This is a genomic window from Campylobacter sp. IFREMER_LSEM_CL1890 (genome assembly GCF_025772045.1).
Classification (GTDB): Bacteria; Campylobacterota; Campylobacteria; order Campylobacterales; family Campylobacteraceae; genus Campylobacter_D; species Campylobacter_D lari_D.
Map to the genome: position 1 here is coordinate 1 of NZ_JAKMRK010000002.1, position 57271 is coordinate 57271.

Annotated in this window: 64 protein-coding genes, 2 tRNA genes and 1 pseudogene (1 of these 67 cut by a window edge); 21 read left to right on the forward strand and 46 right to left on the reverse strand. The window is 31.0% G+C overall.

Annotated features, from left to right (window positions below):
• Positions 1-313: 313 nt before the first annotated feature.
• From L8W57_RS01055 to L8W57_RS01070, 4 genes are all read left to right on the forward strand, one after another.
• A complete protein-coding gene (locus L8W57_RS01055; RefSeq protein WP_220567042.1) occupies positions 314-1726 on the forward strand; it encodes an aspartate ammonia-lyase in 1413 nt (470 codons plus the stop codon).
• A gap of 18 nt (positions 1727-1744) precedes the next feature.
• Positions 1745-3079 carry an anaerobic C4-dicarboxylate transporter gene (locus L8W57_RS01060; protein ID WP_133319185.1) on the forward strand — a complete coding sequence of 445 codons (1335 nt, stop codon included), beginning with the start codon at positions 1745-1747 and terminating at the stop codon, positions 3077-3079.
• Between the two features lie 93 nt (positions 3080-3172).
• Positions 3173-4516, forward strand: coding sequence for a TrkH family potassium uptake protein (locus L8W57_RS01065; protein ID WP_133319184.1), 1344 nt, complete (start codon positions 3173-3175; stop codon positions 4514-4516).
• On the forward strand, positions 4513-5154 hold the full coding sequence (locus L8W57_RS01070; RefSeq protein ID WP_133319183.1) for a potassium channel family protein: 642 nt from the start codon (positions 4513-4515) through the stop codon (positions 5152-5154). The genes L8W57_RS01065 and L8W57_RS01070 overlap by 4 nt, the downstream gene beginning before the upstream one ends.
• A gap of 237 nt (positions 5155-5391) precedes the next feature.
• Here L8W57_RS01070 and L8W57_RS01075 read toward each other — a convergent pair.
• Positions 5392-5468 (reverse strand) — tRNA-Met (locus L8W57_RS01075).
• A gap of 126 nt (positions 5469-5594) precedes the next feature.
• On the opposite strand from L8W57_RS01075, the gene L8W57_RS01080 reads away from it, so the two are divergent.
• Positions 5595-6245: a putative metalloprotease CJM1_0395 family protein gene (locus L8W57_RS01080; RefSeq protein WP_220567041.1), complete on the forward strand. Its 651-nt coding sequence runs from the start codon at positions 5595-5597 to the stop codon at positions 6243-6245.
• On the opposite strand, the gene L8W57_RS01085 is transcribed toward L8W57_RS01080, so the two are convergent.
• Positions 6246-6333: transfer RNA gene (locus L8W57_RS01085), tRNA-Ser, on the reverse strand. It abuts the gene before it with no gap.
• A gap of 53 nt (positions 6334-6386) precedes the next feature.
• On the opposite strand from L8W57_RS01085, the gene L8W57_RS01090 reads away from it, so the two are divergent.
• From L8W57_RS01090 to L8W57_RS01105, 4 genes are read left to right on the forward strand one after another with little or no spacing between them, the layout of a single operon-like run.
• Entirely contained in the window at positions 6387-7733 is a 1347-nt protein-coding gene (locus L8W57_RS01090; RefSeq protein WP_263661842.1) for a hypothetical protein, read from the forward strand.
• A gap of 9 nt (positions 7734-7742) precedes the next feature.
• The gene (gene lpoB, locus L8W57_RS01095) at positions 7743-8363 is read left to right on the forward strand and encodes a penicillin-binding protein activator LpoB (RefSeq protein WP_133319180.1); all 621 of its coding nucleotides are present in this window, start codon (positions 7743-7745) and stop codon (positions 8361-8363) included.
• On the forward strand, positions 8357-9229 hold the full coding sequence (locus L8W57_RS01100; protein WP_263661843.1) for a CsgG/HfaB family protein: 873 nt from the start codon (positions 8357-8359) through the stop codon (positions 9227-9229). The genes lpoB and L8W57_RS01100 overlap by 7 nt, the downstream gene beginning before the upstream one ends.
• Before the next feature lies 1 nt (position 9230).
• On the forward strand, positions 9231-9908 hold the full coding sequence (locus tag L8W57_RS01105) for a class I SAM-dependent methyltransferase (RefSeq protein ID WP_263661844.1): 678 nt from the start codon (positions 9231-9233) through the stop codon (positions 9906-9908).
• On the opposite strand, the gene L8W57_RS01110 is transcribed toward L8W57_RS01105, so the two are convergent.
• Both L8W57_RS01110 and mutY read right to left on the reverse strand, forming a co-directional pair.
• Positions 9898-10749 carry a radical SAM/SPASM domain-containing protein gene (locus tag L8W57_RS01110; RefSeq protein ID WP_263661845.1) on the reverse strand — a complete coding sequence of 284 codons (852 nt, stop codon included), beginning with the start codon at positions 10747-10749 and terminating at the stop codon, positions 9898-9900. The two genes, L8W57_RS01105 and L8W57_RS01110, sit on opposite strands and share 11 nt — an antisense overlap.
• Positions 10739-11767: an A/G-specific adenine glycosylase gene (gene mutY, locus L8W57_RS01115; protein ID WP_263661846.1), complete on the reverse strand. Its 1029-nt coding sequence runs from the start codon at positions 11765-11767 to the stop codon at positions 10739-10741. The genes L8W57_RS01110 and mutY overlap by 11 nt, the downstream gene beginning before the upstream one ends.
• An 89-nt stretch (positions 11768-11856) precedes the next feature.
• Here mutY and L8W57_RS01120 point away from each other — a divergent pair, with 89 nt between their 5' ends.
• The 6 genes from L8W57_RS01120 (at position 11857) to L8W57_RS01145 (ending at position 16083) form a co-directional block, all read left to right on the forward strand.
• Positions 11857-12609 carry an SIMPL domain-containing protein gene (locus L8W57_RS01120; protein ID WP_263660360.1) on the forward strand — a complete coding sequence of 251 codons (753 nt, stop codon included), beginning with the start codon at positions 11857-11859 and terminating at the stop codon, positions 12607-12609.
• Between the two features lie 62 nt (positions 12610-12671).
• The gene (locus L8W57_RS01125) at positions 12672-13097 is read left to right on the forward strand and encodes a DUF1104 domain-containing protein (protein WP_263661847.1); all 426 of its coding nucleotides are present in this window, start codon (positions 12672-12674) and stop codon (positions 13095-13097) included.
• A gap of 1 nt (position 13098) precedes the next feature.
• On the forward strand, positions 13099-13785 hold the full coding sequence (locus tag L8W57_RS01130) for a response regulator transcription factor (RefSeq protein WP_263661454.1): 687 nt from the start codon (positions 13099-13101) through the stop codon (positions 13783-13785).
• Positions 13775-15082 (forward strand): sensor histidine kinase, encoded by a 1308-nt coding sequence (locus L8W57_RS01135; RefSeq protein WP_263661848.1) that lies wholly within the window; start codon positions 13775-13777, stop codon positions 15080-15082. Before L8W57_RS01130 ends, L8W57_RS01135 begins: the two co-directional genes overlap by 11 nt.
• Positions 15083-15090: 8 nt before the next feature.
• Complete coding sequence (ung, locus tag L8W57_RS01140) at positions 15091-15780, forward strand: uracil-DNA glycosylase (protein WP_263661849.1); 690 nt, start codon at positions 15091-15093, stop codon at positions 15778-15780.
• 48 nt (positions 15781-15828) lie between these two features.
• On the forward strand, positions 15829-16083 hold the full coding sequence (locus L8W57_RS01145) for a zf-TFIIB domain-containing protein (RefSeq protein WP_133319172.1): 255 nt from the start codon (positions 15829-15831) through the stop codon (positions 16081-16083).
• 20 nt (positions 16084-16103) lie between these two features.
• Here the strand turns inward: L8W57_RS01145 and L8W57_RS01150 are convergent, their stop codons facing one another.
• Both L8W57_RS01150 and L8W57_RS01155 read right to left on the reverse strand, forming a co-directional pair.
• A complete protein-coding gene (locus L8W57_RS01150) occupies positions 16104-16940 on the reverse strand; it encodes an ATP-binding protein (protein ID WP_263659153.1) in 837 nt (278 codons plus the stop codon).
• A 66-nt stretch (positions 16941-17006) separates the two neighbouring features.
• The gene (locus L8W57_RS01155) at positions 17007-17888 is read right to left on the reverse strand and encodes a helix-turn-helix domain-containing protein (RefSeq protein WP_133319170.1); all 882 of its coding nucleotides are present in this window, start codon (positions 17886-17888) and stop codon (positions 17007-17009) included.
• Between the two features lie 109 nt (positions 17889-17997).
• On the opposite strand from L8W57_RS01155, the gene L8W57_RS01160 reads away from it, so the two are divergent.
• On the forward strand, positions 17998-18537 hold the full coding sequence (locus L8W57_RS01160) for a superoxide dismutase family protein (RefSeq protein WP_133319169.1): 540 nt from the start codon (positions 17998-18000) through the stop codon (positions 18535-18537).
• A gap of 28 nt (positions 18538-18565) precedes the next feature.
• On the opposite strand, the gene L8W57_RS01165 is transcribed toward L8W57_RS01160, so the two are convergent.
• Genes L8W57_RS01165 through L8W57_RS01220 form a run of 12 tightly spaced genes read right to left on the reverse strand, consistent with a single transcriptional unit; the run spans position 18566 to position 28567 of the window.
• Positions 18566-19087: a flagellar FLiS export co-chaperone gene (locus L8W57_RS01165; RefSeq protein ID WP_133319168.1), complete on the reverse strand. Its 522-nt coding sequence runs from the start codon at positions 19085-19087 to the stop codon at positions 18566-18568.
• Between the two features lie 42 nt (positions 19088-19129).
• Positions 19130-19720: a hypothetical protein gene (locus L8W57_RS01170; protein ID WP_133319167.1), complete on the reverse strand. Its 591-nt coding sequence runs from the start codon at positions 19718-19720 to the stop codon at positions 19130-19132.
• 1 nt (position 19721) lies between these two features.
• Positions 19722-20549: an MlaD family protein gene (locus L8W57_RS01175; protein WP_133319166.1), complete on the reverse strand. Its 828-nt coding sequence runs from the start codon at positions 20547-20549 to the stop codon at positions 19722-19724.
• Positions 20549-21271: an ABC transporter ATP-binding protein gene (locus L8W57_RS01180; protein WP_263661850.1), complete on the reverse strand. Its 723-nt coding sequence runs from the start codon at positions 21269-21271 to the stop codon at positions 20549-20551. Before L8W57_RS01180 ends, L8W57_RS01175 begins: the two co-directional genes overlap by 1 nt.
• Positions 21268-22368 (reverse strand): MlaE family lipid ABC transporter permease subunit, encoded by a 1101-nt coding sequence (locus L8W57_RS01185; RefSeq protein WP_393921358.1) that lies wholly within the window; start codon positions 22366-22368, stop codon positions 21268-21270. The genes L8W57_RS01180 and L8W57_RS01185 overlap by 4 nt, the downstream gene beginning before the upstream one ends.
• 1 nt (position 22369) lies before the next feature.
• Positions 22370-24274 (reverse strand): transketolase, encoded by a 1905-nt coding sequence (gene tkt, locus L8W57_RS01190; RefSeq protein ID WP_263661851.1) that lies wholly within the window; start codon positions 24272-24274, stop codon positions 22370-22372.
• 3 nt (positions 24275-24277) lie between these two features.
• On the reverse strand, positions 24278-25123 hold the full coding sequence (locus L8W57_RS01195; protein WP_220567046.1) for a polyprenyl synthetase family protein: 846 nt from the start codon (positions 25121-25123) through the stop codon (positions 24278-24280).
• Positions 25123-26202, reverse strand: coding sequence for a PDZ domain-containing protein (locus tag L8W57_RS01200; protein ID WP_263661852.1), 1080 nt, complete (start codon positions 26200-26202; stop codon positions 25123-25125). The genes L8W57_RS01195 and L8W57_RS01200 overlap by 1 nt, the downstream gene beginning before the upstream one ends.
• Positions 26199-26504, reverse strand: coding sequence for a YbaB/EbfC family nucleoid-associated protein (locus L8W57_RS01205; RefSeq protein ID WP_039667857.1), 306 nt, complete (start codon positions 26502-26504; stop codon positions 26199-26201). Before L8W57_RS01205 ends, L8W57_RS01200 begins: the two co-directional genes overlap by 4 nt.
• On the reverse strand, positions 26505-27788 hold the full coding sequence (locus L8W57_RS01210) for a UDP-N-acetylmuramoyl-L-alanyl-D-glutamate--2,6-diaminopimelate ligase (protein ID WP_263661853.1): 1284 nt from the start codon (positions 27786-27788) through the stop codon (positions 26505-26507). It lies immediately after the preceding gene.
• A complete protein-coding gene (locus tag L8W57_RS01215; protein WP_133319159.1) occupies positions 27772-28311 on the reverse strand; it encodes a histidine kinase in 540 nt (179 codons plus the stop codon). The genes L8W57_RS01210 and L8W57_RS01215 overlap by 17 nt, the downstream gene beginning before the upstream one ends.
• A complete protein-coding gene (locus L8W57_RS01220; RefSeq protein WP_039619526.1) occupies positions 28298-28567 on the reverse strand; it encodes an iron-sulfur cluster biogenesis protein NfuA in 270 nt (89 codons plus the stop codon). Before L8W57_RS01220 ends, L8W57_RS01215 begins: the two co-directional genes overlap by 14 nt.
• Positions 28568-28689: 122 nt before the next feature.
• Here L8W57_RS01220 and L8W57_RS01225 point away from each other — a divergent pair, with 122 nt between their 5' ends.
• Positions 28690-29931 (forward strand): multidrug effflux MFS transporter, encoded by a 1242-nt coding sequence (locus L8W57_RS01225; protein ID WP_263661854.1) that lies wholly within the window; start codon positions 28690-28692, stop codon positions 29929-29931.
• 345 nt (positions 29932-30276) lie between these two features.
• Here the strand turns inward: L8W57_RS01225 and flgE are convergent, their stop codons facing one another.
• The 15 genes from flgE to infA form a co-directional block, all read right to left on the reverse strand.
• Positions 30277-32658, reverse strand: a complete 2382-nt coding sequence (flgE, locus tag L8W57_RS01230; RefSeq protein WP_263661855.1) for a flagellar hook protein FlgE — start codon at positions 32656-32658, stop codon at positions 30277-30279.
• A gap of 223 nt (positions 32659-32881) precedes the next feature.
• A complete protein-coding gene (gene hisIE, locus L8W57_RS01235) occupies positions 32882-33508 on the reverse strand; it encodes a bifunctional phosphoribosyl-AMP cyclohydrolase/phosphoribosyl-ATP diphosphatase HisIE (RefSeq protein ID WP_133319155.1) in 627 nt (208 codons plus the stop codon).
• A gap of 11 nt (positions 33509-33519) precedes the next feature.
• Positions 33520-34287 (reverse strand): imidazole glycerol phosphate synthase subunit HisF, encoded by a 768-nt coding sequence (gene hisF / locus L8W57_RS01240; RefSeq protein ID WP_263661856.1) that lies wholly within the window; start codon positions 34285-34287, stop codon positions 33520-33522.
• On the reverse strand, positions 34269-35003 hold the full coding sequence (locus L8W57_RS01245; RefSeq protein ID WP_263661857.1) for a 1-(5-phosphoribosyl)-5-[(5-phosphoribosylamino)methylideneamino] imidazole-4-carboxamide isomerase: 735 nt from the start codon (positions 35001-35003) through the stop codon (positions 34269-34271). Before L8W57_RS01245 ends, hisF begins: the two co-directional genes overlap by 19 nt.
• Positions 35004-35009: 6 nt before the next feature.
• Positions 35010-35591, reverse strand: coding sequence for an imidazole glycerol phosphate synthase subunit HisH (hisH, locus tag L8W57_RS01250; RefSeq protein ID WP_220567019.1), 582 nt, complete (start codon positions 35589-35591; stop codon positions 35010-35012).
• Positions 35588-36655 (reverse strand): bifunctional histidinol-phosphatase/imidazoleglycerol-phosphate dehydratase HisB, encoded by a 1068-nt coding sequence (gene hisB / locus L8W57_RS01255; RefSeq protein WP_220567016.1) that lies wholly within the window; start codon positions 36653-36655, stop codon positions 35588-35590. Before hisB ends, hisH begins: the two co-directional genes overlap by 4 nt.
• Positions 36652-37932 (reverse strand): histidinol dehydrogenase, encoded by a 1281-nt coding sequence (hisD, locus tag L8W57_RS01260; RefSeq protein WP_263661858.1) that lies wholly within the window; start codon positions 37930-37932, stop codon positions 36652-36654. Before hisD ends, hisB begins: the two co-directional genes overlap by 4 nt.
• Positions 37933-37941: 9 nt before the next feature.
• Positions 37942-38841 carry an ATP phosphoribosyltransferase gene (gene hisG / locus L8W57_RS01265; protein WP_133319147.1) on the reverse strand — a complete coding sequence of 300 codons (900 nt, stop codon included), beginning with the start codon at positions 38839-38841 and terminating at the stop codon, positions 37942-37944.
• Positions 38842-38957: 116 nt separating this feature from the next.
• Entirely contained in the window at positions 38958-39311 is a 354-nt protein-coding gene (rplQ, locus tag L8W57_RS01270) for a 50S ribosomal protein L17 (RefSeq protein WP_012660847.1), read from the reverse strand.
• 3 nt (positions 39312-39314) lie between these two features.
• Positions 39315-40328, reverse strand: a complete 1014-nt coding sequence (locus tag L8W57_RS01275) for a DNA-directed RNA polymerase subunit alpha (protein WP_039627711.1) — start codon at positions 40326-40328, stop codon at positions 39315-39317.
• Between the two features lie 14 nt (positions 40329-40342).
• Positions 40343-40969 (reverse strand): 30S ribosomal protein S4, encoded by a 627-nt coding sequence (gene rpsD, locus L8W57_RS01280; protein ID WP_133319146.1) that lies wholly within the window; start codon positions 40967-40969, stop codon positions 40343-40345.
• A gap of 30 nt (positions 40970-40999) precedes the next feature.
• On the reverse strand, positions 41000-41392 hold the full coding sequence (gene rpsK / locus L8W57_RS01285) for a 30S ribosomal protein S11 (RefSeq protein WP_133319145.1): 393 nt from the start codon (positions 41390-41392) through the stop codon (positions 41000-41002).
• 9 nt (positions 41393-41401) lie between these two features.
• A complete protein-coding gene (gene rpsM, locus L8W57_RS01290) occupies positions 41402-41767 on the reverse strand; it encodes a 30S ribosomal protein S13 (RefSeq protein ID WP_012660843.1) in 366 nt (121 codons plus the stop codon).
• 3 nt (positions 41768-41770) lie between these two features.
• Complete coding sequence (gene rpmJ, locus L8W57_RS01295) at positions 41771-41884, reverse strand: 50S ribosomal protein L36 (RefSeq protein ID WP_002781429.1); 114 nt, start codon at positions 41882-41884, stop codon at positions 41771-41773.
• Positions 41885-42057: 173 nt separating this feature from the next.
• Complete coding sequence (gene infA / locus L8W57_RS01300; protein ID WP_012660842.1) at positions 42058-42276, reverse strand: translation initiation factor IF-1; 219 nt, start codon at positions 42274-42276, stop codon at positions 42058-42060.
• Positions 42277-42411: 135 nt separating this feature from the next.
• On the opposite strand from infA, the gene L8W57_RS01305 reads away from it, so the two are divergent.
• The 4 genes and pseudogenes from L8W57_RS01305 (at position 42412) to L8W57_RS07920 (ending at position 46465) form a co-directional block, all read left to right on the forward strand.
• Complete coding sequence (locus tag L8W57_RS01305; RefSeq protein ID WP_133319144.1) at positions 42412-43701, forward strand: MFS transporter; 1290 nt, start codon at positions 42412-42414, stop codon at positions 43699-43701.
• Positions 43702-43755: 54 nt separating this feature from the next.
• Positions 43756-44679, forward strand: coding sequence for a cytochrome-c peroxidase (locus tag L8W57_RS01310; RefSeq protein ID WP_243705637.1), 924 nt, complete (start codon positions 43756-43758; stop codon positions 44677-44679).
• A pseudogene (locus L8W57_RS07915) lies at positions 44663-45337 on the forward strand (DAHL domain-containing protein); the annotation flags it as partial. The gene L8W57_RS01310 and the pseudogene L8W57_RS07915, both read left to right, overlap by 17 nt.
• A gap of 501 nt (positions 45338-45838) precedes the next feature.
• Positions 45839-46465, forward strand: coding sequence for a methyl-accepting chemotaxis protein (locus L8W57_RS07920; protein WP_263665375.1), 627 nt, complete (start codon positions 45839-45841; stop codon positions 46463-46465).
• A 16-nt stretch (positions 46466-46481) separates the two neighbouring features.
• Here the strand turns inward: L8W57_RS07920 and map are convergent, their stop codons facing one another.
• The 13 genes from map to rplR all read right to left on the reverse strand — a co-directional run.
• Positions 46482-47237, reverse strand: coding sequence for a type I methionyl aminopeptidase (gene map / locus L8W57_RS01320; protein ID WP_133319141.1), 756 nt, complete (start codon positions 47235-47237; stop codon positions 46482-46484).
• 89 nt (positions 47238-47326) lie between these two features.
• Complete coding sequence (locus L8W57_RS01325) at positions 47327-48694, reverse strand: L-serine ammonia-lyase (RefSeq protein ID WP_133319140.1); 1368 nt, start codon at positions 48692-48694, stop codon at positions 47327-47329.
• Between the two features lie 11 nt (positions 48695-48705).
• Positions 48706-49989, reverse strand: coding sequence for an aromatic amino acid transport family protein (locus tag L8W57_RS01330; protein ID WP_133319191.1), 1284 nt, complete (start codon positions 49987-49989; stop codon positions 48706-48708).
• A gap of 98 nt (positions 49990-50087) precedes the next feature.
• Positions 50088-51116, reverse strand: coding sequence for a tRNA-dihydrouridine synthase (locus L8W57_RS01335; protein ID WP_133319139.1), 1029 nt, complete (start codon positions 51114-51116; stop codon positions 50088-50090).
• Between the two features lie 160 nt (positions 51117-51276).
• Complete coding sequence (locus L8W57_RS01340) at positions 51277-51828, reverse strand: ribonuclease HII (protein ID WP_133319138.1); 552 nt, start codon at positions 51826-51828, stop codon at positions 51277-51279.
• Positions 51828-52301, reverse strand: coding sequence for a DNA-deoxyinosine glycosylase (locus L8W57_RS01345; protein ID WP_133319137.1), 474 nt, complete (start codon positions 52299-52301; stop codon positions 51828-51830). Before L8W57_RS01345 ends, L8W57_RS01340 begins: the two co-directional genes overlap by 1 nt.
• Before the next feature lie 54 nt (positions 52302-52355).
• A complete protein-coding gene (locus tag L8W57_RS01350) occupies positions 52356-53003 on the reverse strand; it encodes a ferritin family protein (protein WP_087700790.1) in 648 nt (215 codons plus the stop codon).
• A gap of 85 nt (positions 53004-53088) precedes the next feature.
• On the reverse strand, positions 53089-54120 hold the full coding sequence (locus L8W57_RS01355; RefSeq protein WP_257928322.1) for a type II asparaginase: 1032 nt from the start codon (positions 54118-54120) through the stop codon (positions 53089-53091).
• 114 nt (positions 54121-54234) lie between these two features.
• Positions 54235-54975 carry a glutamate racemase gene (murI, locus tag L8W57_RS01360; RefSeq protein WP_133319136.1) on the reverse strand — a complete coding sequence of 247 codons (741 nt, stop codon included), beginning with the start codon at positions 54973-54975 and terminating at the stop codon, positions 54235-54237.
• A gap of 41 nt (positions 54976-55016) precedes the next feature.
• Entirely contained in the window at positions 55017-56279 is a 1263-nt protein-coding gene (gene secY, locus L8W57_RS01365) for a preprotein translocase subunit SecY (RefSeq protein WP_133319135.1), read from the reverse strand.
• Complete coding sequence (gene rplO / locus L8W57_RS01370; protein WP_039617163.1) at positions 56279-56671, reverse strand: 50S ribosomal protein L15; 393 nt, start codon at positions 56669-56671, stop codon at positions 56279-56281. Before rplO ends, secY begins: the two co-directional genes overlap by 1 nt.
• Positions 56672-56674: 3 nt before the next feature.
• Positions 56675-57118 carry a 30S ribosomal protein S5 gene (gene rpsE / locus L8W57_RS01375; protein ID WP_039617161.1) on the reverse strand — a complete coding sequence of 148 codons (444 nt, stop codon included), beginning with the start codon at positions 57116-57118 and terminating at the stop codon, positions 56675-56677.
• A gap of 16 nt (positions 57119-57134) precedes the next feature.
• Positions 57135-57271 carry the end of a 50S ribosomal protein L18 gene (gene rplR, locus L8W57_RS01380; protein ID WP_039617157.1) on the reverse strand. Its footprint extends 220 nt past the window's final position, so 137 of the gene's 357 nt are visible here — the last part of the coding sequence; its start codon lies beyond the right edge, outside the window; it ends in the stop codon at positions 57135-57137.

Consider the following 57271-nt stretch of genomic DNA (forward strand, 5'->3'; position numbering starts at 1 on the left):
ATAAGATTTTAAGTGTTAAGATGATAGCTTATAATCAAATTATCTAAAAAATGATACCCATTACAATCATAACTTCAACAAATACTTCAAAAAAATATACAAAAAATAAATATAATTAATATCATTATAAATAAAATTATTCATAAAATATCCACTATTTAGAAAATGAATATCAATACTTTATATTATTTTATATATTTTTATTAAAATTAGAAAAAATTGGAAAATTTTATGAAACTTTTATAAAAAATTGTTATATAATACCTATTAAGTTCATAAATGAAACTTAAATAAAACCCACAAGGAGTACATCATGGGAACAAGAAAAGAACACGACTTTATTGGTGAGTTAGAAATTTCTGATGAAGTTTATTATGGAGTGCAAACTTTTAGAGCACTAGAAAACTTCAATATGAGTGGTAGAAGACTACAAGATTATCCTTATTTTGTAAAAGCTTTTGCTCAAGTTAAAAAAGCAGCTGCTCTAGCTAACAAAGAAGTTGGAGTTCTTGATGCAGATAAAGCTGATGCTATTGCTAAAGCTTGCGATAGATTGATTGCTGGTGAATTTTTAGATCAATTTGTTGTGGATATGATCCAAGGTGGTGCTGGTACTAGCACAAATATGAACACTAACGAAGTTATCACAAATATTGCTCTTGAAAGTATGGGTCATAAAAAAGGGGAATATCAATACCTTCACCCAAATGATCATACAAATTTAGGTCAATCTACAAACGATACCTATCCAAGCTCAATCAAAGTAGCAACCTATGCAAAACTTAGTGATCTTTTAAAAGCTATGGAAGGCTTAAAAGCTGAATTAGAAGCTAAAGCTAAAGAATACAAAGATATCATCAAAATGGGTAGAACAGAACTTGAAGATGCGGTTCCTACAACCTTAGGAAACACTTTCAATGCTTTTGCTAGCTATATTAAAAGTGATATTGAAAAGATCACAGCAGCTCGTGAGTCAATGAGCTATTTAAATTTAGGTGCTACAGCTATTGGAACAGGAATTAATTGCCACCCTGATTATAAATTTGTGGTTGAGAAAAAATTAAAAGAAATCACTGGTGTTGATTTTAAACCTGCTGAAGACTTCATTGCAGCTACTCAAGATACAGCTGATTTTGTACATGTAAGTGGCGCATTAAAAACTGCAGCTGTAAGATTATCTAAAATCGCAAATGATTTAAGGTTGATGAATTCAGGTCCAAGATGCGGTCTAGCTGAAATTAGTTTGCCTGCTATGCAACCGGGTAGTTCTATTATGCCAGGTAAAGTAAACCCTGTAATTTGTGAAGCAGTTGGGGAAGCTTGCTATGAAGTTATAGGTAATGATGTTACTATTATGCTTTGCTCTGAAAGAGGTGAATTTGAGCTTAATGCTTTTGAGCCAGGCATTGCTTATGGGTTATTTAACTCGATCGTATTGCTTGAAAATGCAATGAAAACTTTAGCTGAAAAAGCTATTAAAGGATTAAAAGCAAATCCTGAAAACTGCAAAAAACTTGTATTAAATTCAATCGGAATCGTGACTGCATTTAATCCTATTTTAGGTTATGAAAAATCTGCAAGTATTGCAAAAGAAGCTCTAGAAACTGGAAAAGCGGTAGGTGATATTTGTCTTGAAAAAGGCTATTTACCAAAAGAAAAAATTGATGAGATTTTAACACCAGAAAATATGTTAAATCCTCATATGACAGAAAAAAGAAAAGCTTAATAACTTAGGAGTTTAATCATGGATATTATGATTATTTTACAACTTGTTGTCTTCCTTGGGGCAATATTCATAGGTATCCGCCTTGGCGGCATAGCAATAGGCTATGCCGGAGGTTTGGGTGTTGTTATTTTAGGTCTTGTTTTAGGCATGAAGCCAGGTAATATTCCTTGGGATGTTATTTTAATCATCGCTGCTGCTATTGCTGCGATTTCTGCAATGCAACAAGCAGGTGGCTTAGACTACATGGTAAAAGTTACTGAAAGAATTTTGCGTAAACACCCAAAATTCATTAATTATCTTGCACCAGCTTGCGGTTGGTTACTTACTATTTTAGCAGGTACTGGTAATGCAGTATTTTCATTAATGCCTGTTGTTATTGATGTTGCAAAATCTCAAAATATTAAGCCATCAGCTCCACTTTCATTAATGGTTGTTGCTTCACAAATTGGTATTACAGCTTCTCCAGTTAGTGCTGCTGTTGTTTATATGACTGGTGTATTAGAGCCACTTGGCTGGAACTATCCTGCATTAATTGGAATTTGGATTGTAACTACTTTTGCTGCTTGTATGATTACAGCTTTTATTGTAAGTTTAATTACTCCAATGGATCTTAGCAAAGACCCTGTATATCAAGAACGCTTAAAAGCTGGTCTTGTAAAAAGTGCTTCAGATGTTTTACATAGTGAAGATAAACCGGGTGCAAAACTTTCAGTTGCTATATTTTTATTTACGGTATTAGCAGTTGTTCTTTATGCTACTGCAATTTCTAATAATATTAAATGGATTGATCCTGTAGTTATCCCAAGAGATGCTGCAATTATGAGCTTTTTATTAACTGCTGCAACTTTAATTACATTCTTATGTAAAGTTGAACCTGCAAAAATTTTAGATACAAGTGTATTTAAATCAGGTATGACAGCTTGTGTATGTGTATTTGGTGTTGCTTGGCTTGGAAATACTTTCGTTGCAGGCCATGAAGCAGGTATTAAAGAAGTAGCGGGTGAATGGGTTAAACAAACTCCTGCTATGCTTGCAGTTGCTTTCTTCTTTGCTAGTATGCTTTTATACTCTCAAGCAGCTACTGCAAAAGCTATTGTTCCAGTTATCGTTGCTGCATTAGGAATTTCAGCTACAAATCCTGCAGATTCTTATATGCTAGTTGCTTGTTTTGCTGCTGTTTCAGCACTTTTTGTACTTCCAACCTATCCTACTTTATTGGGTGCAGTTCAAATGGATGATACAGGTACAACAAGAATTGGAAAATTCATATTTAATCACGCATTCTTTATCCCGGGTGTATTAGCTATTGCTATTGCTGTTTCATTAGGATTTTTAGCAGTAGGAATGCTTTAATGCTCTTGCTTTCCGCTTTTAGCGGAAAGTTTTCTTCTTTTACTTATTAACTAATTTTAAGTAGAATATTTTTTTAATTTTTAAAGAAATAAAATGGCAAAATTATCTTTAGATAGAAATAATATAAGAATCTTATTTATAGGTTATATACTTATAGCTCTTTTTGGCACTTTCATCCTTATGCTACCCATTATGCACACTAAACCAATATCTTTTTTAGATGCATTTTTTACTAGTGCTTCAGCTGTAAGTATGACAGGACTCATTGTGCTAAATACTTCATTAGATTTTAGTTTTTATGGACAGCTTGTTATTTTACTACTTATCCAAATAGGTGGTTTAGGCTATATGAGTATAGCCATGGCTTTATATATTTTAGTACGAAAAAAGATGAGTTTTGGAGAAAAAAATCTTTTAAGAGAATCCTTAATTTATCCTGGTGCTGATGGGCTTGTAGGATTTTTGAAAAAGGTTTTATTTTTTGTATTTGCTATTGAAATTGTTGGTGCTGTTTTATTATTTTTAAGATTTAAATTAGATATGAATTTAACTGATGCTCTATGGGCTAGTATTTTTCACTCCATTTCTGCTTTTAATAATGCAGGTTTTAGCATATTTGAAAGTGGTTTAATGCCTTATAGAGATGATTTTTGGATTAACTTTATCATTACCTCTTTAATTATTATTGGCGGTTTGGGCTATTTTGTATTGCTAGAATTATACTTTTTTTCAAAAAAACGCTTTGCTAGTCTAAGTCTGCATACAAAGCTTGTTTTAATTTCCACTATTATACTAATCATTTTTGCAAGTTTGATTGTGTTTTTATTTGAATATCACAACCCAAAAAGCATAGGAGAATTTTCTCTTTTTGATAAAATTATGAGTGCATATTTTACAGCGGTAAATTACCGAACTGCAGGATTTAATACTCTTGATCTTAGCACCTTTAAGGATGCAAGCTTATTTTTTGGATCTTTGTTTATGATTGTAGGTGGTGCACCAGGTGGAACTGCAGGAGGCATTAAAGTAACTACTATTGCGGTACTATTAATTTATGCATATTGGAGTATCAAAGATAGTAATGCAAGAATTTTTAACTTTGAAATTCCAAGCGAAACTATTAATAAAGCTTTCATTATAGCAGTAAGTTCAATTGTTTATATTATTACCTGCGTGTTGCTTTTATCTTTGATTGAAGATGATAAAAGTTTTTTACCTTTGCTTTTTGAAACAAGTTCAGCATTTGCCACAGTAGGTGTTTCAGTTGGCGATGGTGGGACCTTATCACTTAGTGCGCTTTTTAGCTCCGAAAGCAAACTTATTGTTATTTTACTAATGCTTAGCGGTAGAGTGGGTGTGCTTGCGTTTTTATTTAGTATATTTTTTAAAGAAAAAGAAAAATATTTAAATTATCCAAAAGGAAAAATCATACTATGAAAAAAGAAACTTATGGTATTATAGGACTTGGAAGATTTGGCTCTGTTTTAGCAAAAGAACTTATTGACCAAGGCAAAAGAGTTATTGTTTCAGATATTGATGAAGAAGCTGTTAAAGAGTTGCAAGATCATGCGGATTTTGCTTATATCTTAGATTCTACTCACACCATAGCTTTGAAAGAAGCGGGCTATTCAAATGCTGATGTTGTCATACTTAGTATAGGTGAAAATCTAGAATCAAGCATACTTACCTTCATGGCCTTAAAAGAAATAGGGGTAAAAAATATCATAGCTAAAGCAAATTCTTCTACACATGGACAAATTCTTTCAAAACTTGGGGTTAATAAAGTCATCTATCCTGAAAAAGAATCTGCAAAGCGTTTGGCTAAAATTCTTATCACTAATCCAAATTTTGAAATCATAGATCTTTCAGCCAACACCATAAAGGTAGCAAAACTTTTAATCGATGAGAATTTAGCGGGGAAAACTTTGCAATCCATTGGACAAAATTTAAAAGTCATTGCACACAAACAACATGATACTTGGAGCATTATGCCAAATCTAGAAAATACCGCTTATTTAAACGATATATTAATGCTACTTGGCACTCAAGAAGAACTTAATCAATATGATTATTGAAGATTTTAAATGCTACTTTTACTTTGCACTATCAATATGATAAATCTAGAAAAGAAACTCTAGTGCACGGCTACACAAACCCAATCCATATCCTAGGTCACTAAATTTTTAATGTCCTTGTAAAATAAGGGCATTACAATAAATTAAATATAATCAAAAAACTATACTTATAAGCATTCTTGAAAGCTAATTTAGAAAATATAAAAAATAAATATAACATTAAAAAGATATTTTAAGTGGTGTCAAGGGGGAGACTTGAACTCCCGACCTCCGGCTTATGAGACCAGCGCTCTAGCCAGCTGAGCTACCCTGACATAAAAAGAAGTTAAAATTATACTTTATTTTGCTTAACATTTTATAAAATACTTATTTTATAAATTTTATATATTTTTTAACTTTTTTGTGCTAAAAATATGAAATTATATTTAAAAAGGATTTTAATGCAAATTAGCTCAAGTTATGGCGGTGCCTTTTATACGCAAAATCCTTATCAAAACAAAGACAAAGAACAAACAAAAGAAAATATTTCTGAAAAAGAAAACCCACAGCAAACAAAAGAAAATAAAAACGATCAAGAAAAAGATGAAAAAACTCAAAAAGTTAATGGTAAAGACTTAAGTAGTGAAGAAGTAAAACAGGTACGAGAGCTTGAAAAAATCGACAGAGAAGTAAGGGCTCATGAAGCAGCCCACCAAGCAGCAGGTGGAGCCTTAGCAGGAGCTGCAAGTTTTGGCTATACAAGAGGTCCTGATAATAAAATGTATGCAGTTGAAGGAGAAGTGCCTATAAGAATGCAAAAAGGCAATACTCCTGAAGAAACTATAGCCAATGCTATGCAAGTAATTGCTGCAGCTATGGCACCAGCTGATCCTAGCCCCCAAGATTATAAAGTAGCAGCTAATGCTATGCAAATGCAAAATGATGCGCGCACCGAGCAAGCTAAAATAAAAGCAGAAGAATCAAAAGCTCAAAACGATAAAAATAAAGACGAAGACGATAAAAAAGCAAATCCAAATTCTAAAGCCATAAAATCATACACACAAAATTCATCACAAGATTACATAGGAAGTCAGTATAATAAAAGTGCATAGTGGCAGAGAGGAAGGGATTCGAACCCTCGGTGAGTTACCCCACACACGCGTTCCAGGCGTGCTCCTTCGACCACTCGGACACCTCTCTAAAAATGAAAATTATAACTTATTTTTTTAAATTTATACTAAAAAAGGGATTTTATGAAGCTTTTTTACTCTTGTTTTTATCTTTTTATTTTACTTTTTTTAAGTGCTTGTTCAAATCATGCTAATGTTAATTTATCTTATGAAAAAGCCTTTATAAACAAACAATGTGATGAAAATACTTTAACTTTAAAAAATGCAGACAAAGACACTATATACACAGGGTTAAATTTAGCCTCTTTAGCAAGAGTTTGTAAAGATTATGAAAAAAGTAATGCTTTTTTTGATAAAGCAGAAGAGGCTTACAAATATGATGTAGATTTACAAAACGGGCTTCAAAAAGCCACAAGAAATTTTAGCGAAATTTTACTTAATGACACCATCAATGATTATCAAGGTTATTTTTATGAAAGGATTATGCTAAATACCTACAAAGGTTTAAATTATATGAGCTTGGGAGATTTTAAAAATGCAAGAGTAGAGTTTAATAGAGCTTTATACAGACAAGATAGAATGAAAGAATATTTTTATGATTATATACAAAAAGCTCAAGAAGAATACCAAAAAGAGCTTCAAAAAGATAAAAAAACATATGCGAGTTTTCAGCAAAATTTAAACCCTATCTATAAACAATATGATAATCTTCTTAGCACATTTAACGCAAATAAAAATTATACTAATATCTATGCTAGTTATCTTAGTGCTTTATTTTTCTTTTTTGATAAAGACTATATTAAAGCTTATGATCTTTTAAAAGAAGTAGCATTAAGCGATGTAAAAAACAAACAACTTCAAAAACAATTTCAAGTATTTGAAAAATTCACTCATTTAAAAACATCCTTCCCTCAACAAAAATATATTTTTATCATTTATGAAGATGGTTTTAGCGCTACAAAAGAAGAATTTGATCTTACCCTGCCATTTGTTTTTAATGATAATCTTGCAAATATTAGTGTAGCTTTTGCTTATTTAAAATCAAGAAATGCTTCTTATAAATTCTTGCAAAGTCAAGATGAAAAAACACAAAATTTAATTTATTTTGATGATATTATAGCAAGTGAATTTAAAACTCTTTTACCCTCTATGGTGATGAAAACCCTAGCCTCAAGCGCTCTTAAAACTTCAATTAATTTAGCCATAGCTAATAATGATTCTAGTGGATTTTTATCATTTATTAGCACTGTTAGCACTGCTTTAATCAATAAAGCAGATCTTAGAATGTGGCAAGCTTTACCAAAAAGTGCTAGTATTTTAATGCTAAAAAATGAAGGTTTAGTTAAAATTTATAATGATAAAGAAAAAATAATCTTTGAAGATGAGCTGGAAAAAGATAAAAATTATATTGTGCTTATAAGATCTTTTGCGCCAAATTCAAATATTATTTACAAAATTAAAGAAAAATAAGGAGATAAAATGAAAAAAAGTTTATTTTTTATGGTTTTTGCGCTTTTGATTTTCAGCGCTTGTTCTTCACAACCAAAATATACTGATGGTAAAGCTTCGCAAAAAGTTCAAGGAAACGCACTTACTTTAGGACTTGATAGAGAAGATTTTGAAAAAACTGCTGAAGATATGATACAAAGCTTGCTTAGTGATCCTGCTTTTGCAAATTTAAATAGCTCTAATAGAAAAGTTATTGCTATAGGAAAAATCATCAATGACACCCCGCAAAGAATAGACACAGATAAACTCACTTCGAAAATTACCATAGCATTAAGAAAATCTGGTAAATTTATACTAACAACCGCTGTAGCAGCAGGTGGAGCAAAAGATAGTTTATCTCATGATGTAAGAGATTTAAGAGACAATGAAGAATTTAATCAAAATTCCATAGCTAAAAAAGGCACACTTTTGGCCCCAAATTTCTCACTTTCTGGTAAAATCAGACAAGATACTGTTAAACTTTATAATGGCAAAATCCAAACTGAATATTTTTTCCATTTAATTCTTACAGATTTAACTAGTGGTTTAGCTTTTTGGGAAGATGAAAAAACTATTGATAAAACAGGTAAAAGCAAGAGTGTAACATGGTAAAAAAACTACTAATTCTTTTTTTCGCTCTTGTTTGTTTTTGTCAAGCACAAAGCGCTTTAAACAAAGAAAGTTATGGTGAGGGTTTTGGAAATACAAGAAGTGAAGCAATAAAAAATGCCATCAATGAAGCTCTTGGGAAAATGGAGGGCTTAAAACAAGTTAAGCTTAAAAAATTCGAATTTAGTTTTAATGGAAATTTCAATATAGGTTATGATGAAGAAATAGACTTAGTTAGCAATGGAGTTTTTAATAGCTATGATATTAAATCTTTAACTCAAACAAATCAAAATGAATTCCATGCAAAAGTTGTGATTTACAAAAAACTTTATAGTGAAAAAAATCTTGAAGATAAAAGTTCGCTAATTATCATCAATAAAGTTAAAGATGAACTTTCGGCTAAATTTGAACAAGAGCTTTTAAGCGTTTTGCTCCAAAGTAAAAAATTTAGAATTTTAGATAGAGCAAATCTTGATCTTTATAATCAAGAAAAATCTTTACTTATAAAAAATGCAAGCGATGATGAACTTGTTAAGCTTTATAATGTTTTAGGGGCTGATTTTTTACTTATTTTAAACCCTAAAATAACACAAACACAAAATGAAATTAACACTCAAACTTATAATATTAACATTGATTATCGTTTGATAGAATTTGCTACAACTCAAATCAAAGCTTCCAATACCTTAGAATTTAAAATGAGTTCTACAAGCAAATCAAGCAAACAAAAAGCCCTTAGAGGTATAGCTACAAAAATTACCGAAGATATTTTTAAACATTCTAAAGACAATCAAGAAGAAGAAATAGAGCAAGGTTTAGACGCAAACTATCAAATCAACAATGAAGGTGGAGTTAATTTAGGTTTTTAAAATGCAAAAAGCATGGGATATTAATGCAAAATTTTGGGATGTACAAATGGGAGATGATTCTAATGAATTTCATAAAAAAGTTGTGCGTCCTAAAGTTGAAGAATTGCTAAACATACAAGATGATGATTATATTCTAGATATTGCTTGTGGAAATGGAAATTTTTCCGCTTATATGTGCAAAAAATACAACATAAATGTTTATGCTTTTGATTATAGTGATCAAATGATAAAATTAGCAAAACAAAGATGGAAAAATTTTCTACATAAAATTCACTTTCAAATCATAGACGCTAACGATGAATTGACTTTGCAAAATTTAGCTAAAAAACACACCTTTAGCAAAGCTGTTTCAAATATGGCTATCATGGATATGGAAAATATCCAGCCCTTATTTAAAAGTCTTTATTTTCTACTAAAAGAAAATGGAATTTTTGTTTTTGCTACTCAACATCCTTGTTTTGTAACATTAACTAAAAAATATCTTAGTCCGCATAATTATCTTGGGTATGCATTTGAAAAACAACCTGTAAAACATCACTACTACCACCGTTCTTTAGAAGAAATTTTCAACACTTGTTTTAAAAATGGTTTTATTATAGATGGATTTTTTGAAGAACCTTTTTTAGATGAAGAATTTCCTGAAATTATAATTGTCCGAGCAAGGAAAATCAGTTTTTAAATTGCAAAAACTCACATCTTTTGCAAAGATCAGCTTTTAAAATTCCTTGCTTAAAGCCTTCTTTTAATTCTATATATAAAGACGAATTTAAAAGCTCGCTAAAATCTTTTTCAAAACAATTTCCAAGTTTTATATCCCCTTTAGTATCCAAACAACAAGGCACTAAAGTTCCATCGCTTAAAATAGCAATTTGTCCATTTAAAGCATGACAATACCCATTCTCCCTAATAACCTCATCTTTCAAAGAAGGCCATTTAAAAAGCTTAGCTTGGTGTAATATAACATGCCTTTCTAGGCGATTTTTAACTTTTTGCTTTTGAATTTTTACTTTAAAATTTTGCTCTAAAAAATCATAAATTTTCTCATTTTCTAAAGGTGGGTTGAAATTTTTATCTAAATTCCAAAGTCTTAAATTGATAAAAGAATTGTTTTTATTTTCCAAGTGCAAAAAAATAAGTTTTAAAACAGGCTCAAAGTATTCTTTTAAACTCATTCTACTTTGAGATAAAAAAGCACCCAAAGAAATATTGATTTGTCGTATGTTTTTAGAATCTAAAACAAGTTTTATTTTCTCATCATCAAAATAAAACCCACTTGTAGTAAGTTCTATTTGCATATTAAATTTAAAGGCTATTTTTAAATACTCTTTTAAATTTAAAATCCTTAAAGGATCTCCAAGCACATGAAAAGTAAAAAGCTTGGCATGACTATGCACACTTTTGCAAATTTTTTCAAAATTTTCAAGGCTCATTTGTTTTCTTTGCGCTTTTTGACTAGGACAAAAATCACATTTTAATCCACAAATATCACTTAATTCTATATAAATTTTCTCAAAATGCATAATCACTCTTTTTAAAAAGTTCAAACGCCTTTAGGGCAAGTTTTGAAAGTGCAAGATGTTCTAATTCTTTATAAGAAAATGTTTTTGCTTTGAAATCTTCAAAATCATCATCTTTTAAAAAATACACCTTGGCATTAATTTTATATTTGGTGTAAGAGTGTTTAAATTCACCTATGAATTTTGCATTTTTTTCTTTATTGTATTCTAAAAAATTATACATATTAAAATATAGCTTTTCTTTGCTTTTGATAAGCAAAAACTGCTCATTTTTTTGCACTATGAGTATATTTAAAATAATATTTTCATATTGAGTTTTTTTAGATACATGAAATTTTTCATATTCATTTTTTCCACTACAAAAACTCTCTATGGGGCAAAGCTTGCATTTTGCATTTTTAGGTAAACAAATCAAAGCCCCTATATCCAACAAAGCTTGATTATGATCAAATGCATTATCATAGTTTAAAAACTCTTTTGCTTTTTGCGTTAAAAGTTTAGAGTTTGGATTTTGCAAACTATAAAATCTACTCAAAACTCTTTTAATATTTGCATCCACAAAAGCTTTAGCTTGTAAAAAACCAAAACAAGCTATAGCACCAGCTGTATATTCTCCAATACCAGGAAGTTTTTGAAGCTCTTTAATGTCAAATGGTAATTTTGCATTAAATTCTTGCACACAAATTTTTGCACATTTATGTATATTCCTAGCTCTAGTATAATACCCAAGTCCTTGCCAAGCTTTTAAAACCTCATCTTCGCTTGCCATAGAAAGCGCTTTTAAAGAAGGAAATTTAGCTAAAAACTGAAAATAATAATTTTGCAAAACACTCTTTACTTGAGTTTGTTGTAACATAATCTCGCTAATATAAACAGCATAAGCATTGTCAATATTTTTTAGCTTTTTTAAATCATCCTCGCTACCATATTTTCTATATTCTTTATGCAAAATACGCCAAGGAAGGTTTTTTCTACCATTCTCGTTATACCATTTTAAAATACTTTCATGAATTTTTCGCATTAAAACTTTCTTTGTTTTTAAAAATTATACAATCTATTCTTAAAAGCTTTATGTTAAAATTAAAAAAATATTTTTAAAAAGGAGTAAAAATGAAAAGTTTTTTAAAAGGTTTAGGATTAGGATTACTTTGTTTAGTATTGTTTGTACTAGGAGTAGTTTTTAATACTGAATTTTTAGGTTTAAAAAATCATAATAAACAAAATGTAGAATTTTCAAGAAATATAGAAGTATCAAATGAAATCATGCCAAATGTTTTTAATGCTGTTTTAAATTTTAGTGCGAGCGAAGAACTTAGTAAAAAAACTATCATCTCTAGTGATGAAAAAAATCATATTGCTAAAACTTTCAAAGAAATTTCAGATCGTATTGCCAAAGAAGACTATTGTAAAGGTGGAAGTTATACTTTAGAGCCAAGTTATAATTATTATCAAGGAGTAAAAACACTTAATGGGTATAGATTGTATTCTAATTTCACTTGTCAAATCCCACAAAATAAAAATAAAGACTATGAAAATCTTATAAAAGATATAGAAAATATCAGCAATACTAATACTTTAATTTCTTTTAATACTAAAGCCTTGCAAGCAGGATTTGACGAAGCAACCTTAGAAGCAAACAAAGAAGATTTATATGATCTTGCGCTTAAAAAAGCTTTTGAAAAAGCTCAATATTATTCTAAAACTTTAACAAAAACTTGCATAGTAAAAAATGTTCATTTTGATAGTTGTAATATCAAATACAATTCTCCAAGTTTAGCAGCTAGTGCAGATAGTGTAGTGCTTCCTGTTATTAAAAATGAGAAGCAAAGCTTAAAAGCTAATGTGCTTTTTGTTTGTCAATAAATTTTATTTTGGCTTTATCTTGGGTTTTTATAATTTCTCATCATTAATTTAAAGGAGAAAAAATGAAAAAAATTATAGGTTTATTTATTATGGGTTCTTTAGCAGCCTCTTTAGCATTTAGTGCTGATTTTTCCAAAAAAAGCAATGATGAAATTTTAAATCTTGCAAAAAGCGTAAAAGCACAAGATCAAGCTGACTTAATTATAGAAATGAAAAAGAGAATGAATGAGATGAAATACAAAGACGCAAAAGTTTTTCATCAACAATTTAAAAGTAACTTACGCGAAAACATCTCTAAACTTTCTCATCAAGAAAGAAGTCAAAGAAAGGCTATCGTTCAAGAAGACATGCAAAAACTAACCGATGAAATGAGTGGCAAAGAAATACGAGATTTAAATTTACATCATTATAACAAAAATGAACACAAAGCCCATAAAATGAATCATCAAGGGCATGGTGCAAATCATGGAAATTGCTCAATGAGATAAAATGGCAGCAAAAATTCTACTCTTAGAAGATGATTTAAGCTTAAATGAAATCATCAATGAAGCCTTAAGCGATGAAGGTTTTAAAGTCTCTTGTGTATATGATGCACAAGAGGCACTAGAAAAAGCTTATGAAGAAAATTTTGATCTTTGGATTTTTGATGTTAAAGTTCCAAAAGGCAATGGTTTTGAAGTATTAAAGGAATTAAGAGAAAGTGCTAAAAACACTCCTGCTATATTTTTAACTTCTTTATCCATGCTTGATGATGTAAAACAAGGATTTTTATCAGGTTGTGATGATTATATTAAAAAGCCTTTTGATGTTGATGAGTTAATTATCCGTGTAAAAAATATCATTAAAAGAAATTTTAGTCATCAAAAAGAAGACTTAATCTTACTTAGCTCTTCAAAAAATATTTCTTTTGATCCTATCAATAAAACCCTTTATCAAAATGAAGAAATTATCAACCTAACTAATAAAGAAAAAGAACTCCTAGCTTTACTTTTAAAAAAACGCCCTCATTTTGTAAATATAGAAACTATTTTTGACGAAATTTGGAGTTTAGATGAAGAGCCTGTGATTATGAGCCTTAGGGTGTATATCAAAAATTTAAGAAAAATTCTTGGTAAAGACCTTATCATCAATCAAAGAAATATAGGCTATGCCATTAGGCTAGAAAATGAAAAGTGAAAACTTTAATAATACCATTTTTAAAATCCTAGCCCTTTATATCATCACAAGTGGCATATTTTTAACGATTTTTTTTATTACTTTTTATCAAAAAGAAGCAAATTATATACGATTAAATCAAATCACACACTCATACACTCACTATAATTATATTTTACAAAATATCATCGAAGCAAGACACGATAAAAATTTATTAAACAAAGATGATTTTTCTTATATTTCTAAAAAAATAAATACTCAATTTGCTATTGTTGCAAACAATCAAATCATTTTTAGTAATTTAACTTTTGATGCTTTAAAAATATTAACACAGCTTAAAGAAAACAACTTTATTTACAACGAAAACAAAAGATTATTCATAGATTTTTCAAGGATTAGAAATCTTAATACTTATATAGATACGAGTAATTTAAGAAAGCCAAAACACCATTCTCATTTTTTGAGACATAAAAATATCCATATCATTATAGAAACAGAAGATCTTGGCTTTAAAAAAGAACAATACCGCAAAGATAATTACAATAATTTAGATATTAACGATTATGCTAATGAACTTTGGAAACTAAAATTAAAAACTATTTTTTATACACTTATATGTATTTTACTACTTGCTATAATTGCTTATATACTCATCTTGCTTGTTTTTAAAAATATCAAAGAACAATTTAAAACACTCAATGATTTTATTAAAGATACCACACATGAAATTAACACGCCTTTGAGCGTGATTTTAGCTAGTATTAAAAAATTTGATGATACAAATTTAAATCCAAATAACACTAAAAAACTAAATCATATCAAACTAGCAAGTAAAAATTTAAATCATATCTATCAAAACCTCATAGCCTTAAATTTTTTCTTACAAAAAGAAAGTACAAAAGAAGATATAAATTTAAAAGAGCTTTTAGAACAAAGATTAGAATATTTTGACACTTTAATCTCTCAAAAAAATCTCATCATTGAAAAAGAGCTTTTAGAGCAAAATTTCTATGCAAATAAGGAAGAAATGCAAATTTTACTTGACAATCTTTTAAGCAATGCCATAAAATACACCAATACTAATAAAAAAATCTTTATTTGTTTAAAAGAAAAAACACTTAGTATTAAAGATGAAGGTCAAGGTATGAGCGCTAAAGAAATTACTCAAATTTTTACACGCTACAAACGCTTTAATCAAGACCAAGGTGGTTTTGGCATAGGCTTAAATTTAGTCAAACAAATAGCCGATAAAAACAATATCAACATAAAAGTTTTGAGTAAAAAAGATAAAGGAAGTGAATTTATACTTTCTTGGTAGGGATAAAAATGGAAATTTGCTTAGAAAAAATTAAAATAGATAACGTTTGGAAGGAATTTTTAAAAGAAGAGTTTTTAAAGCCTTATTTTTTAGAAATAAAAACTCATTATATCAATGCTTTAAATGAAAGAAAAACTATATATCCACCCGCGAATTTAATCTTTAATGCTTTTAATCTAACCCCTTTACAAAATTTAAAAATCATACTTTTAGGACAAGATCCTTACCACAACCCTCATCAAGCCATGGGTTTGAGCTTTAGCGTGCCAATGGGTGTTAAAATTCCCCCATCTTTACTTAATATCTATAAAGAATTGCAAGATGATTTAAACATCCCTATAGCAAAACATGGTGATTTAAGTAAATGGGCTAAACAAGGAATTTTACTTTTAAATTCTATTTTAAGTGTAGAAGCAAATAAACCTGCTTCACATGCACATTTTGGTTGGCAAAAATTTACCGATGCGGTTATATCAAAACTTAGCAATGAAAAAGAAGGATTGATATTTTTACTTTGGGGAAATTATGCTAAAAATAAAAAAAATTTAATCAACCCTCAAAAACACTTTATCCTAGAAGCAGCACATCCTTCGCCTTTAGCAAGAAATGCTTTTTTAGGTTGCAAGCATTTTTCAAAAAGTAATGAAATTTTATCAAAACTTGGTAAAAGTCTTATTGATTGGAATTTAAACCCTTAATTTACTTAAAACTTATATACTTTCAGAAATTTTCAAAAAAGGAATACAATGACTTGTCCAGTTTGTGTAAATACTGACTTATTGATGAGCGAAAGAAATGGAGTTGAAATTGATTATTGTCCAAAATGCCGTGGTGTTTGGCTTGATCGTGGTGAGCTTGATAAAATCATAGAAAGAAATTCTTCTCAAAGTACACAACAACCTCAACAACAAAATTATAACCAACAAGCAAACTACCATCATAATAACGGCTATAAATACAAGAAAAAAGAAAGTTGGCTTGGGGAATTATTTGACTTTTAAGCCCAAAGGCTTAAAAGTTTTTATATTTTTACTTTAATTAAAGCATTTTCTGCCATTTTTGGCACCCATAAATACTCACCATCAAAAAACATATCTGCAGGACCTTTTATAGAAGCCAAATCAAGTTTTATTTCTTTATTATCTTTTAGAGTATAAATATATCCTTGAAGATTTTTACCCCAACTTGACACTAAAAGATTTTTATTTTTATCATATACAATGCCATCAAATTGTTCTATTTTTTTGCTTAATTCTTGAATTTTCTTTGAATTTAAATCAATACTAATGATTTTCCCACCCGCTTTATCACTTGGATCATAACCTGCTACAAATAAAGTATTTTTATCTATTAACAATCCATTTGGGCCACCATATTTTGAATCTAAATGGATAAAGTTTTCATATTTTTTATCCTTTAAAAATACTTTGTGAATGTATCCTGTACCTGTGTCACTAACTAATAATGTGTCATTATTTAACACAGCAATATCATTTAAAAATACCGCATTTTTTATAGGAAGTTTGAAAATTTCTTTTTTATTTTTTATATCAAAACCATATAAAATATCAATATCAACCACATATAAAACATCACCTATTTTAGACATACCTTTTGGAGCATTAAGACCTTTTATAAATTCTAATTCCAAAATTTTTCCATCTTTATCTAATTTTGAAATAAAACCATCATTGTCTTTATTTAATGGAGTTAGCTCTTTTCCTACATTAGATACATAAACTGCATTTTTATCTACATATACACTTTCAGGATGTGCAAAACCTTTAAATTCTTGAACCTCTAAAGCATTTGCGCTGCAAAATGCAAATAAGGCCAAAGTTAAAATACTTTTTTTCATAATTGTTACCTTTCTTAAATTTTATTAACAAATTCTAATAAAAAACCAAAATAAAATCTATCATTTTTAAGATAAAAAATATAAGTTTTTTGACTTTTGTTCTTGTTTTGGGGTAATGCCATATCTTTTTTTATATCTTGCTATAAACCAAGCAGGAGAATTAAATCCAAGTTCATAACAAATTTGAGTGATATTTTTCGTAGAAAATTCAAGTAAAAATTTAGCTCTTTCAAAACGCTTATTATCAAGCCATTCTTTAGGAGTAATACCAAAACTTTGTTTAAAATTACGACTAAAACTTGCTATATCCATTTTACTAAATTTGGCCATAGAAGCTACACTTTCAAAGTCATTTTGACAATATGCAAACATCTTATAAAGCTCTAATTTAAAACCACTTAAAATGGCTTTTAAAAAAGCTAAAAACTCTGCATTATCTTCACTATATAATAAAGACAAAAATAATTCTTCAAATTTTAATCTAAGCAGATATTCATTTTTCTCATTAAATTCATTTATACAAGGTAAGAAAGACTCGAAAATACCTTTAGTTATCAGATTAGTTTTTAAACTAAATAAACTTTTAGCATATTTTGGAGAATCTAATTTACAAATTAATTCTTGATATTTAAAAATAAGTTCTATTAAAATACTTTCCTTAAAACACAAAATAATAGATTCATATATATTTTCATCATTTAAATAATCTCTAATAGAAAAAGAATTTTTTGTAAAAAACACAAGCTCATCTTTTTTTACATTAAACTGATTATCCATAGTATAAATACTTTTAGAACCTTTTAAAATAAATACTAAAGCATAATCTTTAAATACAACTTCTTGATTTTTATCATTTGAAAAATCTTTTTGATACCAACATAAAGAAAAAAAAGTATTTTTCAAAACATTTTGACTGATTTTTTCAAGATCTTTTGGAAAAATTAACATATATACCTTTTTATAAGTTTTTTGATTATTTATATAATACAATAAAAAATATTTTTTATTAAGAATTTATGTTACAATATAATTAATTTCAATTAAAAAAGGAGAAAAAATGAAAAAAATCATTCTAGGTTCTTTACTAGCATCAAGCTTTTTATTTGGAGCAAATTTAGAAAATTTTAATCCAAAAGCACAAAAAGATCATTTAGTTATCAAAATGGAAATTCTTGATAAAAAAGCTAATAAAGATGCAGGCGAAGTTGTAGCAGTACAAACTCCTTATGGGGTAGCATTTTATCCAAATCTTAAAGGTTTAGAAAGTGGAATTCATGGCTTTCATGTTCATGCAAATGCTGATTGTGGAGCAACTGATAAAGGTTTAGGTATGAAAGCAGGTGGACACTGGGATCCTGAAAAAACAGATGCTCACTCAAGCCCATGGGATGATAAAGGTCACAAAGGGGATTTACCACCACTTTATGTAGAAAAAGATGGTAAAGCAACTAACCCTGTATTAGCACCAAAAATCAAAACTCTTGATGAGCTTAAAAATCATGCTCTAATGATACATTTTGGAGGAGACAATCACAGCGATCATCCTGCAGCACTTGGCGGTGGCGGTGCTAGAATGGCATGTGGTGTTATAAAATAAAAATCTAAAGGCTTTTTAGCCTTTAGTGTTATTTAAAAAGCTTAGTAAAATCAAAATCACCCATAAAATCATGGCTTGATCCGCCAAAACTTTGACTAGGACTATAAGTAGCAATAGCCACTGCAAGCTCACTGAGCATAGAAGCTATTTCTTCTCTTTTATCGACTATATAAGCTTTCATACCTTCATAATCACTAGTTTCTAAAATTTTTAAAGGATTATAAATTTCAAAAGCAAATGCCTTTGAACCAACATTTACATTATAATTATTATCAAATAAAGCATTACCTAAAAATGAGCAATTATCTACTATTTTCAAACTTTCACTAGCAATTAAAACTTTATCTTGCACATCTTCATAGTTTTTATCTTCTAGAAGTTTTGAAATTTTTTTCAATGAGGAATCTAAAATTTGCAAAGCACCTATAAAGTCATTAGCATCAGTAATATCTTCACTAAATTTTTGCGTTTGATGTTTTAAATTTGCACCATCTATACTTGAACCTACTTGTCCTAAATGTTTTTGTAAGATTTCTAATTCATCTCTCATAATACACCTTCCTTGTTATTGCTATAACAAGAAAAGCATTTTTTATTCCAAATTTTGATCTACCCAAACTCTAAAATCTTTAGCAAAAAGCAAAAAAACCTCATCATAGTTTTGGATTAAAATTTGAGGATTATTATCATTTAATTCTTTTTCATAGTAAAAGTACTTACTCGCTATAAGTTTTTTAGTGTTTATTTGCACTAAATTTAAATTAATACCAAACTTTATTTTAGAATGCAACTCATCACTAAAATCTTGCTCTAAAATATCCACTTTACTTTCTAAAACATAATCAGCACTAGCTAGACTATCTTGATTTAAAACTGCTTTAAATACCCCCAAATCTTGCAAATGAAATTCCAAAAAAGATTTTATCATTAAAGCAGGATTTTCTTTCCAAAAATGATAAGCATAGGTATTGATAGTATAATCTTTTTTATAAAAAATTTCATTAGTATAAGCTAAGCCTTTAGGTAAGGAAACTATAATAGTTGCATTTTTTTTATTTTGACTTTGCTCTAGCTTTTCTAAATTAATACTAAAATATTTATTTGCAGGCAAAGTTTGACTTGGATTAATCAAAGAGCAAGCACTAAAAAAAATAGCTATTAAACTAATATATAAATATCTCATTTTATTCTCCTGGAGCATATTGAGTAGCCTTATCTTTATAAATTATATCTGAAGGATTTTGCTTTAAAATATTTAGTAATTGCGTAAAATCTAAAAACAAAACTCTTAAAATATCTAAATTTTCATTTAAGAGCATTCTACTTTTATTAAGCTCATTAAGTTGACCATTAGCATTGTTTAAAAAATTTGAAAATTCATCTGCACTTTTGCCAAGTTTAGAGCTTGTTTTATTTAAATTTGCTAAGAATGCTGGTACATTAGCATTTAAATGTGCAGAAAATTCTGATGAATTTTGCAAAATTTGCTCTATGTTTTTTAAATTTTTATCACTTAAGAGTTTTTCTAATTTTATTTTTGAACTTGTGATTAGTTCTAATAAATTTGAAGTTTGCTTATCTATGCTTGCAAAAAAACTTTCTTTTGATTTTATAATAGGATAAACATCATCACCTGCTCTCAAAACACTAGCTTCCTCACTACCTCCTGCAAGCTGAATAAATTTAAATCCTGTTATGCCTTGAATTTGCAAACTTGCATAAGTATCTGTTTTAACAACCAAACTAGAATCAAGCTTAACTAAAATTTTTACTCTTAGTTGCTTACTTGAGCTATCTATACTGATATTTTCAACACTTCCAACATCTACTCCTAAAAATTTAACTGGAGCTTTTACACTAAGTCCTGCAACTGATTCTTCCATATAAATTTCATAATATTTAAATGATTTTTCATCTTTTAAATTTCCATACCACACTATAAAAAACAAACTGATAAAAAATAACACACAAACAAAAATTCCAATCAAAATATAATTTGCTTTGTTTTCCATTATCGCATAAACCTCTCATAAAGTCTTGGATTTTGCTCTTGCAAAGCCTCGACATTTCCCAAAAAACCAACTTTTTTTTCTTCTATAATCAAAAAGCGGTTTAAAACATTTTTCATACTCTCTTTATCATGAGTAATTAAGACTACACATAATTTAAAGCTTTGTTTTAAACTCAAAAGCAACTCATCAAATTCTCTTGAGCTATAAGGATCAAGCCCAGAAGTTGGCTCATCTAAAAAAAGTAATTTAGAATCAAGTGCCAAAGCTCTAGCTATGGCCACTCTTTTTTTCATACCCCCACTTAACTCACTTGGATAAAGCTTTGCCACGCTCTCATCAAGCCCTACCATCTTAAGCTTCATCATAGCTATTTCTTTAATGTCGTTTTTACTAAGTTTTGTGTATTCAACCAAAGGTATGCTAATGTTTTCAAGTATATTAAAAAAGCTAAATAATGCTCCATATTGAAAAACAACACCCCATTGTTTTTGCAAAAACAAAGCATCTTCATCGCTTATATTTTTTAATCTCTTGCCTAGAATTTCATACTCACCCTTATCAAAATGCTCAAGCATTAACATTTGTCTTAAAAGCACAGATTTGCCGCTACCACTACCACCTAAAATACCAAAAATTTCATTATCTTGCACTTCAAAGCTAATATCTTCATGCACACATTTACTTCCAAAATAAGTGCTGATATTTTTAGCCTTTATAATCAAAATCCAGCCTTTGTCAAAAATACAGAGAAAATCGCATCAAAAGCTATTACCCAAAAAATAGCATTTACCACACTTTTTGTCGTATAAACACCTATACTTTCGGTAGTTTTTTGTACAAAAAATCCTCTAAAACAAGCAATAGAAGCAATCAAAAATCCAAAAATAGGTGCTTTTATAAGTCCTATGATAATATGTTTTAGCTCCACTGCTTCTTTAAAACGACTCATAAACTCACTCGCACTAATTTCTAAACTAAACCAAGCAACTACAATTCCACCTATAATACTTAAAATATCAGCTACTATTACTACCAAAGGCATAGCAAGCGCTAAAGCTAAAACTCTAGGTAAAATGATAAATTCACTTTCTTTAAAACCCATAGTTTTCATCGCATCAATTTCATCAGTAAGTTTCATTACTCCAATTTGAGCTGTATAAGAACTTGCACTCCTGCCTGCAATAACAATAGCACTAATTAATGGTGCAAGCTCTCTAGTGGCAGAAATTCCCATTAAATCGACAATATAAATATTAGCTCCAAATTGTGCAAGTTGATACGCAGCTTGATAAGCAAGCACCACACCCACAAGCAATGAAGTTAGCATAATAATAGGTAAAGCATTAATAGCGCTATTTTCTACATGATATAAAAATGCCTTAAAGCGAAGTTTTTTAGGGTTTAAAAGTGTTTTAAAACAAGTATAAATAATAAGTCCTATGAAATTTAAAAACTGCACTAAAATTGTAAAAGAATTTGCAACTTTCTTTCCTAAATTTTCAAAAAAATCTTTGATTGTTTTTTTATCTTCATAAGAATCACAAAAGCTTTTGTAGTGTTTTTGACAAAGTTCAAAAAGCTTAGCATGCTCACTTTTAAGATTTATCCTACTAAGCTCAAAACCTTTTTGCTTAAATTCATTTTCTAAAGCTAGAAAATACCTAATTCCGGCAGTATCTATAAAATCTAAATTTGCAAAATCAAAAATAATATTTTTTTGAGTAGGAAAATCTAATTTTTCCAATTTTCCTACGCTTGTTTTATCCCATATACCAAAGACGCTAAAAATGCATTCTTGATTTTTAACATCTTTGATTATTTTATTTTTCATTACATAGACTTAAAATATATGAGCTTAATTTCTCCTCACTAAATCCAAAATGCTCAAATACATCTTTATCTTTACCACTCTCACCAAAACTTTCTATACCATAAAGCTCATCACAAATTCTATAAAGCTCGTTTGAATTTGCAGCTTCAACACCTACAACCTTACCTTGTAAAATTCTTTCTTTATAAGATTTTTCTTGAGCAATAAATAACTCATAACAAGGCATAGAAACCACATTAGCAATCACACCTTTTTCTTTTAAAATCTTAGCTGTTTTTACACATAATGACACTTCACTACCACTTGCTAAAAGTGTAAATTTCGCATTTGTGTTTTCTTCTAATAAATAAGCCCCATTTTCAACATCTCCAAAAACAGGCTCGCTTAAAGCACTTAACTTTTGACGCGATAAAACAAAAACACTTGGCATATTAGTTTTAAGTGCAATCTGCCATGCTTTTACATTTTCAACCCCATCAGCTACTCTAAATGTCAATGAATTTGGCATAGCTCTAAAAGTGCTAAGCTGCTCTATAGGTTGGTGTGTTGGACCATCTTCACCTACACCTATACTATCGTGAGTAAAGATGAAAAAGTGTTTAGCCCTCATCAAAGCTGCTATTCTTGCAGCAGGTTTTAAATACTCACTAAATATAAAAAAGGTAGCACAATAAGGCAAAAACAAACCATATCTTGCAAAAGCATTTGATATAGCAGCCATTGCATGCTCTCTTATACCATAGTGGATATTTTTTCCATTTGGAAAATCGCCCATATCTTTGAGTTCAGTTTTATTTGATGGACCTAAATCTGCACTACCACCTAAAAATCCCGGTAAGGCTTTAGCAATAGCATTTAAAATCACACCATTGCTATCTCTAGTAGCTAAATCTTGTCCTTTAAAATCAGGAAATTGTATTTTTGAAAAATCAGGCTCTAAAAGCTCTTTTAGCAATGCTTGCTTCTCTGCATTTAAATTTTGCACTTTTTGATTCCATTTAGCTTGTGCTAAATCCCCAAGTTCTATTGCCCCGCTAAAGCGAATTTTAACTTCTTCTGGGATTTCAAAAGTTTTTTGTGGATCAAAACCTAAAGCCTCTTTTGCCTTTTTTATAAGCTCTTCGCCCAAAGGTGCTCCGTGAGAATGATGACTTCCCTCAAGATCTAAAGCTCCTTTAGCTATAGTAGTATGAGCGATAATCAAACAAGGCTTTTTGCTTTCTTTAGCAGTTTTTAATGCTAAATCAATTTGCTCAAAATCATGCCCATCTATCTCAAGTACTTCAAAATTTTGCGCTCTAAAACGCTCTTTTACATTTTCATTAAAAGCAATGGCCACATCACCTTCAATTGAAATATTATTGCTATCATAAATGATGATTAAATTATCAAGGTTATGTACACCTGCTAAAGAACAAGCCTCATAAGAAATTCCTTCTTGTAAATCTCCATCACCGCATAAACAATATACTTTATGATTGATAATATCCTCACCCAAAAGCAAACTTGCTTTTTTGGCTGCCATAGCAAAACCAACCGCATTTGCAATGCCTTGTCCTAAAGGCCCTGTGGCGATTTCAACACCTGGAGTGAAAACTTCAGGATGACCTGGGGTTTTAGAGTGTAATTGACGGAAATTTTTTAAATCTTCTAAACTTACATCATAACCGCTCAAATGTAAAAAGCTATAAAGCAAAGCACTAGCATGACCACCTGAAAAGACTAATCTATCGCGGTTTAACCATGTAGGATCTTTTGGATTATGCACTAAATGAGTACTTAAAACACTTATAATATCTGCTAAACCCATTGGAGCACCTGGGTGGCCTGAATTTGCTTTTTGCACCATATCCGCACATAAAAATCTTATAGTGTTGGCTTGTTTTTGTAACATTGTTTAACCTTTTAAATATTTATCAATCAAAATTTGAAGCTCATTAGCAAGCTTAGAGTCTAAATTTTTCATTTTTTCTTCACATAAAGCAATTTTATCATCTTTTGCCTTTTTAGCACCTTCTAAACCTAAAAGTTTAACAAAAGAATTTTTATGCAAATCATTATGAGTTGGCTTTCCTGCTTCTTGAGTATCTAAAGTCGCATCGATAATATCATCTTTGATTTGAAAAACCAATCCTATCAAAAGCCCTATTTCATAAATTTGCTCGCATTCTTTTTCATCTAACTCACAAATTTCACAACCCATTTTTAAAGCCGCTGCAATCAATCTTGCAGTTTTATGAATGTGCAAAAACTCAACTTGCTCTAAATTTAAAGGCATATCTTCAAAATAACAATCAATAGCTTGCCCAATAATCATACCGCCAAGCCCTGCATTAAAGGCTAGAGTTTCTATGAGTTTTAATCTAACATTTTCTTTTAAATCAAGCTTAGAAAGAAGTAAAAAAGCTTGAGTATTTAAAGCATCGCCCACTAAAATAGCCGTAGTTTCATCGTATTTTTTGTGTAAAGTTTGCTTTCCTCTACGCAAAGAAGCATCATCCATAGCGGGTAAATCATCATGTATTAAAGAGTAAGTGTGGATAAATTCCAAAGCCAAAGCTGCATTTAAAGCCTTTTCAAACAAAGCAGGATTTTTAGCATTAACTATACCCAAAAGCAGTTGGGCTCTAAAATGCTTCCCACCAGCTTCTAACATCCATTTTAAAGCTTCATTAAAAAATGGATGAAAACTTTGAGTTTTAGGAAAATTTTGCTCTAAATGCTGTTTGAATTTTTCTAAAATCACTTATTTAGCCTTATAAAAAAGTCAAAGTATCCTTTATTAAAATGCTCAAAGTCATTATTTTTCGCTGAAGGGATATTGCTTGCTTGTCTTGAGACTAGAATATCAAAAGTATTAGCTTGAGCTAATATGGCTTGAAGTTCATTAAAATTGTTGATTTTTTGATTATTAATTCTTAAAATCTTATCCCCTTTTAAAAATCCAGCCATTTGTGCTTTAGAATTTGGAGTAACTTCTGTAACATTCATTTTCATATCTACGCGTAATCCTAGATTACTATAAAAAGAACTTGGCTTAGCTTGAACCACTTTTTTAGGCTTAGCAAATGCACCCAAGTCTTTATCAAAAACCATAGTGGAGATATTAACATCTTTATTATCTCTTAATACATTAAAGTATAAAGTTGCACCGCGATCAGCAAATAAAATTTTTTCATTTAGTTTTCTTAAATCATCATAAGCTTGTCCATCGACACTCACAAGCTCATCATTAAGTAAAAATTGTCCATTTTTACGCACATTTTTAACATAAATTTTGCCATCACGCATATCAAAATCCACACCTATATCACCCCAATAAGCATCAGGATATTTTGCAAAGTGTTTTAAATAACGATTACCTATAAGTTTGCCATCTTCTAAACTTATACCAAGCATTTTACAACACGGCGAGTTAAGCTCTCCGATTTTAGAAGCAAAGTCAAGTTGATCACGCTCTGTCAAACTTTGCCCAAAATACTTCAAATGCCCTATATAGCTTTTATTGCTATCTAAAATTCCCACCCAACTATTGCGTGTTAAATCTTCTTCATTTCCCATAGGTGCAGGAATTAAACTAAAATCTGTTTTTACTAAATACAAATTTAAAAAGGGATCATATTTAGTATAGCTGTTTAATTTCGCGTTTTTAGTTTTAACTACTGCTAAAGTATTTTCATTTAAAGCAAAGGCAGGTAAGCCCTCATAAATCAACATACTAGCTTTATTTTTTTCATAACAACCCAAAAAATCATTAAAAGTCGGTCTTGGCACAGCAAAAAGTGTGCAAACTACACCCAAAATACAAAGTAAAATTCTCATAGCATTCCCATTCCGCTAAATAAATTACTAGCCATTGATTTTTTATTTTGTTCTACCATTTTCATCACATCATTAATCGCTGCTATTAGTAAAATTTGCATAGACTCTTTATCTTCTAACAAAGAATCATCAATGTTTATATCGATGATTTCACCTTTTCCATTAGCACTAACTTTTACTAAACCACCACCGCTTTTTGCACTAAATTCTTTTTTTAAAGCTTCTTGCTCTAATTCATTTGCTTTTTCTTGAGCCTTAGTTAAAAGCTCGCCCATTTTAGAAAAATCCATATTTTCAAACATTTATTTTCCTTCTTTTAATATCTCTAATACTACTTCTTTATCGTTAAAAGGATATTTTACACCCTTGATTTCTTGATAAGTCTCATCGCCCTTACCCAAAATCACTACAAAATCATCTTTTGTTTTAAGCTCTAATGCTTTTTTGATTGCTTCTTTTCTATCACATTCTACAAAAACACTCTCATCTTTTTCTATACCATTTAAAATATCATTAATTATATCCATTGGCTCTTCTGAACGCGGATTATCACTTGTGATGATGAGTTTTTTAGCATAGTGTTTGGCAACTTTAGCCATTAACGGACGCTTAGTTTTATCTCTATCTCCCCCTGCTCCAAAAACCACAATCAAATCACGATATTTTAAAGCATCTAAAACTTTTTCTATGCCATCGGGCGTATGAGCAAAATCTACAATCACATCTTTTGCAACCACTTGCATTCTACCCTCAATGCCACCAAAATTACTAATGGCCTTTTCAAGCTCTTTTAAATTTGGCTTAACAAGTTCATTTACACAAGCGCTTGCGGCCAAAAGATTATAAAGATTAAAAAGCCCCACCAAAGAAGAATCAATCATAAAAGTTTCTTTACCAAAATTTACCACAGCTTCAATGCCATTTTTTAAAGCATAAGCTTTAATGTGATAATAACTTGGATTTTCCACTCCATAAGTAAAAGCACCTTTGACATTAAAATTTATAGCTTTTGCATCTTTGTTGATAAATTTCATACACTCATCGGTAAAAAAACTTTCTTTTGCCGCTTGGTAGTTTTGAAAATCCCCATGAAAATCTAAATGATCTTGAGTGATATTAGTAAAAATTTTAGCCTTAAACTCAAGCCCTTCAATGCGATTTTGCACTAAAGCATGCGAGCTTACTTCCATAATCAAAAATTCACATTTTTCCTTACTTGCTAAAGATAAAAACTCTAAGGTTTGTAAAATAGGAGCAGTAGTTAAGCCTTTTGGAGTGATATTTTTATCATTTATAAAACTACCCCTAGTTCCCATTAAGGCACATTTAAAACCTAAATCAAGCAAGATAGAGTAAATAGCTCCCGCGGTAGTTGTCTTGCCATTTGTGCCTGTAATGCCTATGATTTTAATACTTTCATCTATATTTAAAAGCTTCTTGCATTCGCCAATGCCAATAACTTTTGCTTGTTTTTCTAAAGCTTGATGAAGAAATTTTTCATTTTGAGTAGTTTTTAAGAAAAAACAATCTTTTTCGCATTCATTAGAATTATCACAAATGAAAGTATTTTCAATCTTTACTATCATAATTTAATTCCTTGATTTTCTCACTAAGCTTAATAAATCTATAATTAGAATAAAAATGCGCTGAAACATCTTCCATATAAGCTACGAGCATATCTTTATAACCATGTTCTAAAAGCTTTTCTAAAAAATCCACAAAATCTTCTTTATCGTTAATAATAAGTTTATTAGATATTATAACATTTTCTAAAGCTTGTTTAAACCCGACTTTTGCTTCGCTAAGTAAAAAATCTTGATAACTCAAGCCCTCAAAATCTTCGCTATCTTCTTCAAACTGCACACTTTGGCTAAGATTAATGAGTTTTTCTAAGTCTTTATCTACTTTAGTATTTTTATAATTTTGCATAAAAAATTCAAAAAAAACAAAAGCTTCTTCAGGGCTTTTTAAAGCCAAATCACAAATATTAATAAAAGTTAAAAGTCTCTTATTTTTACGCTTTTCATAAGCAAGAGAAAAATACATCTTAGCATTTTTAAAATCTTTTTTGTAAAAACATTCTATGGCTATTTTTTTATAATTTTGCAAATTCGCTTTCCCCACCTGCTAAATTTACTATAGTAATATCTGGATGTATATCGATTTTAAGTTGTTTTTCCAAGCCATATTTCAAAGTCGTCCCACTAGCTGGGCAGCCATGACAAGCTCCGGTTAGCTTCACATAAACTACACCATTTTTCACACCCAAAAAATCAAGCCCTCCGCCATCATTTTCTAAAATATGCATAGTTTTAGCTAGACTGGCTTTTACAGGTTCGATTAATTCCTCATCACTAAAAGGCATATTCATAATTTTTCCTTGATTATTTTTAGTTTAATTTTATCTTATTTGCCTTTAAAAAATGTAAATTATTGTTTATTTTAGACTTTTTGCTATACAATGGTAAAAAGACTTTAGGAAATTTTATGCAAAAACACACCCAAATAAAAGGTTTTGAAAAACTCAAACTCATTATCATACTAGGCTTTTTATCTGCCATAGCACCACTTTCAACTGATATGTATTTACCTGCTTTAAATGAAGTAGAAAAAAGCTTTCAAACAAATTCTTTTTACACTCAACTTTCTCTTGCAAGTTTTTTCATCGCCTTTTCTTTAGGTCAGCTTTTATATGGACCATTAAGTGATGTATATGGCAGAAAAAAACCTTTATACATAGGACTTTTTATTTTTATTTCTTCAAGTATTGCTTGTGTTTTAGTTGATTCCATTCATGCTTTTATAGCTTTGCGTTTTTTTGAAGCTTTAGGAGGTTGCGTGGGTGTAGTCGTAGCAAGAGCTATAGTAAATGATGTTTTTAAGCTTAAAGAAGCAGCAGGAGTTTATGCTTTGATGATGGTTTTTACTTCTTTAGCGCCTATGCTTTCTCCTACTTTTGGTGGAATTTTACTTGAATTTTTTTCTTGGCGTAGTATATTTTTGACATTGTTTATCTTAGGTTTTATTTTATTTTTACTTGTTATTTTTGTTCTAAAAGAAAGCAATCACAACACCCAAGGAAAAAAATTCAATCACAAAGAGGTTACAAAAAGTTACAAAAAAGTTTTAAAAGATCGCCGTTTTGTAGTGTATTTGCTTTGTGGAAATTTAATATTTGCAGGTTTTTTTGCTTATTTAACCGGCTCATCTTTTGTTTTTACACGCGTTTTTGGATTAAGCGAGCAACAATACGCAGCCCTTTTTGGAGCTCATGCTCTAAGCTTTGTTATATGTGCAAATATCAATGCAAGATTAGTCCTTAGATTTTCTCCTTATTATATACTCCCTAGAGCGCTTATGGTAATTACTTTTTTAACTTTTTTACTCATTTTGGGTGCAACTTTTGAGCTAGGTTTTTGGGCTTTTGAAATTCCTTTGTGTTTTATCATAGCAAGTTTGGGTTTTATCCTGTCAAATACCACAACCTTAGCTATGGCAAGATCAAAACAAAATGCAGGCAGTGCTTCAGCACTCTTAGGTGCAGCACAATTTGCTATGGCGGGAGTAATGGCATTTTTAGTAAGTCTTTTAAATGCTAATACACCTATATTTTTATCACTTATTTTAGGAACTTGCACATTTTTATCTTTGATTTCTTATCTAAGTTTGATTAATAAAAGAAAGTTAAATAAAATCAAAAAGAAGTTAAGCGTGATTTCTCACGCTTAATTAAGCAATATTTTTGAAAAGATTCACTGACTATATCGAACCTTTTTCAAAAAACTTTATATCAATAAACAATATTTATATTTTTCTTGATAATTTTAGTGTTTTTGATCATAATAGCAAAACAAAATATTTTAAATTTGCAATGATTAAAACTATTAATAGATGATTAGCTTTATAAATTTTTATTTTAACTTGTCGATATGCAAATCATGCTACTCACTCCTTAAGGCAAGAAAGAAGTGAGTTAGCAATAGATTGAAGGCTTCAAGGCTATCAAGTATTACAAGGCTACCTCGATAACCTTGTAAAGCTTGATCCCAAGGTTTTAAAAACCTTGGGTTAAGATTATTGTTTTAATTGAAGCAAAGTATTTAAAAGCTGATCACTTGTGGTAATCGTTTTTGAGTTTGCTTGATAACCCCTTTGGATTACGATAAGCTCAGTTAATGCACGACTTAAATCCACGTTTGACATTTCTATAGCTGAGCCTTTTAAGCCCCCTCTACCACCTTCGCCCGCATGACCTATGGTAGCTGTTCCTGAGTTTGCTGTCGCTTTATAAAGGTTATTACCCATTTCTTCAAGACCCATATTATTTGGGAAAGTAGCTAGAGCAACCTTAGCTAGCGCTAGAGTTTTACCATTTGTAAATTCTCCATAGATATAACCATTCTCATCAGTTCTTAATGCATCTGGCTTTAGATTACCCCCTGTGTAACCATCTGTTTCTTGTTTAGTGGTAGCTGAGTCTTTATCATAGCTTGTTAAACCATCAAAACCACCTGTTGTTCCAAAGTCAAGTTTGATTACTTGATCAGGTTTTGAGCCGTTATTTCCAGTGAAGTTTAATACATTTGGTGTATAGCTTTGAAGCGAGCCATCATTACCAAATCTTAAATTTCCTACTACTATATTTCCCGGAGCACCATCACCACTGAAATTAATCTCTGCAGGTTCAGGCACTGAGATGATGATAGACCATTCAGCCCCACCATCTGCTGTTTTAGTTTGTTTGGTAAATTGCACAGTTAGCTCATGTCTAGTTCCTAATGAGTCAAAGATTTCTATACTAGCAGTATGAGCTGATAAATACATGTCTTGAGAATACTTTTCATTATTGCCTGCGTTGAAATTTCCATCTAAGGCACTAAACATAGCTGTGAATTTATCATTAGTAGAAATTTTATTAGCTTCATTAGAATAACCCGTAACTTTAAAAGTCATATCTTTTGCACCATCTTGAGCAGGATTGGTAATTTTAAATCTACCATCATTTTCTACTACTACTTTTACACCAGCATTAGCATCATCTTGTTCTCTTTGCCCATTTCCATCATAGTCTACAGCCCACCTAGCATCTCTTTGTAAAAGCTCTCTTAAATCCTCAGTAGTATGGAAGGTTCTTCTTCCTGCCATATCAGGCCAAGTATCTATTTCATTTGGATCAGGATTAGCCCCTATATCTACATTATTTGCACTATAAATATATTCATGAGCTGTCACAACACTTATAGGTCCATTTTGTCCACCCAAAATAGTATTTCCAGCCCCAGGTGGTTGCAATTGTGCTATGTCTCCAGTAGGTCTTATAGCTTGTCCTGCTGTATTAGCCCCTGCATTAACACTGATATTAATATTTTTTGTTTTAGATGTAGTTCCTGTGCTGTTATCATTGGTAAATGTCATTCTACCATCTACTATAGAAGCTACTACGCCTGTTTCTGATGTCTTAGCATTGATAGCATTGATAAAAGTATCTTGTCCCACGCCTGTAGCTTGAATTCTGGTTCCATTAATAGTTATATCTAAAGTAGCAGGCACTTGAGTTCCATCAGCTCTAGTAAATCCCCAAAATGTATAGTCTGTATCAATTTGAATATCAGCAGCATTTGTTGGTAAGCTGGTATTAAATTGTTGAGTAGATTGCCACTTAGCATCCGCATAACTCACCCATATACCTTGCCCATCTCTTAGGTTCAATCCTTCACCTTGGGCATTAAATACTACACCCATATCCACACCTTTTTCGGTTACTTGGGCTCCACTTTTTGAAGTAGTATAAAACTCAGTATGTCCAGTATCATTTTCATCTACAGTTGTTCCTGTATCTTCCCTATGACCATGAGTAGAATCTAATGCATAGATAGGACGCTTAGCAGAAGCATTCATACCTAAAGTATTACCACTATCTAAATTTGCTGTAAGGCTTACTGAAGTACTTGCTCTAGCAGGCATACTCATACCAGGTGGGATAACTATATCTTGCACTGAAGTTGAAGAGTCAATTTGCCCTGTTTCTTGATTATAATTCCAACCTTGAACGGTGTAGCCGTTATTATCTACGAAATTTCCTACTGCGTCTGTTTTAAAGTCCCCTGCACGGGTGAAAAACTGCGTAGTGCCACCATCATTTGAAACGATGAAAAATCCATCACCATTGATAGCCATATCGGTGTTTTTGTCTGTAGTTTGGATATTACCTTGAGAGTGAATTCTAGTAGTAGAATTTACACCTGCACCAAGTCCAACTTGCATAGGGTTTTTACCACCTAGGTTGCCATCTGGAGCTGTAGCTATCTTAGAAGTTTGACTCATAAGCGTTGAGAAATCCGCACGAGAATATTTAAAACCAAATGTATTAACATTGGCTATGTTATTACCTTCTACATCCATTGCGTATTGGTGTGCTTGGAGTCCTGAAACCCCAGCCCAAAGAGATCTCATCATAATTAAATCCTTTAAAAAATATTGCTTTGTGATTACTTCACAATCTACTATTGCTTAGCCAAGACAAAGCAATAAGTGTTCCAAAAATGTAAATAAAATGAAATTAAAAAGTAGAAAATAAATCAAAAAGTAGATTTTAATGTGTAAAGTTTTTTTAAAATTACTCGATATAGCTAGTGAATCTTTTCAAAAATATTGCTTAATTAAGCGTGAGAAATCACGCTTAACTTTTATTTCTTTCTTTTAATTTAGCAATCACATCATTTAAACTCAAATCCGCATCAGCTAATAACACTTCTAAATGATAAAGTAAATCAGCAGCTTCATTTATCAACTCATCTTTATCTTTAATAGTAGCAGCCAAAGCGGTTTCAACGCCTTCTTCACCTACTTTTTGTGCTATGCGTTTAGTGCCTTTTGAAAAAAGTTCAGCCGTGTAAGAAGAGCTTGCACAAGTGTTTTTGCGTGAGTTGATAAGTCTTTCAAGACGCGATAAAAATACAAAATCAGCTTTTTTAGAAAGCGTTTCAAAACAAGAAGTATCGCCTGTATGACAAGTAGCGCCTTGAGCTTTTACAAGGATTAAAATACAATCTCTATCACAATCAAGTCCCATATCTATGATATGCAAGAAATTCCCACTTTGCTCACCTTTCATCCACAAACGCTCTTTAGTGCGTGAGTAAAATACAACCTTTTGGTGCTTAAAACTCTCTCTTAGAGCTTGTTCATTCATAAAACCTTGCATTAAAACTTCACAAGAATGATAATCTTGGATTATCACAGGGATAAGGTTATTTACCTTTTGCCAATTTATGCTTTTTATAAATTCTTCTTCATTTATACCCATAGTTTTTCCTTTTAAATACGAATTTGTATGCCTTGATCTTTTAAAAATAGTTTTAATTCTTTAATATCTATAAGTTTTTTATGAAACACTGAAGCTGCTAAAGCTCCATCAACACCAAGTTTAAAAGCTTCCAAAAAATGCTCTTTAGCTCCTGCGCCACCGCTTGCTACTAAAGGCACAGGACAAATTTGTCTAACCTTAGTAAGTTGATCTAGATCATATCCCTTTCTCATGCCATCTTGATTCATCATATTTAGCACGATTTCGCCAGCCCCTAGCTCACATACTTGCTTTACCCAATCTAGTGTTTTTTTACCACTATGATGAGATTTGTTCTCATCTCCAGTGTATTTATAGACTAAAAGCTCGTTGTTTTCATCTTTAAAAGTATCTATACCTACAACTACGCATTGCACTCCAAAGCTTTTTGCAAGGCGTGAGATTAAATCAGGATCATTTAAAGCAGGAGAATTAATAGAAATTTTATCAGCACCATTTGCTAAAAGTTCTTTTGCGTCATCTTCGCTTTTTATACCCCCTGCGACGCAAAATGGTATAGAGATATTTTGTGCTACTTTGCTTACCCAAGCTCTATTGATACGCTCATTCTTGGCTGAAGCTGTAATATCATAAAATACAAGCTCATCAATGCCATTTTGTGAGTAAAATTTAGCAAGTTCTATAACATCTCCCATATCTTCATGATTTTTAAACTGCACCCCTTTAACTACTCTACCATCTTTTACATCTAAACATGCAATTATGCGTTTTGTAAGCATTCTTGAGCCTCCTTTATGCTAAATTCTTTATCAAGCAAGGCTTTACCTACGATGATACCACTTACTATGCCATTTAGCTTTTTAAAATCTTCTAAGCTCGCCACGCCTCCACTTGCTTGGGTTTGCAAATGTGGGAATTTCTCATGCAAAGCTTTGTATAAAGTGATGTTTGCTCCACTCATCGTGCCATCTTTAGAAATATCTGTGCATAAGATATGTTTTACATCTTTATAAAAATTTAAAAGCCCAAACAAACTCTCATCGCTTGTTTTACTCCATGCATCAACAGCCACAAAAAACTCATCTTTAACGCAAATACTATCAAGCGCTAAGACTATACTTTCTACGCCAAATTCATTTAAAAGCTCTTGCGTAAGGGGCTTATTTTTAACCGCTAAAGAGCCTATAACTACGCGTTTAACACCGCTATCAAACAAAGCTTTAACTTCATCTTTAGTGCGAATTCCTCCACCTACTTGAAGATTTACTCTAATCTTAGAAGCTAGGTTTTCTATGAGTTTTAGTTGTCTTTTGCTAGGATCTTTTGCACCACTTAAATCCACCAAATGAAGCCAAGCAATGCCTTGAGCCTCATACTCTTGAAATTTAACTAAAGGATCGAAGCTATATTCTTGCTTTTTAGCATAATCTCCTTTATAAAGCCTTACTACTTTACCATCTATTAAATCCAATGCTGGAATGATTTGAGTTTGCATTTTTACCTACATATTTATGAAATTTTTTAATAATACTTCGCCCGCTTCGCCGCTTCTTTCAGGATGAAACTGCACACCATAAAAATTGTCTTTATTTAAACTTGCACTAAATTTAGCAGAATACTCACACTCTGCGATGGTGTATTCATTTAAACTCACACAATAACTATGCACAAAATAAAAATAAGCTCCATCTAAGCCTTTAAAAAGCTCATGTGAGCTAAAGACTTGATTCCACCCCATATGTGGGAAAGTAAAATTTGCTTTTTCTTGGAATTTTTGTGTCTCGAAAGGCATAATACCAAGTGTTTTTTGGTGTAATTCTTCTGAAAATTTACCCAAAATTTGCATACCAAGACAAATGCCTAAAAGTGGTTTTGTGGTAGTTTGGATAAAATTTTCTAAATTAAGTGCTTGTAGATTAGCCATTGCTTTAGCTGCTGTGCCAACCCCAGGAAGTAAAAGTTTATCTGCTTGTGAGAGTTCTTTTAAATCATGCGTGATAATACTTTTTTGTCCTAAACGCTCGAGTGCAAAAGCAAGAGAAGCTAAATTCGCACAACCTGTATCTATAATAGCTAGTTTCATATCACTCCTTTTGAGCTTGCTAGATTTTCATTTTCTATTTTTATAGCCATTTTTAAAGCTCTTGCAAAGGCTTTAAAAAGTCCTTCGGCTTTGTGATGATCGTTTTTGCCTTTAACTTTTAAATGCAAACTCGCACCCATAGCATAGCTTAGTGAGTAGAAAAAATGCTCTATCATTTCTGTGCTTAATTCTCCAAGCTTTTCTTTTTTAAATTTAGCCTTATAAACTAAATGCGGTCTATTACAAAAGTCAATCGCGCAACTTGCCAAGCACTCATCCATAGGTAAAACAAAGCCATATCTTGCAATACCTATTTTTTGATCTAGTGCATTTTTAACAGCCTCGCCCAAAGCAAGTGCGACATCTTCTACGCTATGATGTTCATCAACTTCTAAATCTCCTTTGCATTTTATCTCTAAAGATATATTTGCATGCGTAGCAATTTGCTCTAACATATGATCAAAAAATGCGATATTTGTTTTTATATTAGCTTTTGCTTTTTCATTAAAAGCCATTTTAACTTGAATTTGGGTTTCTTTAGTATTACGCTCTATACAGGCACTGCGGTAATTTTGCAAAATAAAATCAGCAATTTGCTCCCAATTAAAGTCGTTTTTGTCATATTTTAAACCTTGAATTCCAAGATTTTGCGCCAAAAGCATATCGCTGTCTCTATCGCCTATAACAAAACTTTTATTTTTGTCATAAAGTTTATTTTTGATATAGTTTTCAAGCATGGCAGTTTTTGGCTTCCTGCAGGCGCAATTTTCATGCTCAAAATGCGGACATATAAAAATATCTTCAAATTCTATGCCACAACTTTGAAAAACACTTAACATTTTTTCATGAGCCTTGTCAAAATTTTCTCTAGGAAAAGAATTTGTACCTAGGCCATCTTGATTACTTACCATAACAAATTTAAAACCAAAATTTTTTAACTTTAAAAGCGCATTGATAGCACCTTTTTCAAACTCAAGTTTTTCTAAAGAATCGATTTGAAAATCATCTTTTGGCTCATCAATGAGTGTGCCATCTCTATCGATAAATAAAATTTTTGCACTCATTTTAGACTTTCTAATCTTAAACTCACGGCATTTTTATGCCCATCAAGTCCTTCAGCTGCTGCTAAAATTTCCACCACAGGACCAAGCTTTTTAAAGCCTTCTTTACTAAGTTCTTGCACACTCATTCTTTTCATAAAATCAGCAAGCCCTAATGAAGAATAAGATTTAGTAAAACCATAAGTTGGCAATACATGATTTGTCCCACTTGCATAATCTCCCATAGATTCTGGAGAATACTCACCTAAAAATATTGAACCTGCATGCATAATATCATCAAGTAAGCTAGATGGATTTTGTGTATGAATGATCAAATGCTCGGGTGCATAGTCATTTGAAATACTTATGGCATGTTTTATATCTTTTGCAAGAATGATTTTAGAGTGTGCTAAAGATTTTGAAGCAATTTCTTTACGCGAGAGTTTTTCAAGCTGTAAAGCAACTTCATTATCTACTTCTTTGGCTAATTTTTCACTTGTGCAAACTAAAATCGCTTGAGAATCTGCTCCATGTTCAGCTTGCGAGAGTAAATCTGAAGCTATAAATTTAGCATTAGCAAACTCATCTGCTAAAACTAACACTTCAGAAGGCCCTGCTTGCATATCAATAGCTACTCCATGATTATTAACTTGTTTTTTGGCTTCAGTTACAAAGGCATTTCCTGGGCCAAAAATTTTATCCACTTTTTGTACACTTTGCGTTCCATAAGCAAGCGCTGCTATGGCTCCTGCTCCACCTATTTGATACACTGCATCAACTTCGCAAAGTTTTGCCACAAAAGCAATGGCAGGATGTAATGGCGCTGGGGAAGCTAAGGCTATGAATTTACATTTTGCAATTTTAGCAGGGATAGCTAGCATAAGTGCGGTTGAAAAAAGTGGTGCTAAGCCTCCTGGTATATAAAGCCCTACTTTTTCAATGGCTCTTGTTAGCACCTTGCAAGTTACCCCTTCAAAGGTTTGAACCTCTATGGTTTGACTTTCTTGAGCTTTGTGGAATTTATAGATATTTTCATAAGCTATTTTAATAGCTTGTTTTAACTCATCATCAATTTGCTCTGCTAAATTACTAAGCTCTTCATCACTTAGTTTGATGGAATTTAACTCTACTTTATCAAATTTTACAGCCATTTGCTTTAAAGCTTCATCGCCATTTGTTTTAACATCTTCAATGATTTGTTCTACTATGGTTTTAACCTGTGCATTAGCACTCATAGCAGGACGCTTGAGTGCTAATTCTTGTTCGTTTTGGTTTAATTTTTCAAAATCAAGTATTTGCATTTTTATCCTTTAAGAGAGCATTTTTTCAATAGGTAAAACTAAAATCGCACTTGCGCCTTCTTTTTTTAAAGCTTCCATAGTTTCCCAAAATAAATTTTCTTGACTTACCATATGTAGTGCCACTCTAGCTTTATCATTTTCTAAAGGTAAAATCGTAGGTTTTTCAACACCTGGTAACAAGGCTGTGATTTTTTCTAGCTTTTCAATAGGAGCATGCAACATGATGTATTTTGACTCTCTTGCTTGCATAACTCCATGAATTCTAATGAGTAATTTATCGATTAATTCTTGTTTGTGCGAAGCTAAGCTTTCTTTTCTTTGGATAATGCAAGCTTTTGACTTATAAATTACCATAACTTCTTTAAGTCCGTTTGCTTTTAAAGTAGCTCCACTTGAAACTAAATCACAAATTCCATCAGCTAAATTTGCACTTGGTGCTACTTCAACTGAGCCTGTTAACATACAAGTTTTATAGGGGATATTATTTTCTTCCATAAAACGCTTTAAAAGCTGTGGATAAGAAGTTGCTATGCGTAAATTTTTAAAACTTTCTATACCTTTATACTCACTATTTTCTGGTAATGCTAAAGACAAGCGGCACCCACCAAAATCAAGCTTTTTAAGCATTATAAAATCTGCATTTTCGTTTTTTGATTTTCTTTCTAACTCATTTTCTTCTAAAACATTTTCCCCAACTATGCCAAGATCTACTACTCCATCAAAAATTAACCCTGGTATATCATCATCTCTTACTCTGAGTAAATCAATAGGTAAATTTGTAGAAAAAGCAATTAAACTTTGATCGTGTATGCGAAGTTTTACGCCTATAGACTCAAGCAAGGCAATAGAATCTTTACTTAAACGACCTGATTTTTGTATAGCTATGCGTAATCTTGAATTTTCTTGCATTTTTTTCCTTTTTTGTAGTTAAAAAGATTAATAGTAGCAAAAAATGGATAAAAATACAAAAAATAGTAAGTAAATAAATAAAAATAAGAAGTTTTTAGCCTTTAAAAGGCTAAAAATTAAGCTACGAATTCGATGAAAGCCATTTCTGCAGCATCGCCACGACGAATTCTTGTTTTGATAATTCTTGTATAACCACCATTTCTATCTGCGAATTTAGGTGCAATTTCTGTTACAAGTTTATTTGTGGCTTCTTTATCTTGTAAGCTAGCAAAAACTGCTCTGTGAGCATTGAAATCACCTTTTCTTGCACGAGTGATCAATCTTTCAACATAACCTCTTAATTCTTTTGCTTTAGGTAATGTTGTTTCTATTTTACCTGCTTTAATAATAGCAATGGTAAGGTTTTTTAATAAGGCTGCACGATGAGTAGAAGTGCGACCTAACTTTCTATATCCATGTCTATGTCTCATTGATTATCCTTCATTTTGTGCTTTTAATTCTGTAATTTTTTTCTTTAGCGTTTCTTTTGCACTATCACTGAGTTTTGAATTTCCTATAGGGAAACCTATAGATTCCATTACACTTTTAATCTCATCTAAAGATTTTTTACCAAGATTTTTTAAATCTGCAAGTTCGCTAACACTCATTAAGGCAAGTTCACCAATATAAACTACATTTGCTTTTTCTAAACAGTTAAAACTTCTTGCGCTTAAATTTAACTCAGTTATATTTTGAAGTAATTTTACATGTTCTACTTCATTATTTGGTGTTTGACTTCTTACAACGCTTTGTGCATTAGTGATTTTATCAAACACTGATAATTGTTTATACATTGCTTCTAAAGCATTTTTAAAAGCATCACTTGGTGAAATTTGACCATCGGTTGTGATTGTAAAAACAACTTTTTCATAATCTGGATTATCTTCAAAAAGCACTTTTTCTATATCATAAACCGCATGTTTTACCGGAGTAAAGAATGCATCAAGTGCTATAAATTCAGGATCTAAGAAATTTTGAATTTCTTCAGAAGGCACATAACCTATACCTTTTTCAATGATTAAAGTAAATTCTAAATCCGCATCTTCATTAATCGTTGCAAGATAGCTATCTGCATTCACAACTTCAACAACTTCATTGTCTAAGTCTTTTCCGCAAATTTCTTTTGGTCCTTTAAAACTAAAAGTTACGATTTCTTTTTCAGAATCTGTTTTTAGTTTAAATCTTAATTTTTTTAGATTGATAATAAACAATGCTACATCTTCAAGCATACCACGCATACTATCAAATTCATGTGCTACGCCTTTGATTTTAACTCCTGTTGGGGCAAAACCTACTGTGCTTGAATAAAGCAAACGACGCAAAGGATGCGCCAAAGTAATAGCATAACCAATTTCAAAAGGCCATGCACTTACTTTTGCTACTGTATCACTGATATTTTCAATACTAAACTCTGTTGGTGTATAAGCAGAAGTTGTAATATGTCTCATATCAAAAACCTTTATTATTTAGAGTACAACTCAACGATATATCTTTCCTCAACTGGAATGATAACTTCTTCTCTTTCAGGTTTTCTTGTAAAAATTCCAAATCTTTTCTCTTTTTCTACATCAACCCAAGCAACTATACCAGTTTGAGCAGTAAGTTCGATCGCTCTTGAAATTTGAGGATTGTTTTTGCTTTTTTCAATCACTTCAACTTTTTGACCTGCCTCTACTCTATAACTAGGAATATCTACTCTTTTACCATTTACTAAAATGTGTCCATGAGTTACAAGTTGTCTAGCAAAACGGCGTGTTGTAGCAAAACCCATTCTATAAACAACATTATCAAGTCTTTGTTCTAAAAGCTGGATTAAAAGCGCACCGGTATTGCCATCTTTTCTAGCAGCTTCACTAAATAATCTTCTAAATTGTTTTTCACTAACACCATACATAAATTTAGCTTTTTGTTTTTCTCTTAATTGAAGTCCATATTCACTAATTTTAGCTTTTCTTTGTCCATGCTGACCTGGTGCGTAAGGGCGTTTATCTAAAGCACTTTTACCTGCTAATCTTCTTTCGCCTTTCATTGCCAAGCTTACGCCAAGTCGTCTTTCTAATTTTTCTACTGGTCCTCTATATCTTGCCATTATAATTCTCCTAAATCTTATATCTTATTCTTAGACACGACGACGTTTTGGTGGTCTACAACCATTATGAGCTAATGGGGTAATATCTTTTAAGAAAGTTACTTTGATACCTTCCATAGCACCTACACTTTTAACTGCTGTTTCACGACCACTTCCTGGCCCTTGTACTTTAATGCCTACTTCTTTAATACCATGTTCTTTTGCTTTATTTAAAGCATCTTCTACTGCTTGTTGTGCCGCATAAGGAGTTGATTTTTTAGAACCTTTAAATCCTAAACCACCTGCACTACTCCATGCAATAGCATTTCCCATTTCATCAGTTACAGTAACCATAGTATTATTAAATGTTGCACTGATATAAACTATACCTTTAGCTATATTTTTTTTAACTATTTTTTTCTTAACAACTTTTCTTTTTGCCATTTTCTATCCTTATGATTTTGCACCAACGGTTTTTCTCTTACCTTTTCTAGTTCTGGCATTTGTTTTTGTTTTTTGACCACGAACCGGTAAGCCTTTTCTATGTCTTAAGCCTCTAAAGCTTCCTAGATCCATTAATGCTTTGATATCCATAGCAACTTGTTTTCTAAGATCACCCTCAACCATATAGTTTTCTTGAATTTCTTTACGGATAGCCGCTGCTTCGTCCTCACTTAACTCATGAACTCTTTTATCATAAGAAATTCCGGTTTTATCTAAGATTTTTCTTGAAGTATGCAAACCTATACCATAAATATAAGTCAAACCATATTCAATTCTTTTTTTCTTTGGTAAATCTACACCTGCAATACGAGCCATAAATTATCCTTGTCTTTGTTTGTGTTTTGGATTTTCGCAAATAATGCGAACTACGCCTTTACGACGAACTACTTTGCATTTGTCACACATCTTTTTAACAGATGGTCTAACTTTCATGCTTTACTCCTGTTATTGTAAATTCCACTTTTTTACAACTGCACCAGGTTTTTAGAGCAACCAACTATTTTCAAAATAAGTGGTGATTTTGAAAATACTTCTTCATACAGTTTTATTGCAATTTCTGCAAAAGTGCTAATTATACTTTACTTTTGCTTTTAAACAACTTAGACTTATTTGTATCTAAATGTAATACGACCCTTATCAAGACTATAAGGCGTTAGCTCTACTTTAACTCTATCGCCAGGCATAATTCTAATATAATGCATACGCATTTTACCTGCAATATGACAAAGTATCACATGTTTATTATCTAATTCAACTTTAAAAGTCGCATTAGGTAAAGCTTCGATTACATTACCATCAATTTCGATAATATCATCTTTTGCCAATATTTCTCTCCTTTCTATAAAATACAAAGCTATTATTTTATCACAATTTTTCTTTTTAAATTTTTAATATTTTTTTACAAACTATAATATTTTTACTATAATTACAAAATTACTACAAAAAGAAAGTATTTATAGATGTCAAAAACTTTAAAAAGAGGTGATTTTAAAACTCTTTCCTTATCTTCTTTGGGTGGAGCTTTAGAATTTTATGATTTTGTTATTTTTGTATTTTTTGCTAATTATATTTCAAGAAATTTTTTTCCTAGTGATTTAAGTGATTTTTGGAAACTTTTAAACACTTATGGGGCTTTCGCGGCAGGATATTTAGCTAGACCAATCGGTGGTATAATTATGGCACATTTTGGAGATAAAATGGGTCGCAAAAAGATGTTTATGCTTAGTATATTACTCATGGTGCTTCCAACTTTCTCTCTAGCTTTTATACCTACTTTTGAAACTATAGGATATTTTGCTCCTATTTTTTTACTACTTGTTAGAATAGCTCAAGGTATAGCTATAGGCGGAGAACTCCCTGGTGCTTGGGTATTTGTAAAAGAACATGCACCCGATGGAAGAGATAGTTTTTATATTAGCGCTATTAATGCTTCTATGGCTTTTGGAATTCTTTTAGGTTGTATTGTTGCCTTAGCGATTAATCATTACTTTGATCAAGAAGCAATTTATGAATATGCTTGGCGTATTCCATTTGCTATAGGTGGATTTTTTGGTATCATTTCTATATATCTTAGAAAATTTTTAGAAGAAACACCTGTTTTTCAAAAAATGCGACAAGAAAATGATTTAGAAAAATTTCCTTTAAAAACACTTTTTAAAGAAAAAAATATTTATTTAGACATCATTGCTTCTATGCTTTTAACTTGGATGCTCACAGCTTGCGTGATAATACTTATTTTACTTATGCCTAATTTTATATCAGAAGTTTTGATTCTTGATAAAACAGATGCGATTTTAATCCAAATGTTTGCAATAGTAATTTTATCTTGTGGAACTTTACTTGCTGGAATTTGGGTTGATAAATTTGGTTTTTTAGCTACCGCTTTAATTTTTACCATAGGATTTAGTTTATCGTGCTTTTTTTATTTTTATTTTTTCTATGCTCAAATTTTGCATTTGAGTATATATTTTTATTTTATAGCGTGTTTTTTTGGTGGTATTAATGCTTTAGCACCTATTTTAATGTGTAAAATTTTTAAGCCAAGTATTCGTTTTAGTGGAATTTCTTTTTCTTATAATATAGCTTATGCAATAGCGGGTGGTTTCACTCCTCAACTTGTATTTGCATTACATTCTTTGGCTATAAAACCTGAAAATCCTTTCGTGTATGGAATTTTTATTTATATTTTGTTTTTATCCCTGATAACACTGATAACTACCATATTTACTTATAAGAGGTTAAGATTTTAATGTTATAATTAAAAAAAATTATTAATTAAAAATTTATAAAATTAAAGGAAAATGATTATGAAAATTTTTATTGTTTTAATACTTTCTTTGTTGCCACTTTTAGCATTTGAAATGATTACACCTATACCAGAAAGCATTCCTTATAATAAAGAAAAAGCTATTTTAGGAAAAAAACTCTATATGGATACAAGTTTATCAAAAGATAAAAAAGTATCTTGCAATAGTTGTCATGATATTGCAAATTTTGGAGTAGATAATAAAACTTTTTCAACAGGTATTAATGGCATAATAGATGAGCCATTCCATACTCCTACAAATTTTAATGCCGTTTTTAGCCTAGCACAATTTTGGAGAGGCAATGCAAAAGATTTACAAGAACAAGCCAAACATCCTTTGTTAAACCCTAAAGAAATGGGGTTAAAAGATGCAGATGAAGTGGTGCAAATAGTAAAAACTAACGCAATTTATGAAAAAGAATTTAAAAGACTTTACGGAGAAGTTACCTTTGATAATATAGCAGATGCTTTAGCTGAATTTCAAAAAACCTTACTTACGCCAAATTCCCCATTTGACCGCTACTTAAAGGGAGATAAAAACGCTATAAGCGAACAAGCAAAAAGAGGCTATAATGCCTTTTTATCAAATGGTTGTATAGCATGCCATCAAGGACAAAATATAGGTGGAAATATGTATCAAAAAATGGGAGTATTTGTTCCTTATGATAATGGAACAAATTGGAAAGGACGCTATGAGATCACTCAAGATCCTCACGATCAATTTGTAGTAAAAGTGCCAAGTCTTAGAAACATAGCCAAAACTGCTCCTTATTTTCATGATGGTTCTATGCCAACACTTGATGCTTGCGTACAATTTATGGCGTATTATCAGCTTGGTAAATTTTTAGAGCAAGATGTAGTTGATGATATAGTTGCATTTTTAAATTCTTTAACAGGAGAATACCATGATCCACTCAAATAAAAAAACTTTCTCTTTTTTAAAACAATTCATCACTTTATCCATAGTGGTTTTGGTATTGCTTTTAACTTTGACTTTATTTATTTTTAATACTTACAATACCACCAAAAGAAATTCACTTATTATGGATTCTTTTCAAAAATTAGAAATTCTAGATACTAAAATAGATGAAATTTTTAAAAATAAACTAAATCTACAAAACTATGACATTAGCGTCAAACTAGTAAGAGATTTTGAAAATACTTTAGCTATTTTAAAAGCCAATGAAATAGATACTAAAAAGCTAGAAGCAATTTTTCAGAAAAAAAATACACAACTACAACATTTTAAATCAGCCAATTCTATTGCTATAAATTCAAAGCTTTATCTTTATGAAATTCAACAAGAAATCATCAAACAAACAAATCAATTAGCACTCACTACTCAAGAGGCTAAACAAATAGAATATATAGGAAATATTTTAAGCATTATAGGAACTATGGATATATTAGAACCTTTAGCACAAAATAGATTACAAAATCTTGTCACAAATTTAAACGCAAAAGATTCTCAATTACCACAAGAGTTATTTGAGCTTTTTAATACACATTGTAAGATGATATTAAGTCAAATTAAAATATTAAAAGATAATTCTCAAAGTTTTCTTGATCAAGAACTGCAAAAACAAATTTTAGCACACCAAAATTTAATTGCTAAAAATATCAATCTACAAAATAAATATAATCTTTATACAGCTATAGGAATTTTCCTATTTACCTTAGTTGTATTGATTTTTTTCATACTTTTAACATTAAAAAAAGTAATCATACCTATATCTTTACTTGAAAAACTAAGTGCAAATCTAGCAGGAGAACATGCGAATTTAAGTGCAAGATTAGACATTGATAAAAAAAGCGAATTAGCTACAAGTGCTCGCTATATTAATTCTTTCATACAGATAGTGCAAAATTCAGTTTTAGAAGCCATACAAACTGCAAATTCAAGTCACAAAAGCTCACAAAAACTTTCCCAAAATGCTGAAATTTTACAGCAAAGTTCACTTTTACAACATGAGCAAATTTCTAATGTCCATGAAATAAGTTCTGTTTTAGAAAGTCATATAGACTTAACTCAAAATCTAGCTAAAAATACTATAAAAGATATGCATGATATGCAAGAAGTTATGGGAGAAGTTGAAAAAACGCTTAAAGAGCTAGTAGAGCTTATATTACTAAGTGGAGAAAAAGAACAAAGTGTTTTAAGTGCTATGGATATACTGGTACAAAGTGCTGATAGTATTGTAGAAGTTACAGCAGCCATTAAAGATATAGCCGATCAAACTAACTTGCTAGCTTTAAATGCAGCTATTGAAGCAGCTCGCGCAGGAGAACATGGTAGAGGCTTTGCTGTTGTTGCTGATGAAGTTAGAAACTTAGCTGATAAAACTACAAAATCTTTAGTCGCTATAGAAACTACTGTAAGAACTATAGTACAACAAATTAATGACAACAAAAGCTTGATGGATGGAATTCATCAATCCATGAGTGATACTTCTAACAAAGCTAATATCTTACAAGGTGAAGTCGGTGCTTCTATAGAAAAATTAAAAACAAGTATCCATTCTACTAAAATTATGGAAGAAAAAAGCGATGAGTCAAAAGCTAAAATGAATGAGTTAGAACAAAATGTAGAAAAAGTGACTGAACTTGCAAATTGTGTTAAAAACTATTCACTCGAGCTAACACAAATTTCACAAGATGTTTTAGAAAATGCCTCTAAACTTTCAGAAAAACTAAAAACATTTGAGTAAGAAAGTTTAAACTTTCTTACTTAGATAAAATATCTGCTTTGCCATTTATAATTGCAACACAATGCTCATAATGAGCAGCATTTAATCCATCTTTGCTTCCTGCTTCCCAATTACCTTTTAAATGTACCGGTGTGCCATCTTTTTGACATACCATAGGCTCTATGCAAAATACCATGCCATTTTTGATTTTAGGTCCACTTTTTGCACTAGCACCCGGTTCTAAATAATTTGGAATTTCAGGCTCACCGTGTGGCTTTTTACCTATACCATGACCACAATAACCTTTCAAAGGTACAAATCCTCTTTTAGTGATAAACTCGCCAAGCTCATATGAAAGCTCTTTAAAACGCATACCTTCTTTGATAATATCTATAGCATAATACAAAGCATCTTTAGCACAAGCAATCAAAGCCTCATCAGTAGCTGAAATTTGACCTATAGGTATAGTCCTTGCTGCATCTCCATAATATCCATCTATACAAGTACCCACATCAAGCCCTAAAATATCGCCTTCTTTTAAAATACGCTCATCCCCTACACCATGAATGCAAGCTTGATTAAGCGAGATACAAATACTGCCTGGAAAACCATATAAGCCTTTAAAAGATGGTTTTGCACCATGATCAAGTATAAATTCTTCTGCTTTAATGTCAATTTCTTTTAAACTCATACCCGGAACTATAATGCCCTCTAGATAGTCAAGCGTTCTAGCTACAAGTTCATTTGCCTTGCGTAGTTTTTCTATTTCTGCTGGTTTTTTGATTTCTATCATTTATATTTTCCTTAAAATTTTTAAAAATTTAGCATTTATGCGCTTTTAAAAGCTTTAAGGAAAAACCTTAAGTTTTAAAACTTAAGGTTTTAACATACACTTGTAAGATTAGTAGCTAGGCCACCTAAAGAAGTTTCTTTGTATTTTGAGTTCATGTCTTTGCCGGTTTCATACATAGTTTTTATAACCTCATCAAGACTTACTTTTGGAGTTGATTTTCTACTCATTGCCATTCTAGCAGCTGAAATTGCTTTAATCGCTCCAAAGGCATTTCTTTCTATACAAGGAATTTGCACTAAACCACTTACTGGATCACAAGTTAAACCTAAATGATGCTCCATTGCAATTTCAGCAGCATTACAAGCTATCTTTGCATCAAAACCCATTACAGTAGCCATAGCTCCTGCTGCCATAGAACTTGCACTACCAATTTCAGCTTGACAGCCAGCTTCAGCACCACTTATACTTGCATTTTTCTTATAAAAAGAGCCTATTAACATAGCAGTAAGTAAAAAATTAATGGCTTTTTCATCGTTAAAACCAATAGTATGATTTTTAAGATAAAGCATTACAGCAGGCACAACAGCACATGCACCATTAGTTGGTGCAGTTACCACTCTAGCTCCACTTGCATTTTCCTCTGCAATAGCAATAGCATATAAAGAAATAAAATCAATAATTCCTAAAGGATCACTTGTCATAGCCAAACGCTCATTAAGTCCTTTGGCGCGGCGTTTTAAATGTAAATTCCCTGGAAGAAAATCTGAGCTTGGATGAATACCATTATAATAAACTTCTTGCATTACTTCCCAAATTTCTAAACAATAAGCTCTAATTTCTTCTTTAGTGTGAAATTGAAGCTCATATTCATAAGAGAGTTTTGCTAGATCCCATGAATTTTCTTCGCAAATTCTTAAAGCATCGCTTGCATTATTAATATCAAGTTCTAATTTAGTATGTTTTTGCTCACAAGCTCCATCTTTGTGTTTTTGAAGTTCAGCTTCACTCATAACAAAACCACCGCCTACCGAATAATAAATTTCTTCAGCAATGATTTCTCCATTTTCATTATAAGCACTTATTTTCAATCCATTTTCATGCAAAGGTAAAAAGTCTTTTTCAAAAATCAAATCTTTATCATAATCAAAATTTAATTCTTTTTGAGCATCTAAAACCAAAATTTTATCTTGCAAAATTTTATTAAACACACGATCTTGCAAAGCAATATTTAATTCTTTTGCTCTTAAGCCACTCAACCCCCATATAATAGCTTTATCACTTAAATGGCCTTTACCAGTAAGCGATAAAGAGCCATAAAGTTTGATTTGAATTTTTGTAATTTGTGTGATTTTATCTTTGATTTTTTCACAAAACATATTCCCTGCTAGCATTGGTCCTAAAGTATGAGAAGATGAAGGACCGACACCAACTTTAAATATACTTAAATTACTACTCATTCATCAGCACCTTAAAAAGTATAAATTACAGTGATGATTGTCAAAATACCTGTGATAAACACAAATGCATCTAAAGCTTTGTTTTGGAATTTTTTCATTTTAGATACAGTGTAAATTGCAATCATAGGCATTAAAAATAAGATTGCGGCAATGATTGGACCACCTAAGCTTTCAATAAAACCTAAAATACTTGGATTTACATAAGCAGTAATTAACATAACAATATACATTACCAAAGTTGAATAAACTGCGATTTTTTTCAAATCCGGATTATCATTACCTGCTAATTTACAACATTTTCTAACTATACCATAAGCACCTTCCCTAGCACCAAAATAATGCCCAAAGAATGAACTAGAAATTGCTAAAAATGCGATTAGTGGACCACCATAAGAAATAAATGGATTATCAAGTTTATTAGCAAAATAAGAAAGTACAGGTATGTTTTGTGCTCTAGCTTCAGCAAGTTCTGCAGGAGTTAAAGAAAGCACACAAGATACCACAAAAAACATTACAAAAGCAAGTAACATTACAGAAGTTCTAAATAACACTTGATTTGCTTTTTGTACTGAATTTTCAGGATATTGTCTTTTTACACTTAAAGAAAAAGTAGAAATCGCTGGTGAGTGATTAAATGAAAACACTAAAACCGGTAAAGTTAGCCATACTATAGTAATAAATTCTTTTGTTCCAGGAATAGCACTAAAACTTTCAAACGACCATTGCGGGATAAGATATAAAGAAAATAAAAATAAAATAGCACATAAAGGATATACAAGCCACTCACATACTTTGGTAATTAATTCTTCACTAAAAAGCATAATAAGCATAAAAATACTTACTAAAACAAAAGCAAAAAGCGCTCTATAAAAAGGAAGTAAATTAGCTATAGTTTTTCCTTGCTCATTTACACTTGTTTGATACATAGCACTAATTGCGTTTGCGAAAGAACCATTTGGATCTAAAAGTGGTAAGAATTGATTATAAATAAAACTCTCAAAAGTATTAGTTATACCTACACAATATGCTAAACAAATTGGGAAAATTGCAAAGAAATAAAGCACAGAAATAAAAATACTTACTTTTCTGCCAAAATACTCTTCAGCCGCATGAGTAATATCTTTATCATTACCATTTGCTTGACATACAAAACGACTTAAGGCTCTATGGCTTAAATACACCATTGGAAAAATAATCAAAGCCATTACAACAACTGGCCAAAAACCACCAACACCTGCTTTAATAGGTAAAAATAAAATCCCCGCACCAACTGCAGTCCCAAAAAGAGAAAGCATCCAACGCGTATCAAAAGAATTCCACTTAAGATTATCCACATTTTCTCCTTGTAAAAAATAATAAAAAAAGCTTTTACCTAAAAACTTTTTGTATTATTTTACAAATATGCTCTTGAGTAGTTTGGCGTGATTTTTTCCCTTTCATTTAAAGCAACTGCAGCTTCATTTGCAAAATTTGGACTTCTTAATAATTTTCTACCATAACAAACTAAATCACACACCTCACCCAAAAGCAAAGCCTCACCTTCGCTAGAACTATTTATAAGACCCACGCAAGATATAGGAATTTTAACAACTTCTTTTAAAGCCTTAGCATAAGGAGCTTGGTAAAGTGGTGCTATATTTGGCACTAAAGAAGGTTTGTTGATATTTCCTCCTGCTGAAATATCTAACATATCAACGCCTAAATTTTCTAAAATCAAGGCAAGTTTTTTACTATCTTCCAAATTCCAACCACCCTCTTGCCACTCTGTAGCTGAAATTCTTACAAATAAAGTAATATCAACTTCTTTTTTTATACGCTTAATGATATCACACAAAAGACGCGCTCTATTTTCAAAACTACCACCATATTCATCATCTCTTTGATTTGATAAAGGAGATAAAAATGAACTAAGCAAATACCCATGAGCACTATGAAGCTCTATCGCATCATAGCCTGCTTCTTTAGCTCTTTTAGCACTTTGGATAAATTCTTGCTCTATTTGTAAAATTTCATCTTTACTTAAAACATGAAGTTTAGAAAATTTTTCACTAAAAGCGATATTACTTGGGGCTTTTGATATAGCTTGTTTGCATGAATTTTTACGACCACTATGATTTAGTTGGATAGCAACTTTAGCACCAAAATGATGACAAAGATCGACAAGCTCCTTATGTCCTAGAATTTGAAAATCTCCCCAAAGGCCTATATCATTATCAGCAATTTTTGCATTTTCATTAATCGCACAAGCTTGAACTATGATAAGCCCAACACCACCCAAAGCTCTAGCTCCATAATGTATCAAGTGAAATTGATTAATCTTACCATCTAAAACTTGTGTTTCATACATATCCATAGGAGGCATTACGATGCGATTTTTTACATAAAAATTTCCAATCTTTAGCTCACTTAAAAGTAAAGACATAATACCCCTTAAAATATTTTTTATATTACTATAATAGAAAAAAATTAATTTTTCTTAAAACATAGAGTATTTTAGACCAATATTATAATTTTTAATAGATTATTATTAAAAAAATAGTTTTTAATTATATTTTTTCACTATTAAAACTACAAAACACAATCTAATCAAATAAGCTTTTCTCAAAACACTTTAACATAAAACTTTTGCGATGCAAAGGTGAATAACCAAATACTTTAATCTTTTCTATATGAGCTTTTGTACCATAACCTTTGTGTTTATCAAAATCATAATGATTATATAATTTAGAAAAATAACACATTTTTTGATCACGACTTACCTTGGCTAATATACTAGCTGCTGAAACTTCTTGTACTTTCATATCAGCTTTAATCATGGTTTTTATGCCTAAAACTCCATAATTTAAATTTCCATCATATAAAATCTCATCTTGGTTAAAATGCCTTTTTATGATTTTTAAAGCTAGTTGCAAACACTGACTAAGCCCTAAAGTATCAATCTGCAAAGGCGAAAAAGCAAGGATTAAAAAATTTGAGCTAGAAAGAATTTGTTCATATAGTTCTTCTCTTTTTTTTGCACTTAATTTTTTAGAATCAGCTAAACCATCAATATTTTTTAAAAGCTTGCAAGCTCCTATGTGCATATCTCCAGCCAAAGCCCCGCGTCCAGCCTCATCTACTCCAACTAAAGCCATTATTTTTCCTTTATAATGCTATATTTTTCTACTAAATTTTCTAAAGAATAATTCATATTAGCAGGAGAACTTGAAGGAAGTTCAAAAAATTCTTGCTCAGGATAAAATTTAGCAAAATATTTACTTGCAACTTTACCTAAAACACAAATTTTTTCTATATTTGCCTTATCTAAAATAATATTTATATCATTTGCTTTAGCATAAGAAATGGTTTTATCATCTGAATTTTTTATCTTACAACTTGCTATAACATCCCAAAGTGCTATATGATTTGCTTTTAAAAAAGCTTTTTGATCTTGTACTGTTTTTAACTCACACTCAAATAATATTTCAAAAATGCGCCAAAAACGATTTTTACTATGTTGATAATAAAAATTTTCTTCTCTTGATTTAATAGATGGAAAAGAACCTAGTATTAAAACTTTTGAGTGTTCATCAAAGAAAGGTTCAAAAGGATGAGTTAAAATTTGCATATTAAACCTTGATAAAAATAAAATATTTTATCATTTTTATCAAGGTTTTTAAAATCATCCTAAAAATTCGCGTTTGAAGTATTCTTTTGGAGCTTTACATAAAGGACAGGCATTTGGTGCTTTTTTACCACGATGTATATGCCCACAAACTTCACAAACCCACAATTCTTCTACTTCTGAATTAAAGAAATCTTCTTCTTCAAGCATTTTTTTAAGCGCTAGATATTCTCTTTCATGCTCAATTTCTACTTTGCCTATAGCTGTAAATAATCTTGCTATATTTCTTTTGCCCTCATCTTCTGCGATTTTTGCAAAATTTGGATACATAGTAGTATGCTCGTAATTTTCACCCTCTGCTGCACAGATTAAATTTTTAGCAGTTTCTTCTAAAGCTTTACCATCTACTAATTCATGATATGCTTTAAATTCAGCTCTTGCATGCCATTTTTCATTTTCTGCAGCTTCTCTAAAATGCTTTGCAATAGCATGCCAACCTTCTTCTTGAGCAATATCTGCAAATAAATCATATTTGTTTCTTGCCATAGATTCACCTGCGAAAGCTTTCATCAAATTTATGGCTGTTAAATCTTTAGTAATGCACTCCATTTCTTGACCACAGCAACTAAGCTTTCCACCACCTACATTTTGCACTTCTACTTCATTGCCGCATTTTTGGCATTTATAGCTTTCATATTGTCTCATTTAATATCCTTGTGATTAATTTAAGTAAGATTTTGATTGAAAAACTCACCCAAATGTTATTGTAGCATTTGGGTGCTAAAAGATTTTAGTATTTTAAGAAATATTCTTGAATTTTCTTAGGATCACTTGTTTTAGTTAAAGCAAGCATTAACAATACTCTAGCTTTTTGAGGACTCATATCACCTGTATCAATAAAACCAAGTTTTGCATCAGCATCACTTACTGCAACTCTACCAGCTACTACGCGTGAGCTTACCGCTACATTAAGACCTTTTTTAAGCAATTCTTTTAATACATCTTTTTGATAATCATGAATACTGCCAGCACCTGTTCCAGCTACAACTATACCTTTAGTTCCATTTTCAAACAAAGCTTTCGCTGCAACACCGCTACCATCATTTGCATAACTATAAAGAATATCTACTTTTGGTAATTCTTTTAGCTTGCTAACATCAAATGGAGATTTTTTAGTGTGTAATTTTGTATTAGTATTGTAGAAGAATGCTTTTCCATCTACTATATAACCCATATCACCCATATCCGGTGAACTAAATGCATTTACATTTAAACTATGAGTTTTCATAACACCTCTAGCGCTTTGAATTCTATCATTCATAGCCACCATTACACCTTTATTTTTTGCTTGTGGATCTGCTGCTAACGCTACAGCATTGTAAAGATTTTTAGGACCATCTGCACTAATTGCAGTTGATGGGCGCATTGCACCAACTAAAACAACAGGTTTATCGCTTTTTACGGTTAAATTTAGGAAATATGCAGTTTCTTCCATGGTATCAGTACCATGAGTAATCACAACTCCATCTACATCAGATTTTAAAAGCCTATTGACTTCTTTAGCAAGTTTTAGCCAAATTTCATTTGTCATATCTTTACTATCAATATTTGCAATTTGATCCCCGCTAATTACTGCTAAATCTTGAATTTGAGGCACTGCTTTAATCAAAGCATCAACCCCTAAAACACCCGCTGTATAACCTGTTGTAGCTACCGAACTATCAATCGAGCCTGCAATAGTTCCACCTGTAGCTAAAATTGCAACTTTTGGTTTTGCTTCCAAAATTCCTGCTCCTAAACTTAGTGCCATAGCTGCGCACATTAACATTTTTTTCATGTTAGTCCTTTCATTAGAAATGATAAAAATTATAATGCAACTATGTTTAAATAAAAATAAATTATTAATATAAAAAATACTTTAGTAAATATTCATTAATTAAAGCCATAAATTTGCAATTTTTTTTAGTTTTTCCACATCGCTTGAAGCATAAAATTGAATGTTGGCTTCTTCTTGGATTGATGTTAAGTTAAATTCTTGTTGCAATTGCAAAGCTATAGCCTCGCCTGAATGAATAAGTTTTGTATTTTTGCCAAAATACTCTTCCAAAGAATGGGCAATTAAAGGAAAATGCGTGCATGCTAAGATTAGAGCATTAGGATGAAATTTAAGCTTATTAAAATAATACTCAAAAGCAGCTTTTAAAAAATCTCCTTGAAAAATCCCTTCTTCAACCATAGGTACAAAAAGCCCAGTTGCTTTTTCTTCCACTTTTAAAAAACCTTCTTTGATTAAAGCTTGCTTATAAGCGTGAGAATCCACGGTAGCTTGTGTTGCAATAACTAATATATTAGAGTTTTTATCTTCTAAAGAGTTTTTAACCGCTAAAACCCCTGCTTCTATAACTCCAAGAACCGGAAATGGTGCATTTGCTTTTAGAATTTCTAAAGCATGCGCGCTAACTGTATTACACGCAATAATAAGCATATCGACTTTTTTTTCTTTGAAAAACTCTAAAGCTTCTAGGGAAAATTTAATGATAGTTTTTTTATCTTTAACCCCATAAGGTACCCTTGCGGTATCTCCATAGTAAATATATTCTTTAAAAAGTTTTGCTTGAAGTAAAGATTTTAAAACACTAAGCCCACCTACACCGCTATCAAAAACGCCTAGTCTCATCAAAATCCTTAAAAAGAGAAGAAAGTAGAAAATCTACTTTCTTATAAGCCTACTGCACTTAAGGTTTGGTATTTATTCATATAAATTTGAGCTTCGATTTTTCTCATTGTATCAAGCGCTACTTGAACTACGATCAAAACAGAAGTTCCACCAAAATAAAAAGGCACACCAAACAACTTCACAATAAGCCATGGTAATGTAGCTACAAGCCCTAAATAAATAGAACCTGACAAGGTAAGTCTTGATGCTACTTCATTAAGATAATTTGCAGTTCCTTCACCTGGTCTAATACCTGGTATGAAACCACCTTGTCTTTTAAGATTTTCAGCTATATCTTTTGCATTAAATACAATTGATGCATAAAAATACGCGAAGAAAATAACAAGTAAGAATGTTAAAAAATGAAAGAAAAATCCATTTGGATTTAAAAAGTCATAAATTTTTAACACATACTCATTTGTACTTGTTTGCAAAATAGTGCTTGGAAACATCAAAATCGCACTTGCAAAAATAGGAGGAATTACTCCACTTAAATTTATTTTAATAGGTATGTAATTCATAATGCGTTTGTTTTGATTTTGCATGATTACTTTTCTTGAGTAAGAAATAGGAATTCTTCTTTCTCCAAGCTCTACTACTATAATAGCCCAAATAGTAAGTAAAATTACAACTAAAATAGCAATGATAGTCAAGAAATTCATCTCACCTGTATTTACCAAATTTACTGTTCCACTAATTGCACCTGGAATTGTAGAAACAATACCGCCAAAGATGATCAAAGAAATACCATTTCCTATACCGCGTTGAGTGATTTGCTCACCTATCCACATTAAAAGCATGGTACCTGCAAGCATAGAAATAGCAGAAAGTGCAATAAAAGTATTCATATCAATCATAATAGCTGACTGACCTGCTTTTCCATGAAGACTTTGCAAGCCTATAGAAACGCCTATACTTTGTATCAAAGTGATAGCTATAGTAGCATAACGGATAATTTGCATATATTTTTGCATACCATCGCGTTCTTTTTTCATCTTTCCTATGTTAGGAAAAGTTGCCGCTAAAAGCTCCATAATAATCGAAGCAGTAATATAAGGCATAATGCCTAGAGAGATGATGCTAAGTCTTTCAGCAGCACCCCCACTAAACATATTAAACAAGCCTAATGCATTAGATGCATTAGAATCAAAAAATTCCTTGATAACACTGACATTAACCCCCGGAACTGGAACATAAGCTAATATTCTATAAGCAAATAAAAAAGCTAATGTTATGAGAATTTTATTTGTCAATGCTTTATTCATTATTTTTGTCCGCTAAAAGTGATCTTCTCGTCTTTAATTTTACTAGCAAGATCTTTAGCACTTGCTCCAATAAGCTTAACTTTATTTACATTTTTTGAAAGCTTATGAATACTATTGATTGTTTCAAATGTAATTTCGCTAAGCTCTTTGATTGCTGTGATTTTTTCAACATTAATCACATAAGGTTTTTCAAATTTAGAAGTAAAGCCTACTTTTGGTAAGCGTCTTTGAAGTGGTTGTTGACCCCCTTCAAAACCTCTTTTTTCGTTATAACCTTTTCTAGCAGTTTGGCCTTTTCCACCTTTAGTAGAAGTTTTTCCCATACCACTACCTTGACCACGGCCTATTCTTTTGGTTTTATGTGTTGAACCTGGTGCTTTTGTTAAATTCATTGATTATCCTTTAAGCATTGTAAGTGCTTTGATAGTAGCACGCACAACATTTGCTGAATTATTTGAACCTAAAGACTTAGTTAAAATGTCTTTAATACCTGCAAGTTCCACGATAGGACGTGTTGAACCACCTGCAATAACCCCTGTACCTTCACTTGCTGGTTTAAGTAAAATTCTACTTGCGTTGTATTTTACTTCTACATCATGAGGGATAGTTGAACCTTTTGTTTTAACTTCAACAATGTTTTTAAAAGCATCATCAACTGCTTTTCTGATAGCATCTGGAACTTCTTTAGCTTTTCCATAGCCCACACCAACTAAACCTTTTCTATTTCCAACGATAACTAAAGCAGTAAATCTAAATCTTCTACCACCTTTAACAACCTTAGTAACCCTGCCGATATCGACGATTACTTCTTCAAATTCTTCTCTATTATATTTTTCCATCGATCTTCCTTTTGGGTTATAGTTTGATTCCGTTTTCTCTTAGTGCTTCAGCTAATGCTGCAATCACACCATGGTATAAATAACCATTTCTATCAAACACTGCTTCTTCTATGTTTTTAGCTTTTAAAACTTTTGCAAATTCAGCTGCTATTT

What these genes read in the sequence shown, in the direction of transcription:
- L8W57_RS01055 (WP_220567042.1), top strand. Translation starts at nt 314, where the DNA reads ATGGGAACAAGAAAAGAACACGACTTTATTGGTGAGTTAGAAATTTCT.
- L8W57_RS01060 (WP_133319185.1), top strand. Translation starts at nt 1,745, where the DNA reads ATGGATATTATGATTATTTTACAACTTGTTGTCTTCCTTGGGGCAATA.
- L8W57_RS01065 (WP_133319184.1), top strand. Translation starts at nt 3,173, where the DNA reads ATGGCAAAATTATCTTTAGATAGAAATAATATAAGAATCTTATTTATA.
- L8W57_RS01070 (WP_133319183.1), top strand. Translation starts at nt 4,513, where the DNA reads ATGAAAAAAGAAACTTATGGTATTATAGGACTTGGAAGATTTGGCTCT.
- L8W57_RS01080 (WP_220567041.1), top strand. Translation starts at nt 5,595, where the DNA reads ATGCAAATTAGCTCAAGTTATGGCGGTGCCTTTTATACGCAAAATCCT.
- L8W57_RS01090 (WP_263661842.1), top strand. Translation starts at nt 6,387, where the DNA reads ATGAAGCTTTTTTACTCTTGTTTTTATCTTTTTATTTTACTTTTTTTA.
- lpoB (WP_133319180.1), top strand. Translation starts at nt 7,743, where the DNA reads ATGAAAAAAAGTTTATTTTTTATGGTTTTTGCGCTTTTGATTTTCAGC.
- L8W57_RS01100 (WP_263661843.1), top strand. Translation starts at nt 8,357, where the DNA reads ATGGTAAAAAAACTACTAATTCTTTTTTTCGCTCTTGTTTGTTTTTGT.
- L8W57_RS01105 (WP_263661844.1), top strand. Translation starts at nt 9,231, where the DNA reads ATGCAAAAAGCATGGGATATTAATGCAAAATTTTGGGATGTACAAATG.
- L8W57_RS01110 (WP_263661845.1), bottom strand. Translation starts at nt 10,749, where the DNA reads ATGCATTTTGAGAAAATTTATATAGAATTAAGTGATATTTGTGGATTA.
- mutY (WP_263661846.1), bottom strand. Translation starts at nt 11,767, where the DNA reads ATGCGAAAAATTCATGAAAGTATTTTAAAATGGTATAACGAGAATGGT.
- L8W57_RS01120 (WP_263660360.1), top strand. Translation starts at nt 11,857, where the DNA reads ATGAAAAGTTTTTTAAAAGGTTTAGGATTAGGATTACTTTGTTTAGTA.
- L8W57_RS01125 (WP_263661847.1), top strand. Translation starts at nt 12,672, where the DNA reads ATGAAAAAAATTATAGGTTTATTTATTATGGGTTCTTTAGCAGCCTCT.
- L8W57_RS01130 (WP_263661454.1), top strand. Translation starts at nt 13,099, where the DNA reads ATGGCAGCAAAAATTCTACTCTTAGAAGATGATTTAAGCTTAAATGAA.
- L8W57_RS01135 (WP_263661848.1), top strand. Translation starts at nt 13,775, where the DNA reads ATGAAAAGTGAAAACTTTAATAATACCATTTTTAAAATCCTAGCCCTT.
- ung (WP_263661849.1), top strand. Translation starts at nt 15,091, where the DNA reads ATGGAAATTTGCTTAGAAAAAATTAAAATAGATAACGTTTGGAAGGAA.
- L8W57_RS01145 (WP_133319172.1), top strand. Translation starts at nt 15,829, where the DNA reads ATGACTTGTCCAGTTTGTGTAAATACTGACTTATTGATGAGCGAAAGA.
- L8W57_RS01150 (WP_263659153.1), bottom strand. Translation starts at nt 16,940, where the DNA reads ATGAAAAAAAGTATTTTAACTTTGGCCTTATTTGCATTTTGCAGCGCA.
- L8W57_RS01155 (WP_133319170.1), bottom strand. Translation starts at nt 17,888, where the DNA reads ATGTTAATTTTTCCAAAAGATCTTGAAAAAATCAGTCAAAATGTTTTG.
- L8W57_RS01160 (WP_133319169.1), top strand. Translation starts at nt 17,998, where the DNA reads ATGAAAAAAATCATTCTAGGTTCTTTACTAGCATCAAGCTTTTTATTT.
- L8W57_RS01165 (WP_133319168.1), bottom strand. Translation starts at nt 19,087, where the DNA reads ATGAGAGATGAATTAGAAATCTTACAAAAACATTTAGGACAAGTAGGT.
- L8W57_RS01170 (WP_133319167.1), bottom strand. Translation starts at nt 19,720, where the DNA reads ATGAGATATTTATATATTAGTTTAATAGCTATTTTTTTTAGTGCTTGC.
- L8W57_RS01175 (WP_133319166.1), bottom strand. Translation starts at nt 20,549, where the DNA reads ATGGAAAACAAAGCAAATTATATTTTGATTGGAATTTTTGTTTGTGTG.
- tkt (WP_263661851.1), bottom strand. Translation starts at nt 24,274, where the DNA reads ATGTTACAAAAACAAGCCAACACTATAAGATTTTTATGTGCGGATATG.
- L8W57_RS01200 (WP_263661852.1), bottom strand. Translation starts at nt 26,202, where the DNA reads ATGAGAATTTTACTTTGTATTTTGGGTGTAGTTTGCACACTTTTTGCT.
- L8W57_RS01205 (WP_039667857.1), bottom strand. Translation starts at nt 26,504, where the DNA reads ATGTTTGAAAATATGGATTTTTCTAAAATGGGCGAGCTTTTAACTAAG.
- L8W57_RS01210 (WP_263661853.1), bottom strand. Translation starts at nt 27,788, where the DNA reads ATGATAGTAAAGATTGAAAATACTTTCATTTGTGATAATTCTAATGAA.
- L8W57_RS01220 (WP_039619526.1), bottom strand. Translation starts at nt 28,567, where the DNA reads ATGCCTTTTAGTGATGAGGAATTAATCGAACCTGTAAAAGCCAGTCTA.
- L8W57_RS01225 (WP_263661854.1), top strand. Translation starts at nt 28,690, where the DNA reads ATGCAAAAACACACCCAAATAAAAGGTTTTGAAAAACTCAAACTCATT.
- flgE (WP_263661855.1), bottom strand. Translation starts at nt 32,658, where the DNA reads ATGATGAGATCTCTTTGGGCTGGGGTTTCAGGACTCCAAGCACACCAA.
- hisIE (WP_133319155.1), bottom strand. Translation starts at nt 33,508, where the DNA reads ATGGGTATAAATGAAGAAGAATTTATAAAAAGCATAAATTGGCAAAAG.
- hisF (WP_263661856.1), bottom strand. Translation starts at nt 34,287, where the DNA reads ATGCTTACAAAACGCATAATTGCATGTTTAGATGTAAAAGATGGTAGA.
- L8W57_RS01245 (WP_263661857.1), bottom strand. Translation starts at nt 35,003, where the DNA reads ATGCAAACTCAAATCATTCCAGCATTGGATTTAATAGATGGTAAAGTA.
- hisH (WP_220567019.1), bottom strand. Translation starts at nt 35,591, where the DNA reads ATGAAACTAGCTATTATAGATACAGGTTGTGCGAATTTAGCTTCTCTT.
- hisB (WP_220567016.1), bottom strand. Translation starts at nt 36,655, where the DNA reads ATGAGTGCAAAAATTTTATTTATCGATAGAGATGGCACACTCATTGAT.
- hisD (WP_263661858.1), bottom strand. Translation starts at nt 37,932, where the DNA reads ATGCAAATACTTGATTTTGAAAAATTAAACCAAAACGAACAAGAATTA.
- hisG (WP_133319147.1), bottom strand. Translation starts at nt 38,841, where the DNA reads ATGCAAGAAAATTCAAGATTACGCATAGCTATACAAAAATCAGGTCGT.
- rplQ (WP_012660847.1), bottom strand. Translation starts at nt 39,311, where the DNA reads ATGAGACATAGACATGGATATAGAAAGTTAGGTCGCACTTCTACTCAT.
- L8W57_RS01275 (WP_039627711.1), bottom strand. Translation starts at nt 40,328, where the DNA reads ATGAGACATATTACAACTTCTGCTTATACACCAACAGAGTTTAGTATT.
- rpsD (WP_133319146.1), bottom strand. Translation starts at nt 40,969, where the DNA reads ATGGCAAGATATAGAGGACCAGTAGAAAAATTAGAAAGACGACTTGGC.
- rpsK (WP_133319145.1), bottom strand. Translation starts at nt 41,392, where the DNA reads ATGGCAAAAAGAAAAGTTGTTAAGAAAAAAATAGTTAAAAAAAATATA.
- rpsM (WP_012660843.1), bottom strand. Translation starts at nt 41,767, where the DNA reads ATGGCTCGTATTGCAGGTGTAGATTTACCAAAGAAAAAAAGAATTGAA.
- rpmJ (WP_002781429.1), bottom strand. Translation starts at nt 41,884, where the DNA reads ATGAAAGTTAGACCATCTGTTAAAAAGATGTGTGACAAATGCAAAGTA.
- L8W57_RS01305 (WP_133319144.1), top strand. Translation starts at nt 42,412, where the DNA reads ATGTCAAAAACTTTAAAAAGAGGTGATTTTAAAACTCTTTCCTTATCT.
- L8W57_RS07920 (WP_263665375.1), top strand. Translation starts at nt 45,839, where the DNA reads ATGGGAGAAGTTGAAAAAACGCTTAAAGAGCTAGTAGAGCTTATATTA.
- map (WP_133319141.1), bottom strand. Translation starts at nt 47,237, where the DNA reads ATGATAGAAATCAAAAAACCAGCAGAAATAGAAAAACTACGCAAGGCA.
- L8W57_RS01325 (WP_133319140.1), bottom strand. Translation starts at nt 48,694, where the DNA reads ATGAGTAGTAATTTAAGTATATTTAAAGTTGGTGTCGGTCCTTCATCT.
- L8W57_RS01330 (WP_133319191.1), bottom strand. Translation starts at nt 49,989, where the DNA reads ATGCTTTCTCTTTTTGGGACTGCAGTTGGTGCGGGGATTTTATTTTTA.
- L8W57_RS01335 (WP_133319139.1), bottom strand. Translation starts at nt 51,116, where the DNA reads ATGTCTTTACTTTTAAGTGAGCTAAAGATTGGAAATTTTTATGTAAAA.
- L8W57_RS01340 (WP_133319138.1), bottom strand. Translation starts at nt 51,828, where the DNA reads ATGGCTTTAGTTGGAGTAGATGAGGCTGGACGCGGGGCTTTGGCTGGA.
- L8W57_RS01345 (WP_133319137.1), bottom strand. Translation starts at nt 52,301, where the DNA reads ATGCAAATTTTAACTCATCCTTTTGAACCTTTCTTTGATGAACACTCA.
- L8W57_RS01350 (WP_087700790.1), bottom strand. Translation starts at nt 53,003, where the DNA reads ATGAGACAATATGAAAGCTATAAATGCCAAAAATGCGGCAATGAAGTA.
- L8W57_RS01355 (WP_257928322.1), bottom strand. Translation starts at nt 54,120, where the DNA reads ATGTGCGCAGCTATGGCACTAAGTTTAGGAGCAGGAATTTTGGAAGCA.
- murI (WP_133319136.1), bottom strand. Translation starts at nt 54,975, where the DNA reads ATGAGACTAGGCGTTTTTGATAGCGGTGTAGGTGGGCTTAGTGTTTTA.
- secY (WP_133319135.1), bottom strand. Translation starts at nt 56,279, where the DNA reads ATGAATAAAGCATTGACAAATAAAATTCTCATAACATTAGCTTTTTTA.
- rplO (WP_039617163.1), bottom strand. Translation starts at nt 56,671, where the DNA reads ATGAATTTAACAAAAGCACCAGGTTCAACACATAAAACCAAAAGAATA.
- rpsE (WP_039617161.1), bottom strand. Translation starts at nt 57,118, where the DNA reads ATGGAAAAATATAATAGAGAAGAATTTGAAGAAGTAATCGTCGATATC.